This is a genomic window from Paenibacillus sp. P3E (assembly GCF_001909045.1).
In the GTDB taxonomy this organism is placed as follows: Bacteria; Bacillota; Bacilli; order Paenibacillales; family Paenibacillaceae; genus Paenibacillus_AQ; species Paenibacillus_AQ helianthi.
Map to the genome: position 1 here is coordinate 1 of NZ_LVWH01000169.1, position 57,671 is coordinate 57,671.

A 57,671-nucleotide genomic window follows, 5' to 3' on the forward strand; every position below is an offset into this window, starting at 1 on the left:
ATATAAGTCGGAGTCAATGTTTCAAAAACTTGTGCGCATACTAAAGCAGCAGCCTGTAGAGTTTCGGACTGAAGCTCTGTATCAAAAACAATTCTAATTAACAAAGCCTTTGCTAACTTTTCTAGTATCAGATTATCGCTTTCATCAACTACATTATTCATCTGGGTTGTTTTAAAATAATTCACTCTAGCATTTTCTATCGTGACTTTTAATAATAATTCTCTTATATCTTCCCCGTTTATATCATCTAATAACGTTGAGGCAACCTGATATTGTTCTTTAGCATATTCATCAAGCAATTACTCCCTTCCCCTTTCCAACAATGTATTCCACAATCATTTGTGATACCTTATTATAAAACTCGGTTAACCTTTCAGTTCCGAATGATTCACATTGCCTTCTTTCAGCTTCAAAAACATTAACTGTACACGCTGAAAAGTCTTTAAATTGAGAACCACCATGTGGATTAGCAGATTGATGCTCAATAGTCAGTCTATATATAAATTTCCCCTCCCAGATAGATTTCCGAGACAATTTACGACTTAACAATACTCCATCATTGTCGCTTAACTGTGCCGCATCTGAGACAATACAAATTAATTGACGAATATCAGCCCAGGTTTTACCAGAGTCATGTTTTTTAAAAGCTTCAAAAGCCTCAGCAGTACCTTGAGAAGGTGTTTCTCTATTTTTAGCTTCACCAATAATTATGTAATAATCTAAATCCTCAGTAGATGCAAGTGCTGCTGCGTCAAGTCCTTGAATCTTAGAGTCCAAGTGAATTTTATTCATTGCTTTTAGGGTTAGGTGTAAATTCGGTGTCACTTCTACACAATATAGCATGCAGTTTGCTAGAACTTCTAAGATGAATGGATTTCTCTGCTTCTGAAAATGTTCTTTTCTTTTTTCACCTTCAGCATACTCGTCTCCTGAAAAATAATTTTTAATATTCTGGTCATCTTCAAAATCCATCACAGTATCTGGAAGTAATTCCTTCAACGCCTGTATTGATGCAGACCACAAACCAGATTGGATATGGTAGCAAATTGAAGCTACCAAACCGATCTGTTCTAATGAGTTGACATTTAAGCCGACAGGCTCAAACTCTATATGCTGTTTCTCTGAAAGTTCATTGTGATAATACTTATACTTAACTGTTAGTAAGTTGAATAACTTCCTAATTTGTTCACCAATAGGAGTTTCAATATCTAGCATTCTTTCAACCTCCACCTTTGTTTATCTTACTATTACATGAGTTAATCTCAGCGAAGTACGCCCCCAACATCTCTTACTCGATCAAAAGGTAATAATGATATGGAACATCTCTATTATTCCAACACTTAAAAATACAGCCTATATTAAATAAAATATAACATACAATTAGGCTTTTAATAACAAAATATCCCTATAACATAGTTCAAAGGACTTAATTTTTTCATACAAAAAAACAAATGTAGGAGGACAGTTTGACAAAAATCACAAAAAAACAACTTACCCGCAGATAAGTTGTTTTTTAACAATATATTAATTTCTCCGTCACCGCTTCGCCTTATAAAACTCATGATACAGCTTCATGAGCGCCCTTTTCTCAATCCGCGACACATAGCTCCGCGAGATCCCCAGCTCCTTCGCAATCTCCCGTTGCGTCCGCTCTTCCCCGCCGGTGTCCAGGCCGAAGCGGCCAACCACCACTTCCTTCTCCCTGTCATCCAGAATGTCCAGGTTACGATATATCTTGCTCTTCTCAATCTTCAGATCGACTTCCTTCACAATATCATCTGCGTCGGAGCCGAGGATATCGATGAGGGTGATTTCATTGCCTTCCTTGTCCGTCCCTATGGGGTCATGCAGGGATACATCCTTTTTGGTCTTTTTAAGCGATCTCAAATGCATCAGGATTTCGTTTTCTATACAGCGGGCAGCAAAAGTAGCCAGCTTAGTACCTTTGTTCGGCCGGTAGCTCTCGATGGCCTTGATCAGCCCGATGGTGCCGATGGAGATGAGATCCTCCATGTCTTCCCCTGTGTTGTCGAATTTTTTTACTATGTGGGCGACTAGGCGCAAGTTGTGTTCAATTAACAAGTTACGGGCCTTGGCATCTCCCTCGGCCATCATCCCTAAGTATTTGCTTTCATCCTGCTCCGAGAGAGGCTGGGGAAAAGCATTATTCCTTACGTAGGATACCAGCAGTGTCAGTTCTTTGATCAGCAGCGCTATCGTGCTTATTATTCCTGGCAACTTGGCGACACCTCCCGTACATGTACAATGAAACCGATCAGTAGTGAAAGCAACGGGTTCATGGTCTTTTTATTGTATGTGGGTAGATGCCCAGAAGTGCATGTACGTTGAAATAGGTACGGGCTGTAAAGGGCTCCAGATCTCAAGCCATATGATTTGTTGTACTCTTTTGTAGACCAAGCTGAGTCCGGACTGTAAAATTCCCCCTCTTCGGCTTGGTGCAGCGGTATTAGCACTTCCATAGATCCCTGCTCAAGTTATTGCTTCGGGTCATAAATCGATGTTTATATGATAATCCCATAATAGTTTACATAGTTAATTCTTTAAATTAATCCTATCAGCAAAGATCATCTTTATAATTAACTTCACATAAGCAAGCCTTACATACAAACAATGCTGTACTGGAGTATACAATGAATCTTTTAGCTAAGAGGAGAGAAGAACATGTTCAAGAAGAATATTCACCGAAGGTTGTCATTCATATCGAAAAGAGCAACGATGTTCCTGCTGCTCATCACTGTTATCATAAGTACCCTTCAACCCGCAGGCATCATTGCCGCTGACGCCCCCCTCCCCCATTCGATCGTTATCGAAGATTTCGAGAATAACCTAAGTGATAATGTGCTGGTTCAAAAAAGAAATTTCTCAGGTGCCATGAGCCTGGAAGCGGATCCCCGGCATGTCCGTTCAGGGAATAATTCTGTACGTTTGGATTATGACTACATAGGTGTTAAGGAAAACCCTTCCTATGTGTATGTTGGACCTAAAGCTCCTTATCCCATTACCGGACTTCCCCAAAAAATTGGGATGTGGGTGTACGGGAACAACGATGGACATCTTATTTTCAGCAAGTTCAGAGATGGCAACGGAAAGTCCTTTGAGGTTGAATATCTGGACGAGAATGTTGGCGTGAACTGGAAGGGCTGGAAATACATCGAGGGAAATATCCCGCAGGACAAAGTTGGACCGATCCAGCTGGAAATATACATGCGGATTGAGCAATCCATTTTCGACAAGAAAAATAAAGGTACCGTATGGGTAGACGATCTACGCTTGGTCTATGAGCAGGACCCTGCTGAAGATATGGGCGTCCCGGTACTCGGCATGGTGTCCCCGGCGAATGAAGCTGTTATCGATACGCGTTCACCATATATTCAGCTTACGGCTACCGATTCTCAATCGGGCATTGACCCCGGCTCTGTTACCTTAAATCTGGATGGACATCCTGTGAAGAGCGAGTATGAAGCGGCTACAGGCATGATCTCCTATCAGCCTTCCTCTCCACTGGCAGGGGGTTATCACACCGTTCAGTCAGCTGTATATGACAGATCCGGCAATCCCGCCGAGCTTGTGAGCTCCTTTTTCATTCCAGACGGCATTCAATATCATCTGGACGCCCCCTCGGAAGTCATCAGCAACAAAACGTTCCAATTGAAGCTCCAGATCAACAATGCGGCTGACTTATCGGATGCCTATGCCCAGCTTAAATACGATCCGCAGACCCTGGAAATCACCTCTGCTGAACCTAAAGTACAAGCATCACTCGTTACGCAGAATGAGACTGACCCTGTAAAAGGCCAATACCAGCTGTCGCTTGCCGGACTTAGCAAACCATCGTTACCGGCTGACGGTACCGTTGCGCTATTGAATATAGCTGTAAAGCCCAGTGCCAAAATGGAGCGCGGCGAGATATTCAAATCGATCGAGATGAGCGACGGCAGTTTTCGAATGACCGCAGGGGAGGCTGTCTATGCACTGGCTGCACCCCACAAATATACGATCGGGTTCTCTTATATCCTCACTGTAAAAGGGAGCTCACTCCATACGAAAAGTACGCTTCGTGTCACGGATGATGCAGGCGTGCCGGTCGAAGGGGTCTCGATTATCCCGTCCGATCCGCTTCTTCCCCAGTATTTTGCGGAAGTGACTTCTGTACCGTCTGATGTCTATGCGGATGCTGACCCGGGATCGGCCAAGCTCGCTTCCGCCACTCCGGGTGAACAATTCTTCTCGACTGGAGTGACCCGTGGAGATTATACCGCCATCCGGCTACCGGACGGCAAAGCAACGGGCTGGATTTCAAGTGCAGCGGTTCAAGTGAAGCTCCTGAAGGATGGATGGGGCCTAACCAATGCGAAGGGTGAAGTCCAGACGTCTCTGACTACCTTGGCCTTAACGAACCTTAGTCTCCAGGCAGTGAATGGGGATAAAGTCAGCAAGGTGTTCTCACTTTCTGTTGTGCCACAACTGGGGTCAGAGGAGCCTGAATATGTGCGGACCTATGTTACAGAGGATTTGAAAACCACCCAAAGCATCGTCTGGAGAACCGCCCCGCGAGTGGAGAACGGTGTCATTCAATATGCAAAAGCCAGTGACTTCACAGGTTTTGATCAGCCGAATGTCAAGGAGCAGGCTACTGCACCGCAGCTGCTGTTAGCTCCTGACCGTGTGGGAGAAACGTTGTTCCACAAAGGAATGCTGCAGAGCCTGTCACCGGGTACAAAATACATTTACCGCGTGGGAACTCCGGGGTTGTGGAGTACTCAGCATACCTTTACGACAGAGTCAGCAAACCCGGAAGCCTTTTCCTTCTTGTTTGTAACTGATTCTCACACCAATACCGAAGAAGCCTATCATATTCATCAGAATCTGATGAGCAGTGCCTTTACCCATTATCCGGATACACGGTTTGTCATGCACGGAGGGGATATTGTCGATGATGGCGGGATTATGAACGAATGGGAACAGGATATGAAGGCTTCACAGCTATACAGCAGCAGTATTCCTTCTGCCTACACCATGGGGAATCATGATGTGAAGAATGGCGGAAAGGACGTATTTATTAACGCTTTGGGTCAGCCGGGTAACGGAATGGACGGGCAACAGCATTTGAATTATTCGTACGATTATGAGGATACACATTTTGTAGTGCTGAATTCGGAAGCTGATGAAATAGACATGCAGAAGCAAGCAGAATGGCTGCGGAAGAACATAAATGCCAGCTCCGCGAAATGGAAGGTCGCCATGTTCCACCGGCCTGCCTATCATACGGAGGATGGTCGCGGACCGGAACTAGTCACCAAATATCTGGCCCCTGTCCTTGAAGAGCTTGGGGTAGACCTGGTGCTGGTGGGCCACGATCATGCACTCGCTTGGACCTATCCTATGAAGAACGCCCAGCCCAAGAAGGATGGCAGCCCAGGCACCGTGTATCTGTCTGGCGGTTCCTCCGGCTGGAAGTTCTACGATGCGGTCAAGTTTGATTACCTGGAGTATCTATATGATGATAATTTCCCGGTCTACTCCGCCATCTCGATCGACAAAGACCGGATATTGATTGAAGCAAGAACGACCGATGGCCAAAAGCTGCAAAGCTTGACTATTGAAAAGGCAAAAACCGTTGACCCTAATCCTGAACCGGAACCGGAGCCAAGCACAAAACCAAGCCCGAACCCAACTCCGGCTCCAAGCACAGACCCAAGTCCGGTACCAAGCCCGAACCCTAGCTCAACTCCTGGTACAGGGACAGGCTCGAACCCTGGCACGGTGCCAAGTGCAGTGCCTACAGCAACACCTGCAGTTGTCCCTTCAGATAAACCTGCACCGGTTAAGACGCCACCATCTGCTGTTTTTGCTGAGGGAGTAAGCGCTCAAGCCCTAAAAGAGACACTGAAGAGCATCATTGCTGCGAAAGACGGGGACATTCCCGTACCAGCCCTTAAGGATATAGCTGACCTGTGGAGCACCCGCACAATCACGACTTTCCTTAAGTTGAACATCATCAAAGGGTATGACGATGGCTCTTTCAAACCGAACCAAACCATCACCAGAGGGGAATTTGCCACAATCCTTACCAAAGCCTTTGGTTTGGTGAAGTCGGATACCTCCCTTCCATTAAGTGACGTTAATACCCATTGGGCCCAAGAGGCCATTGCCGTGTTAGCCTCCAATGGTGTCATTGCCGGTTACCCGGATGGAACCTTTAGGCCCGACCGGGAAATCAGCCGTTCCGAGATCGTTACCATCCTGTCCAGGATTGTGAACTTTAATAGCATCACACCGGTAAAAGGGGGCATCGCCTTCAGTGATACGGCAGGTGCATGGAACAAGGAGCAGATTGCCAAAGCTGCCGAAATCGGTCTGATTAGTGGTAGAGGCAACGGCAAATTTGCTCCTGCTCAATCATCGACCAGAGCAGAGGCCTTGACCATTATCATGAATGCCCTGTGCCTGGACCCGGAAATCAAAACATTGATGGATCAGATCTCGAAATAAATCTGCGTAGAACCTGTATACATGATTAAAAGACCGTTATCTCCTGAAATCGGGAGATAACGGTCTTTATTTATTCAGACTTCGGTTACGGCCCATCTACAAATCCGCTATTCATCCGACTCTATTTCCCGGGGACGGAGAGTACTCCACTGTGACGGGTGACAGGCTCGCTTCATCCTTTACTTTTTCCTGTTGAATATTAATGGGTGGCTGTGACTTACCTGTACTGCATGTAGTGAAAAGTTTGTCTAACTCCGCCCAATGTTCCGGTGATGTATCTCCCTCGTAGGACCAATGTGCCTGATGAGCGCTAACCGGGGTCGACGGCTCCTGTTTGCTTGCTGCTTCGCTATTCTGCGTGTTATCACCGCACTCATGCAGATCCTTCTTTCTAATCTTTTGTGGAAATCTATTATATTTCAACCTTGGCCTGGCGGCGCGCCTCATAGGCTTCCGAATACAATGCATATACAGGTCTCATGTACAGCTTGCCGATCACAAAATAAAGAATAGCCAGCACGGCAAGAAATCCATAGACTACGCCCCGTTCCTGCCCGTGCACAAAATACAAGATGTCGAAATTATCCGTCATGTTGAGATTGAACGTTACCTTTAGTGAATCCATCAGCATCATGCCGAACAGCCAGTAAAAACCCGTACAGAGCAGGATATGCACTACCGTTCCCCACACACGAAAAGAAAAAGAGAGCTTCAGGAATCCCGTGCTGAACAGATAGCTGACGATACTTAATGCAAAGACCAGCAGCATCAGGACCGGACTCTTTTGAGGGTGGAGCGAGTAGACAAGGACACTGGTAAGAATCAAAAAGATCAGGACATCAGCTGTTACTTTTTTCACAAATTCTCTCACACCGTTTACGCGAAGACGGCCATTAGCGGGCATCCACACAAACTCCAAAGTATAAATAACAAGCATCAAGCCGCCGAACCAGGCCAATACACTGGAAACCGGCAATACGTCCAAATATCCCACGGTTAAAATCACCCCAAATTTTTCCTTCATTATAACATGTGTGGATTATTATATGCAGTATTATCCAATTCATATAGCATCGAACCAGACTAGACAAGCATAATTCCACAAAAAAAGAAGAGTACCCGCTCATTCCTACAGAGCCAGTGCCTCTTCCGTAATCTGTCTGATATCAATTGAAGATATCGTTTCTTCGTTTACCATGTCCGGCAGAATCTCCGCCAGAAAGTATTCGACACATTTCAAATCGATGTTCTTGATCTTGATCAGGGCATTGCGGTACATCACCACAAATTCCTTCTCCGTGTTCCCTCTTTGCAGTTCGGCAAAAGCCTCATACACCTGGTCCATCTTGTCGGCCACCTCCAGAATCAGCCCTTCGAGCGACTCATCCTTGCCTTCACGCAATTGGTGGTAGAAGATGCTTTTGAACTCCTCCGGAATATGCTCCTTAATGAAATTATCGATCATCCCCTCCTCCACCTGCTGGATTAAGGACCGCAGCTGCAGAGATGAGTGTTTCACCGGGGTTTTGATATCGCCAATAAAAATCTCACCGTAATCATGGCTGCTCGTAATTTCATATAGCTTCTTCCAGTCAATGACTGCACCGTTTTTCTCCTCGATGTCGGCCAGTGTTTTGGCGTACTGCACGACCTTCCAGGAATGGGCCGCTACGCTGTGCTCCTCGAATTTGAATTTGCCGGGGCAGCGGATAATACGTTCCAGTTCGTTCAGCGAGCGGAAATATTTATGAATTCCCATGCCAGTCCTCCCTTGTCTTGATGTTGATATGATCCGGTATTGTCTAGCTAGTATAAGCATTCAATGTTAATTCCAAATAAACAAGCTGACAGGTTATGTTAAAAAACGGGATAACTCTGGCCCTATCCTCTCACAGGACACCCCTTCCCCGCCTTACTGCCGATACCATCCCCGACTAAGGTCGAGACTAAAGAACAGTCTTCAGGCTGTTTTGCAGCATCATCAATAGCTATACAATAAACACATAGACAACGGCTAAGACGAACTGCTAACCCGGTTCAACCCATAGGAGAGGAAGAGATTATATTATGAAAAAATTGTATCGTTCCGAAAGTGACAAGAAGATCAGCGGCATCTGCGGAGGTTTGGCCCGTTCCCTGAACATTGACAGTACCATCATCCGGCTGTTCGTTGTCGCCACTGCCCTATTCAGCTTCGGCACTGTAGCGTTCCTGTACATTCTGGCCAGCATCGTGGTGCCTAAAGAGAACTATAACAGCTACCCTGAAGGTTATGAGTATTACTAATTCAGAGAACATCACACAGCGCCACTATATATGAAAATAAAAGGAGAAATGAACATGAGTATTTTTCAAAGAATTACAACCCTGACCAAAGCAGCCATCCACGAAGGACTGAATAAATTGGAGGACCCGGTACTGCTGACCGGACAGTATTTGCGGGATCTGGAGGAAAAAATAGCAGGTGCCGAAACCAGACAGCGTGAGTTCAAAGCCGCAGCAAATGTTCTGGAGCGACGCATTTACGAGAACCAGGTATTGGCCGATCGAAGCGAGGCGGAAGCCGTGCAAGCCATGAGCGAAGGGAATGAGCCTGCCGCCAGAGCAGCGGTCATGGCAAAACTGCGCTACACTGAAAGTATTCAGGAATGCACCGCAGGACTGGAAGAAACCCGCGAAGCCCTCGTAGTTCTGGAGAGCACTCTGCTGAATGCCAAGGAAGAGCATAAACGGCTAAAGGCCAAAAGAGCTGAGCTGGCTGCCCGTGCCCGTAAAGCGGCCGAGTTGAAGCGTTCCGCCGAAAGCACCAGTTATACTGCCCACACGGGTAACCCTGGACAGATCCTGAATCCCGGCGCTGCCACCCGCGGCTTCGACCGCATGGAGGACAAAATCAGCGAATGGGAAGCATCTGCCGAAAGCTCCGGGCATTATTCCGCAGGCATCGCTGAATCCCCGCTGAACAGCGCCGTTGAAGCCGAGCTGGAACGCCTCCGTAGCCGCAAGGCCGGTGAGAGTAAATAATTCGGGCTTGTTCTAACGGCCCTATGACTGAGACAGCTCTATTCATTCTTATAATCACAAAAAGTAGGCAAAGCAGCGATTCTCCCGTGATAGGAGGATCGCTGCTTTGCATGTTGGGACACCCCATGTAAGACTTGCATTCCTCCTGCTCTGCAGTCACACCTGCCGCGCAGGTTCCGAAGCTTTCGCATAGCGGTTCGCCGGAACAGGAAGACCCAGATTTCCCCGCAGGGTGTCACTTTCATATTCGGTACGAAACAATCCTCGTTCCTGAAGAATCGGAACCACATGATCCACGAATTCTTCCAGCCCGCTTGGAACTGCAGCAGCGATCATAAATCCATCCGCCGCTCCGCCTTCGAACCAGGCTTGAATCTGATCGGCAACCTGCGCCGGCGTACCGATGAAGCTGCTGCGCGGAGTTGCAGCCTGCAGAGCGACCTCCCGCAGGGTCAGGCCTTTTTCCCTTGCATTTTTCTTGATTTTATCCGTGCCGCTCTGGAAGCTGTTCCTTCCCAAATCTCCAAGCTCCGGAAAAGGCTCATCCAGCGGATATTGCGAGAAATCATGATGCTCGAAGAATCTCCCCAGATAGTTCAGCGCGTTCTCAATCGTTACCAGTCCGGCAACCTCCTGATATTTGCGCTCCGCGTCCTCCGGCGTCTCGCCAAGAATGGGGCCAATCCCTGGGAAAATCAGCACCTCATCCGGCTCTCGGCCAAAAGAAGCTACCCGCTCCTTCACATCCCGGTAGAATTCCTGCGCTTCCTCTAGCGTGTCATGCCCCGTAAAGACAGCGTCTGCTTCTTTCGAGGCGTAATTTTTACCAACCTCCGAAGACCCTGCCTGAAAAATAACCGGCTGCCCTTGTTTGGAGCGGGCGATGTTCAGCGGCCCCTTAACGGAGAAGAATTCTCCTTCATGGTCCAGTGTATGCATTTTTTTCGGATCAAAAAAGACTCCGGTCTCCTTATTGCGGACAAATGCATCATCCTCCCACGAATCCCACAAGCCCCGCGCCACCTCCAAATATTCGGCGGCAATCCGGTAACGCTTGCCATGATCCGGATGCTCCTTTTTGCCATAGTTCAAGGCGGAGCCTTCCAGTGGAGAAGTCACCACATTCCACCCTGCGCGTCCGCCGCTGATCACATCCAGCGATCCGAACTGCCGGGCTACGGTAAATGGCTCACTATAGGAGGTGGACAATGTGCCAACCAGGCCGATTTTGCTGCTGACTCCCGCAAGAGCGCTAAGAATCGTCAACGGTTCAAAACGGTTCAGGAAATGCGGAATGGATTTCTCATTAATATATAATCCGTCCGCTATGAAGATTAGATCCAGTTTGCCTTCCTCAGCCTTCCGTACCCACTGCTTATAAAGCTCAAAGTTTACACTGGCATCCGGCTTGGCATCCTGATGGCGCCACATAGAGGTGCTTCCCCCAACCCCGTGCAGCAGCGCACCCAGCTTTAATTGTTTTGGTTTCGTCATGTTCATTCCTCCTAAAAGTTTTGTGGAGCATTACTTCATGAGATACTTCGCAATAAAACTGGCATCGGAAGCATACGCTTAGTTTTGTGAGCCTATCTACCAGGTTAATGGAACACGGCAGCTCCCTGCTTGATCCGTTCAATCTGAGCAAGATGAGTCTGCACATGGGCTGTAAAGCTGCGGACAATATCCGTAACGCTGACAACCTCGCCTTTAAAATTAATCCCGCTTTTCTCCCACTCCCCGGCGCTTAGCCGGTTGAACAGCAGGCCATTGTAGTGAAGCAGACTGCGGAACAGCTCCAGACTGTCAGCGGCGTGGCCTGAATTGGAGTGCTGCCCGCTAACCCAAGCATCCTGATGAAATGCCGGGAGCTGCACCTCAGTGTCGGCCAGAATGTCACGGATGCGGAAGGAAACGACAATGCTGTGATCAGCCAAATGTGCCAGCACCTCGGTGACACTCCAACTGGCCGGTGCGGCTTTCCACTTTAGCTGTTCCTCCGTCAGATCTTCCAGTGCTTGTGCCAACTGGTCATACGTATTCAGATAATCCCGGATTTGCTCACTGCTCATTAAGTCCCCTCCAAAGGAAGTCCAGACTGCGGCTGGACCGGTGATGAATCAAAGCGGGACAAGGAAAATAGCTTGATATTCACTGTTGAAGCTCCGCCCGTCGCCAGGTCCGCCAATATTTCTCCTACAATGCTGGAAAATTTAAAGCCATGCCCTGAGAATCCCCCGGCCAGCAGCACATTGTCATGAGCCGGATGACGGTCGATGATGAAATCCTCATCGTGTGTATGCTCATATTTGCAGACTGCCCCTTTAAGCAGACGTCCGGCTGCGCCGGGCATATAAGTCTCCAGCACCTGCCGGAGATCCTTTTCATCACTTTCCTCACTGCCAAAAGGTGCAAGCGTCTCTCCCGGCTTCCACTCTCGGCCTGTATCATGGCGGCCAATCTTCAGCCCGGCCCCCCCTATACCGGGAAAGCCGTAATAACTGCCTTCCCTGGTACCCAGCGTAAAGCCCGGAAAGTTCCCGGCATCAAAGGCCGGAGTGCTCTGAAACCAGCCGACCACCTTGCGGATCGCATGGATCGGCAAGGCAGCAAATGCCGACAAGGACCCAAACCAGGCTCCGGCGCTGAGAATAGCCGCTGCTCCATAATAATCACCACTGCGGGTGTGCACGGTGACGCTATCTTCACGTGCCGTCACATTCAGCACAGATGTATTTGTCAGCAGTTGCGCTCCATGAACCAGTGCCAGCTTCCGGTAAGCAGCGATACATTTCTCGCTGTAGAGATAACCAGCATCCGGCTCGAACATCGCTTCGAAATGTTCAGGAAGATTCAGAGCGGGCCAGCGGCGGCATATTTCATCAGCATCCATCTGCTCTACCCGCACCTTTCGCTTCTCCGCTTCCGCAAGCCGGCCAGCGAAGGAATATACATTACTGTCTGCCAGATTCAATACCCCTGAGGGTACAAGCAGCTCTGTGCCACTCTCTTCCTCGGCTTCTTTCCACAGCACATGTGCCCGCAAAGCCATGTCAATATAAGTCGGATCACCACTGTATGCATGTCTGATCAGCCGGGTCTCCCCGTGATGGCTTCCCTCTGTATGTGGCGGATCAAAAGCATCGATCAGCAGCGTTTTCACGCCCCGTCTGGCCAGATGATATCCTGCACTCATGCCCATCGAGCCGGCACCAACGACAATCACGTCATAACTGCGGGAATTGGCTATGATGCTCACCCTCCTCCACAGAGAATCGCTCCAGTACCCTAACAGCCAGATCTGCAAAGAATGCGGCTCCCACTGGCAGTGCCGATTCATCCAGATCAAAGGAGGGATGATGCCACTCCCGGCTTCCGGCAGTACCCACGAAGACGAACAATCCGGGAACCACACGCTGATAAAAAGCAAAATCCTCCCCCGCCGGCGAAGGCTGAGGCCTCACACGGTGAAAGCCGAGCGCATCGGCTGTTTCTTCTCCGAGCCTGGCCAGCACGGGATCGTTGTTCACCGGCGGAGGACCGCCTAGCCAGCGCACCGTCGCTTCCGATCCTAAAGCGGCGGCCACTCCGGCCACCACCTGCTCAAACCGTTCAAGAACCCTGCTCCGCACAGCTTCATCAAAAGTGCGAATCGTCCCCTCCAGCACCGCTGTCTCAGGAATAATGTTCCAGGAACTGCCGCTGTGTACTTTCGTAACACTGACCACCGCACTTTGCAGCGCGCTGACATTGCGGCTGACAATGCTCTGGAGCGCAGTAATGATATGCGAAGCGGCTACGATAGGGTCGGTCCCTGCCTCCGGCACCGCCGCATGTGATCCGGCTCCCCGTATCTCCACCACAAAACCATCTGCTGCAGCCATTAACGGACCACCGGTAATTCCAATCGTTCCTACTGGTAAGTCCGGCTTATTATGCATGCCGATGACTGCACGGACGTTTTCCAACGCTCCGCTGTCTATGATCTGCTGTGCGCCTTTCGCCTTTTCCTCAGCCGGCTGAAACAGAAACCGTACCGTCCCTTTTAGCTGACTTTCCTGCCGCTTCAAGTGTTGGACCGCTCCAATCAGTGCTGCCGTATGAAAGTCATGACCACAGGCATGCATTTTGCCGGGATACAGCGAAGCATAGGACAGACCGGTTTCTTCCTGAATCGGTAACGCATCAATGTCGGCACGCAGAGCAATCACCGGTCCCCCCTGCTGTCCGCCCACTTCTGCGATAACTCCTGTTTTCAGCCCGTAGTCCGTGATGGTCGCTCCGGCCTGTTCCAGCAGCGCTGCGATATATGCTGTCGTATGATACTCTTCATTCGAAAGCTCCGGGTGCCGGTGCAAATGCCGGCGGATTCCAATCAATGTCTCCTTAAACGCCTCCGGACTGAACTCCACCGTTTGATTCGTCATACCGGACTCCCTCCTCAAAGTGTTGTAAGGACCTCAGCAAATGCTTCCCTTAACAATTCAAAGGAACGGACCCGTTTGTCAAAAGGCTGCACATTGGTTGTGACAATAAACTCTTCGACACCGGAAGCCTTAGCTAACGCCAGCAGCTGCTCGCGGACGGATTCCTTTGTGCCTTTGGTAATCTCCGGCTCCCGCTCTTCCAGCGTATAAGCTTCCTCGCTCTGCCGAGTGAATTCCTCGGCCTGCTCGCGGGTTGCAACCGTCAGCGTCTTGCCGCTGGCCAGATGAATCCGGATCAGCTTGTGCGCTCCAGCCAGCTCCCGGGCCTCCTCTTCCGATTCTGCGACCAGTACGGCAAGTGCAAGTATCGCTTGCGGTTCCTTACCTTGCGAGATGTCAAATCGGCTCTGGTAGACACGAATGGCTTCCACAGCCACTGCCTGATCCCCGCCTATGAACAAAGAGAACACATATGGCAGCCCCAGCTCAGCGGCGATTTCGGCACTCGCTACACTGGCACCTAACACATAAAGCTCAGGCGGAGTACCTGGAATCGGACCCGCCTTCAACCCAAACAGCGGATGATCCGCCTCCAGCCGGTTATGCACATATTTCTCAAGCTCAATAATTTTGTCCGTCAAGGAAGCCGCTTCTTCTCCCCCCTGCCGCAGTGCTTGCGTGCTTCGGGGTAAACCTCCGGGTGCGCGCCCGACCCCCAGATCCACCCGGCCCGGAGCAAGCGTTGCCAGCACGTTGAAATTCTCCGCTACCTTATATGGACTATAGTGCTGTAGCATGATGCCGCCAGAGCCGATTCGGATGCGCTCTGTCTTGGCCAGCAGATACGAGATCAGCACCTCCGGGGAGGAACCCGCCACCTGTTCGGAGTCATGATGCTCCGAAACCCAGAATCGGCGGAAGCCTAGACGCTCGGATAACTGCGCCAGCTTGACCGTATGCTGAAAGGCTTCTTCCGGCGTTTCACCGGGATAAATTGGACTTTGATCCAGTACGCTTATTGTAATAGCCATAGGGTTGCCTCCTAAATGGAATAGTTCAGCTCCGGCGTGATCCGCTTCAGGAACTGCTTGGTTCGTTCTTCCCGTGGATGGTTGAACACCTCCGCAGGTGTCCCCTCTTCGACAATAACTCCTCCATCCATAAACACCACGTGATTCGCCACATCACGGGCAAAGCCCATTTCATGCGTTACCACAATCATCGTGATGCCTTCCTTGGCAATTTTACGGATGACGGCCAGTACCTCGCCTACCAGCTCCGGGTCCAGTGCAGACGTAGGCTCGTCGAACAGAATCACTTCCGGCTCCAGCGCCAGCGCACGGGCGATGCCGACCCGCTGCTGCTGGCCCCCGGAGAGCTGGCTCGGATACGCATCCAGTTTGGCAGCGAGACCGACCTTTTCCAGCAGCGCTATGCTTCGGTTACGCGCTTCCTCCTTCGGAAGCTTTTTTACAACCAACAGCCCTTCCATCACATTCTCAAGCGCCGTTTTATGCCGGAACAGATTGTACTGCTGGAACACCATCGCTGTTTTTTGCCGCAGCTGATGAATCTCCTTTTTGCGGGCATGCTTGCAGTTCAACCGGAAATCACCAATCGAGATCTCTCCGTCGCCGGGCTTTTCCAGATAATTCACACAACGCAGCAGGGTGGTTTTGCCTGAGCCACTGGGTCCTAGAATAACGACCACCTCACCTTTGGTAACGGTTAGATCAATATTGTTCAGCACCTGATGGCGGCCGAAGGACTTGGATAGATGCTCAATCTTAATCATACGACTCCCCCCCGATTGTATAGGTTGATCCGTTTCTCGATCAGGGCAGTGGCCCGTTCAATCAGGAGCGTAAGCCCCCAGAAGATAAGCGCAGCCGCCAGATAGGCCTCAAAAAACTTCCAGTTCGTCGAAGCCACAATCTGGGCCTTGGCGTTGATGTCCACGACCGATACGGTAAAAGCAAGGGTTGATCCGTGCAGCATCCCAATGACGGAATTGGACAGATTCGGCAGACTAGCCGCCAGCGCCTGGGGGAAGACAATTCGCCGCAGCGCCTGGGGTGTGGTCATGCCCACAGAGTAGGCAGCTTCGATCTGGCCGCGGTCGACAGCAAGCAGACCGGAGCGTACCACCTCAGACATATAAGCTCCTGCTGTTATCGAAAAAGAAATATAGGCAAAACCGATCATTGGGATCGATACCGACCGGAAGACCCAGCCAAAATGGACAGCCAGCCCGTCAATCATCACTGGCAGCCCGAAATAGATCAGCAGCAAATGGGTAAGCATCGGAGTCCCGCGGATAAAAGTGACATACCCTACCGCCAGGGGATACAAAAGTGGGACTTTGTAAATCCGGATTAGAGCCACGGCCACCCCGATCACAAACCCGGCCACAACAGAGACCAATGTAATGTACAGCGTGGTAGGGATTGCACTCAGTATTTGTACGAACGCCGTCCATATAAACGAAGGGTCCAGCTTCACAATCCGCCACCTCCTTTACCCGGTCCCAGCTCTGCAATGATCCGCCGGTAAGAACCGTTTTTTTGCAGTCTGAACATTTTTTTCGCGGGACTGCTCCGTTCCTCATGACGCAAGAGGCGCCGCTCCGCCACCAGCAGCAGCTTCTCAATCGTAAAACTGATCACCAGATAGATAAGGGCGAGCGCAATATAGGTCTCAATAAAATGCTGGCTGATGCTGCCGAGTGTCTGTGCCTTTCCCGTCATCTCCATCACCCCTAGGGTAAAGGCAAGTGATGTATCTTTTAGCAGCGCGATGACCAGATTGGAGAATACAGGAATGGCAATTCCTAACGCCTGAGGCAGCACAATTCGTGAGAAAGCCTGATAGGATGTCATTCCTGTCGCATATGCCGCTTCTACCTGCCCTCTGTCCACAGCCGTTACAGAAGCGCGGATCATCTCGGACATGAAGGCTCCCGTATGCAGCCCGTAGGTCAGAATCACAAAGAACAGTACAGGCGTCCGTGTCACATCCACAGAAACAAGCTTCAAAATTTCCGGCAGGCCGTAATAGAACAAGAACAGCTGGATTAATATCGGGGTCCCCCGGAAAAATGAGATATAGATCTCCGCGCAGGTCTTCAGGACCGGCACCTTGTACAGGCGGGGGAGGGCAATAAGGAATCCGACAAGGACACCCGCCAGCAAAGAGCAGGCGACAATCAAAAGCGTGGTACCCAGCGTAGTCAACAGCTTGGGCAAAAATGAGAATACATAGCTGATATCAAACGGTGCACCCATACAGCACCCCCTTCCCCCGATCTATGGTTCTGTTCACTTCACCGATGCATCGGTAACATCCGCTCCCAGCCATTCTGTGCTCAGCTTGCCAAGCGTACCGTCTGCCTTTAATTCCTTGATAGCTCCGTCAATGGCATCTGAGAGCTTTTGCGATTCAGCTTCATTTTTGCGGAAGACATACAGAATGTCTGCGGAGGACAGTTCATCGCCTACAGCCTTCAGCTTGCCTTGCGGATCAATGACCGGCAGTACAAAATCTGCAGCGAGCGTTGCATTCACCCGTCCCGAGCTAATTTGGCTTACCGTATCATTGGCGGCTCCGTTCTGATAGACGATCGTAATCGCATTGTCATGCTCCTTGTTGTAGTTCTCCAGAATGGTGGACTGCGCACTGGTCGCACTGGTCAACACCTTTTTACCTTTCAGATCATCCAGCGACTGAATCGGATCGTTATTGTCCTTGGCAACAATAATGCGGTTTCTCCAATGGGCGTAGGCTTCTTTGTTAAAGGAGTACTTTTGCTCCCTCTCCGGGTTTTTCTCCATGACGTGAGCGACCAGATCAATTTTTTTGGTGTCCAGACTCAGCAGCAGATTGCTGAAATCCATCGTCTGCAGTTCAAATTCGTACTCCGGCAGACGGTTGTCAACTTCCTTGATCAGTTCCACATCAAAACCTGACAGCTTGCCGTTCTCATCGATGTAGCATACCTTGGGAAAACCAGTTCCTGTACCGACGACGATCTTGGTCACTTGGGCTGGCTTTTCTGTTGCGGCAGAAGGTTCTGCCTTAGTTTGTGGTGCTGCTTCAGCTACATTGTTGCCCTTATTGCTGCTCGCACTATTATTACCGCAGCCTGCAATCGCAAGCGTCAAAATCAAAGCATAGGCTAGCGAGATTGTCTTCTTCGTCTTCTTCATCTTTTATATCTCCTTTAAATGGAAGTTGTTGGATCTGCAAGCTTCTTTCTCATTAGAACCATAATCCCGTCGCCATTGCCGGGGTCCAGCTCCACAAATTTTTCGTACCCCCGCCGTTCATACATTGAAACCAGCCAGGGATGTTTTTGCGCTGTTGCCAAAGTTACAGCAGATGCTCCCAGCTTGCCGAGGATGATATTCTCCTCCACCCAATCCAGCAGCTTGCCGCCATACCCTTTTCCGCGGGAGTCCGGATTGACCGCAAACCACTTGACAAAAGGAAGCTCAGTAAGCGTCTTGATCTCCTCGCCCTTGGGAAGCGTGACCGTCGCCTGCACACTGTTGTCAATTTCAAGTACATAACACTCGTTACTGGCTATATTATCTTCGATCAGGGCCACATCGGCTGTAGCTGCCGGCCAATGCAGCCCGAGTTCACGAATCATGGCATAGGCGCGATATGTAATATCCTGCAATCGCTGTGCATCTTTAAGCTCTGCAAGCCGGTAGACCTCCCCCATCTCCAATCCCTCCAGCAAATCATATTATATAATCCCTATATAATTAGTGGTGATTATATGCAATTAACTTTATCACTGCATGCAACCATGCGCTAATAGAGTTTTTTAATCCATTTATACAATAAATCGATTAGGCGTTTTGCCCGGCACGATCTCCAGCAGGCTTTCAATAAATCCGGCATGCTCCCCATTCAGAGAGATCAGGCTGGTCCGCAATGAGATACCCTCCGTCTCGGAAATATCCACCCGTATCAAGGTACCGGCTTTCACTTCATCCTGAACACTCAGGGCCGGGAGAAAGCAAATACCCGCTTTTCTGATCACCAGCTTCTTGGCTGTCTCCAGATTATCTACCTGATACACAATATTCGGCGGCTGCTCCATGCTCTCCAATACGCGGTGGAGCCGCAACCAATCCAAAGAACCGCATTCAAAGAAAACAAGCGTCTCCTCGCGAATACTCTGAATGGTAGTGCGGCCCGGCCCGGGCTGTGCCAGAGGATGTCCCTCGTACACATATAAGGAGATGGGGTCTTCACAGAATGGATAGGCCTGGATCGCAGGATTCACTACTTTACGGATAAAGGCAAGATCAATATCCTTCGCTTTCAGCTTGTCAATCAAAGCTTCGGTGGGCGCTGTTGTCAGTTTGAGCGTCAGGTTTGGATAAGCGCTCTTCAAATGCAGCAGAAGATGCGGCATCAGATAATTGGAGACCGATACCGTACTCCCGATTCTCAGCTCATCCGGAACAAGTCCTTTCGATTGGATTTGATGTTTGCCTGATTGGTAGACCTGCAGAATTTGCTGAGCGTAGGGGAGGAACTGCCTGCCTTTTTCTGTGAGATGAATCTGCTTGCCGAGCCGGTCAAACACTCTGCAATCCAGCTCCCGTTCGAGCGACTGAATACGGGCAGTCACTGTAGGCTGGGAAATATACAGGACATCTGCCGCCTTATTGAAGCTCCCATAGTGGTTGATATATACAAAGGCCTCAATATTTTCGATGTTCAATTGCCTTCCCCTCCATCTCACTCATATAATATTTACTTTTCCAATCGATTAACAAGGAATTAAAGCAGTACTTACCTATAGATTTATTTTATATCTTATTCACAGCTCCTTTTCTTGTCAACTAATCACTCTTATAGATAGAACTTTTCTATCCTTATATCAGAAATGTTAAATCCCTCTTATATTCATCGGATTTGTCGATTATAATGAAGGTCATTCATTTGGATTAGGAACAGGAGGCATACGATGTCCAGCTTCAAAGAGATCCATATCCGCAACGCAGCGGATTCAGACCGTGATGCCATTGCCGAACTACTGCTGGAGGCCTATGGTCAATATGCTGCCGAACTGCCTGAGCCCTTTTGGGCTGAATACCGTCATTCCATTCTTGATTCTGTAGATGGAACTGCTCCATATGCGCGGATCATCGCTGAGATGGACAACCGGATTATCGGAAGTGTGCTGCTCTTCCTCTCCTCTGAGAAAGCGTATGGGAGACCGGAGCTGGGCATCCATTCCCCGATTATCCGTCTACTGGCCGTCTCACCGGGTGTACGGGGCCGCGGGATTGCAGCACTACTCATCCGCGAAGCAGCCAGAATATCCAAGGAGCTTGGAGCCGCTACCCTGAATCTCCACACCTCGGATATGATGGCTTCAGCGATCAGGCTCTACGAAAGACTAGGTTTCCAGCGGGCCTATGACACCGATATTATGAACGGAAATACCCTGGTCAAGGGCTATTGCCTTGATCTGGAAGCCTTCTCCAGTTCTTATAGATAAGGGATACCCTATTAACTTACCTTTGTAAATTGAATAGATTGTAATTGCTCATCCGCTCCTTTAAAATTAACCTTATATGATGAATAAGGGGCTTTACCTATGAATTTTACAGCGATTGACTTTGAAACTGCCAACTCCAGCCGCTCCAGCGCCTGCGCTTTGGGGCTTGTTCAAGTGAGAGAAGGCGCAGTGAGCGCCGAGCATGTATGGCTGATTGATCCGCAGCAGCGGTTCGATGGCATGAATATTGCAATTCACGGGATCACCCCCTCAATGGTTGAGGGTAAGCCTACGTTTGACGAGCTGTGGCCAACGCTTGAACCGCTGCTGCAGGGAGAGGTTGTGGTAGCGCATAACGCTGCCTTTGATATGAGTGTCCTGCGTTATTGTCTGGACCGCTCGGCCTTCAGCTATCCGGATTTTCAATACATGTGCACCTACCTGCTTGGCAAAAAGATGCTGCAGGAGCTGCCCTCCCATAAACTGAATGTGATGTCCCAGTATTTCGGGATCAGCCTGAAGCATCACGATGCACTGGATGATGCCAGGGCCGCAGCTGCCATTCTGCTCAAGCTGATGGAACGCGGGCAGCATACTGATCCCTTACATCTGGCCGGGAGTCAAGGCTATAAGGCTGGAACGATGTATGCCGGCGGCTATACCCCTTTCAAGTCTCCGCCTAAGAAAGCTGCCAAGAAACCTTCAGCCAAAAAATCTGCTACCACCAAACCTTCCGGTGCTCCGGGTCTTTCATCCTCTTCTGTTTCCCTGGGCCGGAAAGATATCGGCGGTTCATCTAACTTTAGCAGTTTCTTTTAAATTCTGCCCGGACCGCCAGCGCTTCCCCCAGCACACAGAACCCCGATCCATGTAGCGGATCGGGGGTTCTTCTTGCTTCTTCTTGCTACACAACCCTATCTATATCCATTGAACTTGAAAACTACTAAAAAGGGTAAATGACGGAGGAGAAGTTTGGAACTGGAGGAGCGAACGCGTCCGCCTTTATATTTGGATTTCTACCGCGTCCAGCGGTTTCAATCAGGAAATCCAAATATAACAGCGGCCGGAAGTCCAAACATTCTCTGCAGTTACGTTCCATCCCGCGTTAGTATAATTTCAGTTCAGCTTATCTAGATCTTCAACCGATACACAGCCTTATTCTCCAGCCCCCGGATGAATGGCGTCCATTCCTCAGTCTCCGGTGTCGTATCCAGCGCGTCTTCCACCATCTGCAGCTTCGCATCCATCGCATCAATATGATGAAGAGCCACGGCCTCTGCCGTCTGCGGCTGAACCGGGCTTCCCCACTCACCCAGGTTATGGTGGGATAATACGAGATGCTGTAAGCCGAGCACTTTTTCCGATTCCAAATCAATACCTGAGCGGATCGCTGCCTCAGTGATCCAATTAGAAGCCATAGAGATATGACCGATCAGCTTACCCTGCACACTGTAGTCAGACACAATCCCGAACTGCGAGATCATTTCCTCGGGCTTGGCGATATCATGCAGAATAATCCCCGCCTTCATCAGGTCGGGATTCAGGAACGGCCGCTGCTTGCAGAGGAACTCCCCGATTTCCAGCATCCGCACCATATGATAAGCAAGACCGGCAAAATAAGCGTGATGATGGGTTTTGGCAGCCGGATAATGCATTAATTTCTCTTCCACTTTACCCACACAAAACGATACAATGGTCGCAATCTCCGTGTCGGTGATGCTATTCATCACTCCCTTGATGGTATGAATCAGATCCACCGGACGAATGGGTGCGGACCTTATAAAATCAGTCAGTGAAACATTATCCGAATCACTTGCCAGTCTGATCTTGGTAACCTTCACTTGAAGCTTTTCGCGGTAGGTATGCGCAACCCCGCGTACCTTCACAAGTGCCATCGGGAAAAAGGTCTCTTTATCCGTTGTGCTTACATCCCAAAATTTGGCCGAGATTTGACCGCTGGAATCTCCCAGAACAATATCAAAATAATCCTTTGGAGGAGTACCGTTTGTTTGTTTGATTACCAGCTCCCGTAGCAGATAAAAGCCGACAAATTCATCCTGCGGAGATAGCTGTTTAATAAGTGTCATTTTGGAGCCTCCCATTACTAACAGGATCTTAGCCTGTTGTGTATATTAAACTTTAGACATTCACCTCCAAAATCCCTCTAATTACTATACGATTCCTAATTGGATTTATGCTCTCGTCCCACTACATGCCGTTCTTCATCGATAAAAAAAGGGGTTATCCCAGGCCAATTGCAAATGACCAAGGATAACCCCTTCAATGCTTATTAGGAAATTACTTGCCTGCGGTTTCCAGAGCGGCTTTGATCGCTTCTACCACTTTGGCGGAAACTGCCTTCTCATCATCGTTGGAACCGAATGCAGCCGCACGATATCCGTACTTGTGCAGACCAGAACCGGACGAGGTAGTCTCAATTTCCGCTTTTACAGCCTTTTCAGCGTCAGTCAATTGATTGAGTCCCTTTACTTTGCCTGCATAGTCCAGGAAGTAGAGAACCATGTTCACAGGAACACCGTTTTTGACATAGACCATAACATTTACCGACTTGTCAGTACTTACACCAATGAAGGTTCCGTCAAAGTAAGCTGCTTTGTTCGCTTCAGTAACTTCGGCTTTGCCGTAAGCTCTGTCCACAGCAGCCTTTAGTGCCTTGCTGCTGCTGGTTGCGCCAGATATTGCATCTACTTGCTGAACGCCTTCTCTGGTGCCTGCGGCAAGGAAGCTGGCTGTCAGCTGAGGAAGGGCTTTTTGTACTTCAACATAAGCGTTTTTACCCAGGTCAACCATGTTCATGCCTACACGGGTAAGCGTTACATTTACGATTTTACCATTACGCAGGGTAACATCAGCTTTGTTGGTTCCTTTATCATAAGCATCACCATAGGCGGTGAATGTACCGTCTTTATAAGTGCCTTGAACTTTGGAAGCATTGGTCAAAGCGTCAACCAGAGCTGCCTTTGCTGCTGCAGACAAGGTTTCTTGACCGTTTACATAATCCATTTCTACGCCTTTGTCCAGCATAGCTGCTGTAAGCTGGTTCACCAGCGTTTTTTGTTCTGGAGTCAGCTTGTCGTCAGCAATTAGCTTGCCGTCGGTTCCAAACAAGCTCATTTTAATACCAGTTACCTGGTCTGCTGCTACATCAACAAGCAGCAGGACTTTGGAAGCATTGTCTACACCGGCAAATTTTCCGTCAAAATACTGGCCGGCTGTTGGAACTTTCAGAGCCTTTTCAAAAGCTCTTTCTACAGCCTGATTCCAGCCGTGGCTGCTTTCGGTAGCGCCGGAAATGCCGTCTACTTTCTCATCATAATTAGCGATATAAGAACCATTTGCAAGTAATTTTGCAGTCATTGGTGCATTGGCGTTTACCACTTCGGCATAGGCAGTTGCACCTCTGTCGATCAGGTTGGTGCCCAGTCTGTACAGCTTTACATCTACCAGCTTGCCGTTGCGGATAATCACATCTGCTCTTTCTACGCCTACGCTTCTTGCAGTACCGTAAGAAGAATAGAATCCGTCAATGTAAGCGGAAGTGTTGTTGATGGTAGCGTTTTGTTCAGCATCCCAGAAAGCCTTGATAGCAGCCTTGGATTCTGCTTCGTAGCCGGCAACTGGCTGAGCGGAAGAACCGTTAGCGAGCAGTACAGGTGTAATTGCCGTAATCGCAGCAGTCTGTTCTGCAGTGTACGCCTTCTCATCCACGAAACTTCCATTGGCATTCAGCGGATACAGCTTAACAGCAGTAAGCTTGTTCGCATCGTAGCTGGCGAATACTGCGTATTTGCCTTCTGGATCCACACCCATGTGGTCTCCGGCAAAATAAGTAGCATCAGCAGGTTTTACCTTAAGCGATCTTTCAAACGCTCTGTCTACCGCCAGCTTCCAGCCGTTGCTGGAGCGTGTTGCGCCGGAAACAGCATCAACTGCTGCTGCACTGTCTCTGGTTTGGCCAAGCAGTCTTTCTTTCATTAAACCGTAAGCCACCCATACGCCGCTGTAATTGTCGCGTGCATTGACATCGATGATTTTCGGATTGGTTCTCATAAGCTCGATAGCCGTAATCTTGCCATCTTTGATTGTTATTTTAGCGCCTTCAGTACCTTTGGAGTAAGCGTTACCATAAGCAACGTACACTCCATCCTGATACACAGCTTGTTTTACTGTTACAGGTTTAGCAGTTGCTACCGGTTTGGCTGTAGTAACTGGTTTAGCTGTAGCAACTGGTTTTGCCGTGGCAGCTGGTTTGGCTGTAGCAACTGGTTTGGCTGTCACTTTTGGCGTTGCTGCCGGTTTGGCTGTAACAACTGGCTTAGCTGTCGCTTTTGGTGTTGCAGCCGGTTTAGCTGTCGCTTTTGGCGTTGGTTTCGCTGTTGCTTTCGGTGTTGGCTTAGCCGTTGGCTTTGGCGCAGCGGCTGGTTTGGCTGTAGCTGCCGGTGCTTCTTCCGATGCTGCTGAAACCGCATCCACCTTCAGGTTCAGAGCTGGTGCATTAATCGTGTACGCAAGTGGTGCGAGCAGCAAAGCTGCGGTGACTGTCAAAGAAATTAGCTTTTTCAATGAGTATTCTCCTTTACCATATCCCCAGTAGTATGTAGCATTTCAAATACAAGCTTTACCATGCTTATCGTCTCTTCTGTTCTTATGAGGTTCCTCCTTTGTCTTCATAAGACATAAGAGCCCATCCCCCCTCTCCAGTTCGTGCGCGACCCATCCCGTGTACGAAAGAATGCATCCATTTTATATGGTCTATACAAAAGGTGAATTAATTCACATAAAAGGATTCAAGCCTGCCAGCGGTAATTTCTGGCTTGATGGTATCAAATTTATCCTTTGATTCTCTGTATACAAAATCACATACCCTATAAGAAACATCACTATTTCGAAATTAATTCAAAATAGGTACTTTTATTTCCTCTCATTTTCTCCCATTTACTCCGGGTTATGATAATCATGTGATTCTTTATATTGTATTCTCAATAATGGATGTGATATTTTAAAACGATGTCTATTGAATAGAAAAGAGTCCTAACCTTGCTGTCCCCCCTCCTGCCGGAGTCATTCTCGCTCAAATTGGAACAGTCCCCAATGCCAAGGCCGTCCGGCCCTATCTGCAAACAATGTATAAGCTGGCCATCGAAGGCCGGGAGCTGCTCGAAGAAGGCGGCGGGCAATCAGACACCTCATTGCAAGACTGGATCTGATAGTCCCCTTCATATGCTTAGAAAATAATACAAGCCGCCTATCCGCATCAAAACATGCGAGTAGAGCGGCTTGTCAGCCTGATTCCGTAAGGACTCTATGAATGAAAGTTCGACTCATGCAGTCAACTGTTTGTATTTGGAAGTCAATTCCTCAAACCATTGCTTATCCTGTAACGACAGTGCAAAATCGATTAATTCGGCGATTTCTCCCGGCTGCAATTCAGGTGAATCGTTGAAACTCACCTCTGCCCATGCCACAGCCTCTCCGTCAGCACCTTCTGCAAAATCATAAGAAAAACGAAGCTTGATATCACTCTCCAAAAATTCGTTCCTCAGGAAGTACAGCACCTCACACATCAGAACCGGCCGGGTATGGTTGTCAAAGATACACTCCATAACCTTGGCCCAGTAGTGCTGGTTGCTGAGATGCAGCTTGTCATTGGTTAACAGATACTGCTCACCTTGAAAATCATTAACGAACCTCAGTTCAAGCGGCTCCATTTTAAAAATCGCCGCGATTTGCTTTCTGGTGATATTCACGATGTCCTGCGTATCCAATCTCATCATTTCATACACCCCGTTCCTCATATTTGGGCTTTCCGTACCTTGTCATCATCACAATAAGGCAATAATTTTAATTAATTTAAAAGTATTATCGTCTATTTTCTGCTGTTTGTTAATGTTTTTTATGAAAATTTTAAAAAAACATGTTTCTTAATGTGATGAAATGGTTAATTTATATGTTTTGATTACAATATCGTTACTTTTACAGCCCAAGGAGTCTAAAAGTACTACATCAAGCGATTATTTCCATAGTAAAAATGGGGTATCCCAGTCAAATGAATGACTGTAGACACCCCATCGCTCGAACTGGCTATTTTGAACTATACAAATAAGGAAACGAGTTGAATTCCCTCTTCCGGCGAAATGCGGACCAAGCCTTTATCGGAGATGCGCAGGGTCGGGATCACCGCCAGCGCAAGCAAGGACAAGGTCATAAAGGCATAATTCAACGTACACCCCGAATCATAAAGCGCTTTGCTGATCGCCGCAGATTGTGCCGCTGCAATTTCGAACGGCTCTACGGACATCAGTCCGGCAATAGCCAGCGGAAAAAGCGTGGTTCCGGTGGCTGTGATTACAGCCACACCGCCCTGAGCTTCAGCTACCGCCCCCGCCGCTGTCGCCATCAGTTCATCATCATTGCCAATCACCAGCACATTGTGGCTGTCATGGGCCACGGTCATGGCTATGGCCGCAGGCTCATGGAAGCCGATTCCTGCTACAACACCAACCGATTTGTTGCCGGTTCCTTTGTGGCGCTCAAAGACAGCTATTTTGCAAAGATCGTTCTCCACTTGCAGTCTTCCTGCTTCTACGGGCAACTGCAGAATGAGCTCCTCTGTCTCCACATGGTTCTCAATAACACGGATGACCCGTGTTGACAGATTACCAGACTCAATGGGCGCATGGATCACAAAATCCTCAGCCACTGGGAGCTGCGGCAAATGAACTGAAGTCAGCACTTCATCAGGATACGTATACGTCTCGAGGGGAGCAGTAATGAACCCATTCTCGGCCACTACAACGCCTGCCGCTATAGTCATCACTACATGAACATCCGCCAGATTGCCATCCAGCAAAATCATATCGGCACAGGACCCCGGTGTAATCGAGCCGATATCACGGGCAACTCCAAAGCGCTCAGCAGTGTTGATCGTCGCCATTTGAAAGGCGGTCACCGGCTTTACCCCTTGAGAGATGGCATGGCGCACCACAAAATCCATATGACCTTCGTCGCGCAAGGATTCCGAGCTGCGGTCATCGGTCACGAGCAGCATCCGGCGCGGGTCCAGCCCATGCTCCGTGTGTGCGGTAATCGTCTTCGCCACATCATGCCAGGCGGAGCCGCGGCGCATTTTGGCATACATGCCCAGACGGACGCGTTCGATTACATCCTCGGCCGTGACACACTCATGATCGCCGGTTACGCCAGCGGCCGCGTACACCGGCAGCCTCCAATCATTCGAAGGCCAGGTGAAATGCCCATCTACCACCCGGCCTGCGAGCAATGTCGCCTGGATTTCCCCGAGCATTTTTGCATCGCCGTAAACCACACCGGGGAAGTTCATCACTTCGCCCAGCGCAATAACGTCGTCGCCCCAAGTATAGGCTTCCGCTACCTCGTCCGGTCCTATGGAAGCACCGGTCGTTTCAAATTCCGCACCCGCCGATGGCACACAGGAGGCTACCTGCATATATGCAGCGAGCGGTGTTCCGCGCATCTCCTCCAGCATCAGCTGAATACCCTTCAGTCCGAACACGTTGGCAATCTCATGCGCGTCGAAGAATCCGCCTGTAGTACCAAGCGGCAACACCGCGCGGGCAAATTCCGTCACCGTCAGCTGTGTGCTCTCAATATGACAGTGTCCGTCCAGCAGACCCGGAGCCAGATATCTACCGGCGGCTTCAATGACCTGAGTGCTTTCGCCGATCATGTGTGAGACGTCCTTGCCTACATATGCGATACGTCCGCCCTGAACGGCGACAGACATCCCCTCCAGAATTTCACCAGAGCATACATTGACGAGGGTGCTTCCAGTAACAACCAGGGTAGCCGGCAGATCGCCTCGCGCGGTGGCCACAAGATCCGGGACACAATCGGCAAGCGGTTTTCTTTTATATAACATATACTTCTCTCCTCCCGTGGGCATGTACAAACAGCATTATACCGGATAGGATAGCTTTAATCCGCATTTGCTTCATATACATCTAATGCCGCCTGAACGCCAAGCCCGCAAGGAACCGCATAGCCGTGCCGCAACAGGGCAGCCTCCAGCGCGCCCAGCACACGCAGTACATTATTCTCACGGCAGCTGAAGCCCATGGTGCCAATGCGCCAAATCAGCCCTTTTAATGGACCGAAAGAGCTGGCAATCTCAATGCCAAAGCGGCTAAGCAGCATCTCCCGCACCGACTCGCCGTCCACCCCTTCCGGAATGAGTACACAGGTCACAACCGTCAGCTTGCTCTCCGGGTCCCCGTACAGCTCTAGGCCCATCGCCGTAAGTCCAGCGACCAGAGCCCGTTCGTGCAAGGCATGCCGGGTATGCCGCTCCCGAAGCCCTTCTTCCAGTACGAGCCGCACTCCCTCCCGCAGTGCGTAGAGCATGGAGGTCATTTCAGTATGGTGATTCAGCCTCTGTTCGCTCCAGTAATCCTGCAGCATGCCCAGATCAAAATAATTGCTGCGAACCACTGGCAGCTCACTGCGCTGAGCTCCGCCTGTGCGCAGTCCGCGTTCTACCTGTTTACGCTTCATAAGTTTGGCTTCGGCGCGCTCATTATAGGTTACCGGCGCCATGCCTGAAGGAATGGACAGGCATTTCTGTGTGCCACCGATAACGGCATCCAGCATCCAGGCATCCGTCTCCACCGGCACTCCGCCAATAGTCGCCACAGCATCCACAATCAGCAGCGCATCGTGCTCACGGCAGGCCCACCCAATCCCGGCCAGCGGCTGCATCCGTCCAGTCGAGGTCTCGCCATGAACCATGGCAACCACGTCAGGTTGGAAGCTCTTGATCGCGGTGATGACTTCTTCCGGCGTAAATACACTGCCCCAGGTTTTCTCGATCGTGAATACCTCGGCACCGCAGCGTTCGGCGATCTCATGCAGCAGATGGCCGAACCGCCCATAGATCGGAATCAGCACACGGTCACCCGGAGCGATCAGGCTGACCATTACCGCTTCAATACCGGAGCGTGAGGTACCGTCCACGGGATAAGCCCATTTATTCTCCGTTGCGAACAGCTCGCGCAACATCCCCATCGTCTCATTCATAATGTCTGTAAATTCAGGATCGAATTGTCCGAGTACCGGAAAAGACATCGCCCGCAGCACGCGCGGATCGACCTCCACCGGTCCGGGGGTCATAATGCACCGCAGGGATGGCGACAAATCTTCGTACCGCTTCATGATCATCTCTCCCTCTATAGGTTCAGCTTTCCTCATAGGCAAGCTTATATAATAATGCTGTCAGAACATCCAGCCCAGCCGCCAGCTCTTCCGGTGAGGAGTATTCTTCCGGAGAATGGCTGATCCCTGCCCGGCTGGGCACAAAAATCATCGCCGCCGGACACCTTGGTGCGAACAGCTGGCCATCATGCCCCGCTCCGCTCACCATACTGCGGAAGCTTCTCCCCTGCTCCTGGCAGATGTGTTCAAGGGCTTCACAGAGCGCCGGGTTCATCGGCGCGGGAGACGTAGCCAGCGTCTGCTCAAGCTCAAGCTTAAGCCCGCGCCGGGCCGCAATCTCTCCGAACTTTGTCATGACCCGGGAACAGAAGCTCTCCAGCCGCTCTGTCTCACTGTGGCGGATATCCAGCGTGAACTGCACTTCGCCCGGGATCACATTCGAGGTTCCCGGAAAAACTTCCAGCCTGCCGGTAGTGGCTACCAGCGGCTCTCCCGCTTCCACAGCAAACTGCTCAAGCGCAGACAGCATCTCCGCTGTACCGGCAAGCGCATCCTGGCGCAGCCCCATCGGCGTTGTTCCGGCATGATTCGCGGTTCCAATGACTCTGGCAGTGAATCGTCTTTGGCCAACAATTGCCTGCACCACCCCGATTTGCTGGGCGGACTGCTCCAGAATGATTCCCTGCTCGATATGCAGTTCGACATACATCCCGATGTCGTCTCTCCGGGCGGAATTCATAAGGCGGTCACCGTGATCATCATGATCAGTCCGGCTCCCCTGGTTTAGTAGGCCGCAGGACTCCATCGCCGCCATGAGTGTAATCCCCTCCAGATCAGAGACAGACTCTGCCACGCTTCCGTTATATAGGCCCGTCACATTCCCGGAACCCCAGAACGTCAGCGGAAAGCGGCTCCCCTCCTCCTCACAGAACGCAGCAACCTCCAGCGTCCGCAGCGGCGGCCCAAAAGTTACTGCCAAATAGTGCATCGCGGTGACAGCAGCCGCTACTCCATAAGCTCCGTCATATTTGCCGCCGTTCATCACGGTGTCGATATGGGAGCCGGTAAGGATGACTTTATCGGAATCCTGTGATCCGCTCAGCCGTCCAAAGACATTACCTACTGGATCCGTATGAACCTCCAGGCCGAGCACAGCCATTTTTTCCTGCAAAAAATGCTGTGCCCTGCTCCACTCCGGCGTATATAACAGGCGGGTAACACCCGGCCCCGGAGTGCTGAACGCTGCCAATTCCTCGAGCAGCTCCAGCATATCCGTAGCCGGTGCGTGCAGGAACGGCCTCTTCATAGAGCCGGCTGCGCATAATTAATTTGCAACCATTCCCCTTTGTCCGGCGAGACCACACCTTGTTCAGCGGTATATACCACATTCCCCCGGCAGATCGTGGCTGTAACCTTGCAGGATAAAGTCATTCCGGTATAGGGGCTGTGCTTGTGCCGATAGAACAGATCCTCTGCAGCCAGTGTGTAATCGGCCGTTGGGTTCAGAAGCACCAGATCGGCATCCAGCCCCAGCGCGATAGAGCCTTTGCGGTGGTCAAGTCCGAATCGCCGCGCCGGCTTCTCCGACAATAAAGCCGAGACTAGGGTGACCGGCAGTCCGCGTACATGAACTCCTTCATGGAACATCAGCTCCAGGCTGCTCTGGGCCCCCGAGATCCCGCCCCAGGCTTCAAAAAACGTTAAATCAGGATTCAGCTTAAGCTCAGGCGGACAAGGCGAATGATCGGAGGCGATCAGATCGATTTTGCCCTCAGCCAGCACCTCCCACAGCTTTTGCTGCTCTTCAAGGCTTCGGAGCGGCGGAGCGCATTTGGCTACAGGCCCCAGCTGTTCCATGCTGTCTTCACTCAGCATCAGATAATGCGGACAGGTTTCCGCCGTCACATCCAGTCCGCGCTGCTTCGCAGCATGGATCATCTCAATCGCGGCAGCCGTGCTGATATGCACGAAATGCAGCCGGCAGCCGGTGCGTTCACTGTACAGCAGCGCCCGTGATACTGCCTCAAGCTCCGCAATCGCAGGGCGGGAAGCCGCGAAGTCCCGCGCTCCGGTCTTACCGCTGCGTACGGCATCCGCCGATAACACGGCCGTAATATCTTCACTCTCCGCATGCAGGGCGAGAATACCGCCGAGTGCAGCGATTTTTTGCATTCCCAAATACAGCGTCTCGTCATCCACCTCACGGAAACGCCCTTCTCCTTCACCGCCAGGATTAGAGATAAAGGCCTTGAAGCCAGTCACGCCGGCCTTCGCCAGATCCTCTAAATCCTCCAGATTCCCTGGAACAAGACCGCCCCACAATACATAATCCACTGCAGAATTCCCGGAGGCAGCTTCTGTCTTGAGCTGAAGTGCAGCCTGATTTACCGTAGGCGGATTCCCATTCAGCGGCATATCCGCATAGCAGGTACACCCCCCTGCTGCTAACGCTGCCGAACCGGAACGAAATCCCTCCCAGTGGCCAAACGCCGGTTCATTAAAGTGTACATGCATATCGATCATTCCCGGCAGTACATAGTGCCCCTCCGCATCTATGAGCGTGGTATCTGCCGCCGCCCGAAGCCTTTGGCCCAGTGCAGCGATCTTTCCGTCCTTAACCCCAACATCCAGCTTCCGTACTTCTCCGGGCAGCACGACATCTCCATTTTTGATAATGAGCTCGTATGATTCCTCCATGAATCGGTCACCTCCGGTCATTAACTCTTGCTCTATTTAGCTGCCCCGGTATGTACTGTAGCCTCCGGGAGCAACAAGCAGCGGAACATGGTAATGGTCTTCCGTCTTGGCGATATTGAACCGGATCGGGACCTGTTCCAGAAAAAAAACTCCTTCCAGTCCGTTACCTCGAAAGTAATCTCCAGCCATGAACAACAGCTCATAGCAGCCCGGGACTAGTTCCACTCCTTCCAGCAGCGGAGCATCCAGTCTGCCGTCATGGTTTGTAGTTGCCTCACGCAACAGCTTGAATGAGCCTTCCGTAAGGCTCCAAAGTTGCAGTTTCATCCCCGCGGCCGGCAATCCACGTGACAGATCCAGCACATGAGTTGTCAGACGCCCGCTCATGCTCCAGACCCTCTTTTCCAGCTATGTCTATCTATCAAGCGGATGCTCACAGACTGCTGAACCGTTCCCGCATTCATTTCAAAATCATCAGCAATCCCAAGTCTGCATCCCGAATTCCCCAATTCACAGGCTATACCTACTATCCCCGCTCCAGTCATGGTAGAGCACCTCCGCTGGTTCTATTGGTCCTATATCTTCTGTTTCAATTCACTCTCGCTTTATAGCTCTGGAGCCTTCTCCTGAATCAGATCATTCAGCCGGAAAGCGGTGATTTTGCCAATCTCAGTAAGCGCCTGCTCCCACTCTTCCTCCAGTGTCCGGTTCACACGTTCTTCAATAGACTGGATGATATCGTCCTTATTCTTGCCGCGCACAGCCAGGATAAATGGAAAGCGGAATTGTTTCGTATATGCGGCATTCAGCGCGGTAAGCCTGGTGAATTCCTCCAGAGTCAGGCGGTCCAATCCAGCCCCCTGCTGCTCCGCTGCCGATAACGGACTAACCTGAAGCCGGGTCGCCAAATCCGGATGTGCGCGCAAAAGTTCCTCTACCTGTTCTTGCTCCGCATTACGCGCCGTATGCACCATAATCTTGTGCAATTCTGCGATGGAGTGAAACGGAATATGCGTATACGCCCCCTCCGCTACCCAAGGCGAATGTTCGAAGATTCCTCCAAGATTCACTACAAATTCCGCTTTGCTCATACGGTTTATCTCTTCCAGTGTCAAAAATATAGGCGGTGTCATCGTCACAGGCTTTCCTTCTTTCTCCAGTTAACTCTTTCCCGATTGCTTTTAATTTTAACTTAGATGCTCGAACTGCATAAAATGGGCGTGAGATTCAGAACCGCTGCTCCCGAATGAACGGAGTTCCCAGTGATTCCGGTGTGCCGGAGGGCTTGTTGCGGTTGCGGTAGCCGAGGTACATAAGTACCAGAATCGTTACAACGTATGGAATCATTTTGAGGAAATAGGGTGGAATCGTACTGCCGAGCAACTGCATGCGAAATCCTAGTGAATCAAGTGCTCCGAATAAATAGGCACAGAACAATGCGCGAAGCGGATTCCATCGGGCGAAAATCACCAGACCGACAGCGATCCAGCCCCGGCCTGCCGTAAGCCCTTCATTCCATGTCGGTGCGTAAGACAACACCATGTCGGCACCCGCAAGACCAATCAGCACAGTTCCGGCAGTGACATAGCTGTAACGGATCAGCTGTACGCGGATGCCCATAACGTCAGCTGTCGCCGGGCTGTCTCCAACGGCCCGCAAATGCAGACCCCAGGAGGTGTGGTGAATCAGCAGATGCAGCGCGAGCACCAGCAGTAAGCTGAACCAGGTCAGATCATCCATCCGGCCGAAGATATCACCGACTACCGGAATCGACTTCACCCAGCCCAGATCCAGCTTGGGCGAAGTACCCGGCAGCGGAATGCCACTGATGGACTTGCCCAGATAAGCACTTAGACCACTGCCGAACAAGGTCATCGCCAGACCGGACATGGTCTGGTTGGCGCGCAGTGTGACACACAGGAAGGAATGAACGATGCCAAGAACAGCAGTGATAGCCATGGCCGCAAGGAGAGCCAGCAGTAGATTTTCTGTGCGGATATAGACGATACAGGTGGTGACCGCCCCCATCAGCATCAATCCTTCCGCACCCAGTTGGATAATGCCCGCCCGTTCATTCAGGATGCCCCCGAGTGTAGCCAGCAGCAGTGGTGTTCCGGCGGATATGGCGGCGATTAATAACTGTGTAGTGAAATCCATGGGTAAACTCCCTTCTCTAAGAGGATGCTGCTATGCGCTCCGGCGGATGCGGAAACGGTGAATCATATCCCCGGCAATCAGAAAAAACAGGATTGCCCCCTGCAGCATTTCCGAAATGGACGAAGGCAGACCAATGGTCTGCACACTGTAGCCGCCGACAATAAGGCCGCCGAACAGGATCGAGGTAACGATAAGACCGAGCGGATTCAGCTTGGCAAGCCAGGCGACAATAATAGCGGTGTAGCCGTAACCCGGCGAGATTCCCTGCATCAGCTTGTGCGTGACGCCGGACACCTCGGCCATGCCTGCAATGCCAGCCAGACCGCCGCTGATCAGCATGACAATAATAATATGCTTCTTGATGTGAATCCCCGCATAGCGGGCAGCCGTCGGATTGGCACCAATGAGGCGCAGCTCATAGCCCCAGCGGGTAAATTTGATCATCAGATAATAGATGGCCACCGCCACCAGACCAAAGATCAGCCCGATATGCAGTCTCGTGGTTCCCAGCACCGGCAGCGACTGGGCGGCGGTGAACATCGGTGAGCCTGGGAAATTGAAGCCCTTAGGGTCTTTCCATGGACCAAACACTACATAATCCAGCGCAAGCAGTGCTATATAATTCAGCATCAGAGAGGTGATCAGCTCGTTGACGCCGAAATGGGTCCGCGGAATCGCGGTCATGAGTCCCCAGAGAGCTCCGGCGGCTGTTCCGAATACAAGCATCAGTGTAATAGACCAGAAGGAAGACAGATCGGGAAAATAGATGGTTACCGCCGTAGCAGCCATTGCCCCAACAGTAAGCTGTCCCTCCGCGCCGATATTCCATACGGAGATGCGGTATGCAACAGCAATCCCCAGTCCGCACAGCAGCAACGGTATCGCTTTAACCATTGTTTCGGTGAAGCCATAGGAGGTGCCAAAAGCCCCGCGGAACATTTTTTCGTATACAGTAATCGGGCTCATGCCGTTAGCGGCGATGAACACCGCACAGAGCAGAAGCGCCAGAATGATAGACAGAACCGGTGACCACCACGGGGAACGCGTACGGCTTGCATCATACTCCAGACGCATGGGGAACCATTTGCCGGGTTTGGCCGGAACGGAGTTCATCAGTACGGCGTCACTTGTATTTTTGGGACTCATATAGCGCTTGCCTCCTTGTTCCGGATTCCGGCCATGAGCAGGCCAATGTGCTCCCGGTCCGCATGCTCATGATCACTCTCACCTATGATCGAACCGTTGTACATCACCAGAATCCGGTCAGACAGCTGTAGCAGTTCATCCAGATCCTCGGATATCAGCAGCACTCCGCTGCCCGTACTGCGCAGCTCCATCAATAAGTCATGCACACCGGCAGTAGCGCCTACATCCAGCCCTTGCGTAGGATGGACCGCAACCATCAGCTTCGGCTGGTGGCTCACCTCACGGGCGAATAACAGCTTCTGCTGGTTGCCGCCTGACAACTGCTGTACCGGGGTATCCAGCTCAGGCGTCTTGACATTGAAGCGTTCGACCAGTGCCTGTGACCAGGAACGGTTTTTAGCCGCCTTCAGAAATCCGAATTTGGAGTGTTCGTCACTGCGGTAAGACTTGAACAGCAGATTATCTACAGAGCCCAGCCGTCCGGCCAGGCCGCTCTTCATCCGGTTCTCCGGCACATGGGAGATACCCGAATCAATAGCGCCGCGCACCGAAGCCGATTTGACAGGCTGGCCGTCAAATTCGATGTCGCCGTTCTTCCAGGTTCGAAGCCCCGTCAGTACTTCTGCCAATTCCTTCTGACCATTGCCGGCAACCCCGGCAACTCCTACAATCTCACCTTCGCATACCTTGAGGGACAGACCGTCCAGCACCTTGCGGCCGTGATCGGCAATGACATCCAGATTATTAACCACCAGCAGAGGCTCCCCAACGGAAGCTTCGCGCTCCTGGCGGGTGATTTCAACCTCGCGTCCAACCATCAGGCGGGCCAGCTCCAGCTCATCCGTCTCTGCCGTGGCCAGCGTTGCAATCATTCTTCCTTTGCGCATGACGGAGATACGGTCAGAAGAAGCCATAACCTCCTTCATTTTATGCGTAGTCATGATGACTGTTTTACCGGCCTGCTTCATGACCTGCAGGGTCGCAAACAGCTGCTCCACCTCACCCGGAGTCAGCACCGAGGTGGGTTCATCCAGAATGATGATATCTGCGCCACGGTAGAGCGTCTTGACGATCTCCACCCGCTGCTGCTCGCCGACGGACAACTGCCAGATTGGACGATCTACCGGGAACTTGAGACCGAACCGCTCCGCCAGGCCTTCAATTTCCCTGTGTTTATTCTTAATCCACTTGCTGCCTCGCCAGAAAGACGACTTTTCGCCAAGCACGATATTTTCCGCTGCCGTGAGACTTTGCACCAGTCTGAAGTTTTGAAATACCATGCCGACGCCAAGACGTGCAGCATCTTTGGGGGAACGGATTTTGACCGGCAGGCCATGAACGAGAATCTCGCCTTCATCCGCTCTGTATACCCCTGAGAGCATACTCATGACCGTGCTTTTACCTGCTCCGTTCTCACCAAGCAACGCGTGAATCTCACCCGCATTTGCCGAAAAATCGACTTGATCGCTTGCCGTTACAGAACCGAATTTCTTCACGATCCCGCGCATCTCAACCGAAGGGTCCTGCATGATGGGACGCTCCTTTCCTTATAGTTGTAGTACGGGTGGGGAAGACTCCGCTGTACGGAGCCCGCCCCACCCATAAGGCCTTGCACTATTCACTTGGTTGCAGCGCTTATTTCGGGATGGTGCCTTCAATGCCTTTGGCTAGCCAGTTCATGGACAGAACTTCTTCAAGGGTCAGCTTTTGGCCTTCCTGTACCTGAACCTTGCCCTGGTTGTCAGTGATAGGGCCGGTGAATACATCCAGCTCTCCGCTGATGATTTTGGCCTTGGCATCTTCTACAAGCTTCTTCACATCATCCGGAACCTTGCTGCCGAACGGTGCAATGTCAATCATTCCGTCAGCCATATCCCCAGAGTACTGTTCGCTCTTCCAGGTTCCGTCCATTACGGACTGAACAGCCTTCACATAATAAGGTCCCCAGTTCCATACAGGGTTGGTCAGATAATTATCCGGAGCGTATTTGCCCATGTCGGAGTCATTCCCCCCGGCAAAAGCACCGCGTTCTGCTGCAGCCTGCAGGGTTGCAGGGGAATCCTGGTAGGCGAGCAGCACATCTGCGCCTTTATCCAAAAGACTGATCGCCGCCTGCCGTTCCGTTGCAGGATCGTACCAGGTATTCGTCCAAACCACGTCCACCTTAATATCCGGGTTGACGCTCTGAGCGCCCAGTGTAAAGGCGTTGAGGTTATAAATAACCTCACTAATCGGGAAGGCTCCTACATAGCCAAGGTGATTTTTCTTGGTCATTTTGCCGGCTGCAATGCCCGCCAGGTAGCTGCCTTGATAGTTTTTGCCGAAATAGGTTCCCATGTTGGCGGCTGTTTTGTAACCGGAAGCATGCATGAATTTCACGTTTGGAAATTTATTGGCTACGTTAAGGGTATAGTCCATATACCCGAAGCTCGTTGTAAATACGATATCATGACTCTGGGCAAGCTCAGTGATGATGCGTTCGGCATCGGCGCTTTCCGGAACATTTTCTACAGTGTCCGCTTTTATGCCGAGCTCCTTCTCCATATACTGACGGCCCTGGTCATGCTGGTAGGTATATCCGCCATCACCCGGAGGTCCAATGTAGACAAAGGCAACCGTCGGCTTCTTCGCTGCCGGCTCTGTCGTTGCCGAAGCCTCTGTTGTTGTGCCCGCATTCGATGCTGCCGGCGCTTTCGTGCCGCTGGCGTTGTTGCCAGAATTATTGTTGCTTCCACACCCTGCCAAAACCACCGCCAACAGGAACATTAATGCGAAGCTGAAAATAACCGCTTGACCCCTTCTTTTCATAATTCTCCTCCTCCAGTAAATCTCTCATAATAGCTCAAGCCATTAATGTATCTCTACTATACTGAGACACAGCATCCACGTAAATTTATATAACATACGTTTGTGCCATTTTATAAGAACTGAAGTTTTTTTTGTGCCGAACGCACTATGATACCTCGAATCATCTTTAGAATATGTGATAATTCATAACATAAAACTTGGAATCAGTGTTTTTCATGTCATTCCCTGTTGTATCAAGCCGGTTTATGTATCACCTGTTTAAAACCGCCAGGGTGAATACCTCAATCTTGCTCTAACATGCTGCGGAAAAGAAACACGAGCTTGAGACGCATGAGATCATTGATCTTTTTGAAATCCACGTCCAGCAGTTCACTAAGCTTCTCAATCCGGTAGGTGGCGGTATTACGGTGAATAAACAGTTTCTTCGCGGTCTCATTCACATGCCCGTCATTATCCAGATAGACCTCCAGGGTACGCAGCATCTCCTTAACGTACTCCGGTTCCCGGCTCTGAAGGCCGCGCAGACTGCTGGTGCAGTATTTCTCCATGGTTTCTGCCGGTATCCGGCGCAGCAGCAGGCTCAGTTCAAGCTGACGGTAATGCACAACATTTCCGTGCCCTCCCCAGTGTTGGGACATTCCCATACATTCCTTGATCTCGGCAAAGGCTTCCCTCAGACCTTCCGGCTTCATCTTGGAACTGCTGAGTGCAGCACGGGGTGAATAGCCTTTATCAAATTTCAAATTAGCGAAACAAGTGTTCACCCAATCCCGAAATTGTTCCGGGCTGTGCGGACCCGCCGGATACAGCGATAACAGACCGTCGTCTATCATTACGTGGATGCCATTCAGCCCATGCAGCTCCGGCTGCTCCAGATATTCTTCCTTCAAGCGAAGCAGTTCTCCGAGGCGGGCTTCTCCTGAAGCGGCAGTATCGGTAAGCATCAATTGAAACGGAGCCTGCAGCAGCTCCACCTCCAGCTTGGCTGCAGCCTTGGCCAATTCACCACAGGACATTCCGCCGCTTAGGAAGCGCCGTAAAAGTCCGCTGAACTCCCTGTGTTCGGCATGCTCGAAATAATCTTCATAACCGGAATGAATATGGTAGGATATCAGTTCGCCCCCCTGAACAAACAAGCTTTCTTCCACAGGCAGCAATAAAGGGTCAATGGAGCAGTATAAAAGATAACCGGAGCACTTGTCGCCCTGCAATAAGGGGATCCGGAACCCGGTTTTGTCACCGATGCGGAAGCGCTGGTTCCGGTTCTGCCAAGGCCAGCCTTCCAGCAGCTTCGGCGCTGTGTTGTCCGAATTATTGAACACCACATCTCCACGGGCGCTGATGACAGCCAGCGGAGTCTCAATCACTTCCGATACCGATTCGAACAGCGGGCGGCTGCGGCCGGACCGCAAAGCAAAACGCATTAGCTTACGCTGCTTATCCATGATGCTCTGAAGCACACTGGTACTGCGCGTAAGCTCGGCACGAAACAGTCCGTTCATCTGATCGGAGAAAGTAAACTGGAATGGCAGCTCAATCAGCGGAAAATTCAGCGTCTCCGCTTCCGCAATCAGCTTCTCCGGGACTGCGTCCCAGAATCGGCCCAGCTTGATGCCAAGGCCCGCGGAGCCGCGCCGGTTCAGGGTCTGAAGCAACGCCGATGCATCCTCCAGACTGTCCTTAATTAGGTAAGCTGTCGTAAGCAGCATTTCCCCTTCTTTGATCCAATCGGAAATATCCGGGGCATCCATCACATTGATCGATTTGATAATTCGGTGTTTGCCCTTCGAGCCAGCAATCAGCCTCGCTTCGGACAAAGGATAAATGGACAACGCTTCTTCGACCGTTAGATGCATGGCCACCCCTCCTTATATTAAATTCATGTATTGGAAATCCCTTCGTTTTCAATGTTATGTTATGTAACATTATAGATAAAGAGACCAATGATGGGAAGAGGAAAATGCGGATATTCAATAATTACGTAAGGTAATATCACATTACCACACAGTCTTAACGATCGGACTCATAACAAAAAGCCGAAATAATACAGAAACGGATCTCCCCCTTAAGTAAGGACGGCATCCGTTTCTGCGTGCGTTATTCATAGTAAACCAAGGGAATGCCTATACTTGGTCACCGAACAACATCACCCTGGCGGTAAATACACTTTCTAGCCAGCGGTTACTCTTCCGTTGGTTCTCCTTTTCTCGCCAAACAGTTTTTGCCTTGTCTCATCCGCTAAACTCCTGACAATAAAAAAACTCCCGATTCGTAGGGTATACGAACCAGGAGTTCTGTCGTCTTCAAAGAACTGTTCATTTCCACATACGCCGGACCCATGAGAGCAGCCGCAGATCCTGACCATGACCGCCTATCACGGATAAGCCCAACGGCAGGCCGCCGGGTCCCGGCACCGGCAGCGTCACTTGCGGCAATCCGGCTAAGCCGGCTATACAGCTAAGCATCATCGCGCCGCTGCGGTTCTGCTCCAGCTGCGCCAGATCCCCGCCGCGCAGCGGGGCGGGGCCGGGCACGGTCGGGAGGACGATGCAACCGTCCTCTTCAAGCAATTGCCGCAGCCGGGCTGCTATCTCCGCGCGCACCGCCTGTGCGCGGCTGTGATCCTGCCCGGCCAGGCCTGCCGCCCACGCGAAGCGGGCGGCAATATCCGGGCCGAAGAGCGGCTGCGCATGCTCGATCCATGCCCCGTGGGTCGCCCATATCTCGGCGCCCTGCAGTTCCCTGAAGACATCCATCCATGTCTTCAGTCCCTCCGGCGCGATCTCCGTCACGCCGGACTGTCTTGCACCGGCCTGCAGCTGGCGCAGGCCTTGCTTGAGGCTGGCCGCGCTGTCCGCACCGGCCAGCGCCCAAGCCTCCGGCGCGATGTGCAGCATGTCCATCGCGCCTTCCCCGCTGCCCGGAGCCGCTGCTCCGAGCAGGACCTCACCCGCCCGCTGAAGCAGCTCCGGGCTGTCGGCGATCCAGCCCACGGTGTCGAAGCCCGGCGCGAGCGGAATCACGCCTTCCATCTCCACCGCACCATGCGTCGGGCGGAAGCCGTACACGCCGCAGTACGCTGAAGGCACGCGAATGGAACCGCCCGTATCTGTTCCCAGGGCAAAATCCACATAGCCCGAGGCCACCGCTACCGCCGAACCACTGGAAGAGCCGCCAGGGATTCGGCCTTCGGCACGCGGATTAACCGGTGTCCCATAGTGGTAATTCTCCCCGCCGAGGCTGTACATCAGCTCATCGGTATGCGTGGCCCCCCGCAGGCAAGCCCCGGACTGCAGCAGCCTGCGGACCGCTGACGCATGGGCAGCTGACGGCGGATGGCTGCGCAGCCAATCCGGATTGCCGGCAGAAGAACGATGCCCGGCCACTGCAAATACATCTTTTACAGCAAAGCTAAGTCCAGCCAGCTTGCCGCTTGCCGAACCCGTTACCTCAAGCCCCGGGTCTATAAATGCACCATTCTGATTATCCAGGCCCATCTGTCCCCCTCCTCTCCTCCCGGACAACCCGGGCAATCTCTACCGGTGCATGTAAGCCCCTCTCTTCTAGCCTTTAACACCTTTAGCCCCTAGCCTCTACAGATTGAACTTGGAAACTTGATGAAGGGGGGCGTTATCCTTTAGTGGAAAAAGGATCACTAATTTAACTCTTTCGGCTAATGGAAGAGCCTATGTGGGAAAAAGTCTCACTAATTCTACTGACAGCGGACGTTTGGGATGACATGCTTGAATTAGGTGTACAAAATCCCATTAACTCCTTCTGTCGCCAGGGTTACAGCCAATTTAGTTTACCTTTTTCCACCTCGCTTAAGTTCCAAGGAGCTTCACTACGTTCATCAAGCTTCAAGTCTACGTTACTGTACAAAGTGCAACAGATTCTACTTCGAACAGAAATCCATCCTACTCCCGGCCTACCAGCCAATAGCGGCCCCATCGCAGCGAGGATCTGTTCCTCCGCTGCGATAGCCGTTGCCATCGATAGCAATCGCATGCGCATGCCCCACAATTCCATCAAAGTCCCCCACGGTGCGCACCAGATGTCCGGCTTCGGATAGCTGTCTTAGTACCCCGGGTGCCACTCTGCCCTCCACTTTCAACTCCTGGGTGGGCTCGCCCCAGGTTCTGCCCCACACAAAACGCGGTGCGTTCACAGCTGCCTGGGGGTCCATCCCGTAATGCAGCATACGGGTCAGAAGCAGACTCTGCGTCTGCGGCTGGCCTTCCCCGCCCTGGGTGCCATAGAGATAGGCCGGCTTGCCGTCACGGCAGGCCATCGCCGGCATCAACGTGTGAAACGTTCGCTTATGCGGCTCCAGCGTATTGATGTGCCCGGGGTCCAGCGAGAAAAATGAGCCCCTGTTCTGCAGCAGAATCCCCGTATCGCCAGCAACGATGCCTGAGCCAAATTCAAAGTACAGGCTTTGGATAAAGGAAACCGCGTTTCCTTCATCATCTACTACCGCCGCAAAGGCGGTATCCCGGCCCACCGGATCACTGCCAAGCGCTGCTGCCTTCGCAGGTGAAATCGAAGCCGCCAATTGCTCTGCATACCGCTTATCCAGCAACTGCTCCAGCGTAATCCTGCTGAATGCCGGATCCGTGAGTACCCGGTCCCGGTCGCGGAAACTCAGCTTCAAGGCCTCAACCAGCAAGTGGTAATATTCATAGGTGCCATGCGTGATGTCTCCAAAATTGTAGTGTTCCAGGATATTTAGCGCCATTAGCGCCGTGAACCCTTGAGAGTTCGGCGGAACCTGATAGACCGTGTGGCCGTGATAATCCGTAGATATCGGCTCGTCCCAGTTCCCCTCATGAGCGGCAAAATCCTCGCGGGTGAGATACCCGCCGGAAGCCCGCATATAATGACCTATATCTTCGGCGATCTTCCCCTTATAAAAGGCGTCCCTGCCCCCCTCTGCCAGGACCCGCAGCGACGCAGCCAGCTGCTTCTGCACAAACCTGCTCCCGGCTGCCGGAACCGTACCGCCGGGAAGATAGATCGCGGACGCCGCCGGTGACAGCGCCGCTCCTGCCAGCATGCTGTTGCCGTATTGGTCCGGCGACAGTGGAAAGCCGCCCGCGGCGTAGCCAATCGCCGGCTCCAGTACCTCCCCCAGGGTCAGGCGTCCATACTCGCGCTGGACGGCTGACCAACTGTCCGCCATTCCGGGTACCGTAATGGCACTGCGTACCCCGCGTCTCGGAATCGCATCCTCGCCGGCGTAACAGTCTCTACGGACGCCGTAACCGGAACGTCCGCTGCCGTTGTAAGCCCGGACGCGCCCTTCACCAGCGCTGTAAGTGAGCCAAAAAGCATCGCCGCCCAGTCCCGTCATATGCGGATAGACCACACCGAGCGTTGCGCTGACCGCTACCGCCGCATCAAAGGCGTTGCCTCCGTTTTGCAGAATTCGCGCTCCGGCGGCAGAAGCCAGGTAATGGGGGCTGACCACCATCGTTTTTGTGCCGATTACAGGACCTGTCGTCATGCTACCCATCTCCCATTTGTCGTTCAAGTTAGTGTCATTTAACAGCACCGTAAAAACCTTTGTCAATCCGGGCAAAAGAAAACGCACGAGCCGCTCCTATTTTTTGTGAGCTGTGCACAAAGTTTCGTGGAACCGCCTTCCTCCAGGTAGCTGGGAACCGATGAATTGTATAGAATAAGCTCAAAAAACAGACTATCGCCTCCGGGGTGAGTATGGGGCAAATGCAATCAACGCAGCTACCAAGCCTGCCAACTGATTCGTCTGCACTTGCGCTACCCGCTTTGTAAGAATGAAGCCAACTTTGGGAACGCTCAGCAAATATATTAGGAGGTGTCACGTGAACAACAAAGACAACCCATATATACAGCTCACCGTTGCTATGTGCAGGACGGGCATACTCGGTTACGGCGGCGGGCCCTCCGTGATTCCCTTAATCCGCCATGATGCCGTGACCCGTTACGGGTGGCTGACAGATGATGAATTCGGAGAAACACTGGCTATCGCGAATGCCCTTCCAGGCCCTATCGCCACCAAGATGGCTGCCTATCTCGGCTATAAGCTGAAAGGAGTCAGAGGTGCAATCATCTCTGTGCTGGCGCATATCCTCCCGAGCGGGATCGCCATGATCGCCCTCCTCTCCGCAGTCAACTATTTGAGCGGTTCCAAGGTAGTGGGGGGAATGATCGCCGCCGTTTCGCCTGTCATCGCAGTGATGCTGGGACTCATGGCTTACGAATTTGCCCAAAAAGCCTTTAAAGGCCTGGGCAAGCGGATCGGCGCCGCTTTTCTGCTGCTCGCCCTGGTGCTGCTTGAAGTGTTGCATATCCATCCGGCGATTGTGATCGTGCTGTTCCTCGGTTATGGAACCGTTCACTACCGGATACTCGCAAAAAAACAAAAAGGAGGGACCGCCTAAATGGAATGGCTAAAACTGATTTACGGCTTTTTTATGGCTAATCTGCTAGGGTATGGCGGCGGCCCCTCCTCCATCCCGCTGATGTATGAGGAAATCGTGCCGCATTATGGCTGGCTTACCGATCAGGAGTTCTCAAATATGCTGGCACTTGGTAATGCGCTGCCCGGTCCGATCGCTACCAAAATCGCTGTTTTCGTCGGTTATGATGTCTACGGGTGGCCGGGGATGGCCGCAGCGCTGATCGCTACTGTAGTTCCTTCCGCGGCGGCACTGATCTTCCTGCTGGGCGTTATGCAAAAATACAAGCAGTCGCCCGTAGTGAAAGGCATGACCCTGCTTGTACAACCAGTAATCGCTATTATGATGATTATACTTACCTTGAAAATGGCCAAAGGCCCCGCCGAATCCATCGGCATCTGGCAGACGCTGATCATTGCTGCAATCGCCTATTGGGCGATACAGAAGCTTAAACTGCATCCTGCGCTGGTGATCCTGGCTGCATTCACCTATGGCGGACTGGTGCTCCGTTATACGGTTTAGCAGCCTTGCCACCCTGAGCTTACTTTAAAATATACTGGGACAGCACCGCCTGAACCTCGTAAATATTCACGGACTTATTGAATGTCTTCTTCAGCGGTAACGCGCTTCCCGAGACATACAGGCATAGCTCCGCATCCAGATCAAAGTGACCGGCCGTCTCCACAGAGTAATGCGATATGCTTTTGTAAGGGATCGAATGATATTCTGTCTTTTTGCCGGTTACCCCTTGCTTATCCACGAGAATCAGCCGTTTATCCGTAAATATGAACATATCTCTGACCAGTTTATAGGCCCGCTCAATGTTTTCCTGAGGCGCAAGAATCTGCGCGTATTCCCGCTGAACATCTGTCAGCGCCACCTGGGTGGCATTGCCCAGCAATCCGTTAAAAATCGCCATCGCCAAGTCCCCGTTTCCTAGTTTGATTTGGCAAATCTTCCTCTGCCATATACTCATACTACTTAAGAATTCCATCAGATATGCACAGGCGCTCTACTTTTGCTCTTGCATATTCAGCCGATATTGGTTACACTATTCCTAAATTTGTATGAAGGAGGTGTAGGAGGAATGGATCACAATCAGACCAATGGTGTTATTAGCCGGCTAGATTATATTATGGCTGGCATCGTTCATGTAAAAGCCGACAACGGGAGAAGTCTGTCCATTTACAAGAATTCAATAACACTACAACATTGTGAAATGCCTTTCCTGCCTACGCTTCAACGGATGCTTTAAGACCGGAGAACGATCAAGGCCGCGGGGATATTTCCCTGCGGTCTTTTTGTTTTTGAAGATGGACCCGAGCAGCGATAGGGCATTCCTATAAAAGGAGAATACCTATGATCATCTCATGTCAAAATGTTCAAAAATACCACGGTGCCCAGCTCGTGCTGAGCGATGTTACCTTTGATATACGCCAAGGCGAAAAAATCGGCCTGATTGGCCGCAACGGCTGCGGCAAAACTACCCTCTTCCATCTGCTCAGCGGCGAAGAACGTCCCGAGCAGGGGCAAATCTCCATCCGTAAAGGCAGCATCGTTGGATTGCTGGCCCAAATTCAGGAAGTGAATGACGAAGAAACCGTATATGCAGTCCTTCAGCGGAGCTTTGCTGAACCCCTGAAGTGGCAGGCACGCCTAAGGGAGCTCGAGCTGGAAATGTCCGTACCGGATGCTGCCGCAAGCGGGCAGAGCTGGAATCGGCTGCTTAAGGAATACGGTACGCTTCAGGAGAAATTTGAAGCCGCTGGAGGCTATGAAATTGAATCCTCTATCCAGCGCGTAGCTACAGGCCTTGGCATCGGTGCCGGACAATATGACCGCCGCTTCTCTTCCCTCTCCGGCGGCGAGAAGACCAAAGTCGGGTTGGCGGAGCTGCTGCTGCGCCGTCCGGATATTCTGCTGCTGGATGAGCCGACGAACCATCTGGATATGGAAGCCATCGAATGGCTGGAGCAGTTCCTGCAGGATTACGACGGAACGGTAGTAGCTATCTCCCATGACCGCTACTTCCTCGATGCTGTAGTGAAGAAAGTGATTGAGATCGAAGACGGTGAAGCCTTCACATTCCATACCAATTACAGTGGATACCAGATCGAGAAGGAAGCCCGGCTGCTGCGGCAATTTGCCGACTACCAGGAGCAGCAAAAGAAAATCAAGCAGATGCAGGAAAGCATCAAACGGCTAATTGAATGGGGCAACCGCTCCAATCCGCCGAATCCTTCCTTCCACCGCCGGGCTGCCTCAATGCAGAAGGCACTAGACCGGATGGTAAAGGTCAAACGTCCGATTCTGGAGCGCAAAGCTATGGATTTGCAGCTCCAGCAAGAGGACCGTACCGGTAATCAGGTTGTCATTCTTGACCGGATTGGCAAAAGCTACGGAGACCGTACCCTCTTCTCGAAAGCCAGTGAAGTTCTGCGGTATGGTGAGACCACTGCACTGATCGGCGGCAACGGCGCAGGCAAAAGTACGCTGCTTCGGATCATTCTGGGCCAGGAACTGCCAGACGAGGGAAGCTGCACACTCGCCTCCAGAGCGGTTGTCGGCTATCTGGCACAGGAAGCTGTTCCCGAAGACGGAACACTGTCAGTGCTGCGGTACTTCCGCGAGGAGGCAGGTCTCGAGGAGGGTGAAGCCCGTGGACAGCTGGCGCGGTTTCTCTTTTACGGAAGTGATGTGTTCAAGAGTATCGCAAGTCTCTCCGGGGGCGAATGGACACGGCTGCGGTTCGCAGTGCTGATGCACCGCCGTCCGAATCTGCTGATTCTGGATGAACCCACCAATCATCTGGATATCGATTCCCGCGAGGCGCTGGAAGAGGCACTCGAGGAATACCCCGGCACCGTGCTGGCGGTATCCCATGACCGTTATTTCATCAACCGCTGCTTCGGGAAGCTCTGGTCCATCGCGGAAGGAAGATTCAGCGCTTTCTCCGGGAACTACGAGTATTTCAAGGAAAAGCAGGCTGAGAAGGCTGCACGCTTGCTATCTTCGAACAGCAGCAGTAAAGGAGAACTGCAACCATATCCTGCCCTAAGGTCCAGCAGCAACCCATCTGACGCTAAGGCTATCACTTCAGAGGCAAGGCGAATGGAGAAGGGCGAAGCCAAACGCAACAGTTCTTCCTCTGCTGCCGCCTCCGGGAAGTCACGCCCTCCAGGATACTGGGAGCAGAGGATTGCCGAAACGGAGGAGCAGATTGGCTCTATCGATACTGAAATGCTTGCCCCGCTGATCTCCAGCGATGCACATAAGCTCGCAGAGCTCCAGCTCATCCGGGACGCCATGCAGGAGAAACTGGATGAACTGTATGCCTGCTGGATGAACGAAACCGAGCAATAATTATAGAGAGAACGTGGTGAAGAACGTGAAGGAAAACCCTATAATCACTGAATACTGGAATGCTTATCTGGAGGAGTATCCTGAAGCGGCAGCGTTGTACGACAGTGCCTGGTCATTTGGGGACAATGCCCGGCTGGCTGATGAGCTGCTTGCACTAGTGCTGAGGGGAGTCAAGACCGGAACGGCCATGAATTATGAGTTGAATGAGGTACGCGGACTGCCTTTGCCTTTTATTGGCGGGCATTCTATCCTGCTGGACAGCCAAGGTGCCCCGCGCGGAATAATCACAACCACAAAATGTGAAATTATCCCCTTTCACGAAGTGACTGCGGAATTTGCCTATTCCGAGGGGGAAGATGACCGAACCCTGGAATCATGGCGGTTTCATCATGAAGCGTATTTTACTAGAGAGATGAAGGCTTATGGTATGACCTTTAATCCAGATATGCGGATAGTCTGCGAGAATTTCGAACTGGCCTTCCGCAAATAAATACAATCGGCGAATCTAGTGAACGGATAATTTATTGTGTGAAACAAATAAATTATATATCAAAAAGGCTGCTTCTTCTTCACGAAGAGGCAGCCTTCATTGTATAGTTTCAATTTGTTAGAAGTAGTAGCCCTGCTGTAAGCTCTAGTGCAAAAAACCCATAACCCAGCCTATAACTGAAATCCATAAAGGAATGCTGATGAGGATGCCCCATACCAAGCCATTGGCAATGTTGCCTTCTGCAGGACGTGTCATGCTCTCCTGCGCAAGCGGAAGTCTCAATTCTTCTTGTTCCATGCGATCCCCTCCTAAAATATCTATCGTCACAGTAGAGGAAAAAATGTAGACCGCCTGGCCCAAAAAGTAAAATTATCGGTGATTTTTTAGATATAAAGGCTCAGCGGATTGGTTTTGCAAAGGCTTACATAATTATCATTAACCAGTTTTTGACTCCATTAAAACTTATATTTTAATTATTCATATATCATATGCATAGTTCTAGTCCAAAATGACCGGTTTTTCGGGATTCCGCAAAAATTGAAACATCGTTCGCAGCTGTTCCTTTGTATTCCGTTCTTCCGACAGCTCCGGCAGCTCGTCCTCGCCAAAAAAGGCCACACCGCTTGTCTCCACGCCTTCAGCCGCTTCACCGCCCGTAATCCGGCAGAGGATAAACATTTTGTAGACGTGGTACGGCTCAGGGGGATGATGATGGAACTTCTTGTCCAGCACTGCCAGCAGACGCACTGCTTCAGCCTTGAAGCCTGACTCCTCCGCAATTTCCTTGACCACGACTTCACTTGGTGAAAGTCCGATATCAGCCCAGCCGCCGGGAAGTGCCCAGTTGCTGTCCAGCTTTTCACGGACCATCAGAATCTTATCCTCACGGAAAATCACGCCGCGCACATCAACTTTAGGTGTAGCATAGCCCTCTTCACTGGCAAAAGCGAGTCTGATCTTCTCCTTGCCTTCATAGGTGTAGTTCGCGAGAATATCCACGCTCAGTTCCCGCAAGGCCTGATAACGTTCAATATCATAGACATCCTTGGCATATGTAAGTCCAGTCTGGGCAATCGCCTGTATCTCCTTGGCCCAGGTTAACCATTTCTGTTCCATAACCGCACCGCCTCCAGTAGATATCGGCATAAAATCACCATTTATTCACAAAGCATCAAATGCCGGGAGAACGCACCTTTCTTCGCTATGCAACGGTCGATAATAGTGAAGCCTGCATCAGCTATCATCTCGTCCACCGCTTCAATGGCGACAATGACAACCCGGTCAGCAATTCGGCGGGTATGGACCAGGATCGCAAGCTGCTCTTCTGGTGTAATCCGCGAATATAAGTTGTAGGGCATATCTACAATCGCTACATCATAATGATCTTCAATGTCCGCGATATCTCCCAGCGTAACAGTGCTGCTGAACCCGAAATGGGCGATATTTGTGCGTGCACCGGCAACAATTTGAGGATTAATGTCACGCCCAACGATATCAATGCCCATTGACAGCGCCTCTACCATTACTGTGCCAATACCGCAGCAAGGGTCTATAGCCCGTACACCGGCAGGATGAGGAATTGCCATATTGACAGCCGCCCGCGCTACACGCGTGCTTAGGGCAATCGAGTAGCTGCGCGGTTTTTTCATCTGACGGAACCACGTTGCCTTATTCTTATGATAGGCTCCGAAGTACCAGCGTCCGCCCAGCGTCACAATACCATACACCAGCTGCGGGTGATTGACATCCGCTTCCCCCTCGATTCGCAGGCCGATTTCCCGCTCGATCACTCTGCGTTCATCATACTCTATTTTTTCCGCCGGGGACAAATCATTTGTCTTCACAAAAATCACCTTGAATGACTGCCCTTGCACTTCTACCTGCTCGGTCTGACTATAGATCTCCGCCAGGCTGTCTCCGGCATACATGACATCAATTCGTTCCTTGATAAACGGGCTGCGGCTGACATCAACTCGAATCCCGCTCTCAAAAATTGCTGCCGGAATCTCCCGGCCAAATAGACACCGCAGCTCCATGCCACATAAGGACTCTTCATCCCCTGTACAGGCGTAGGTATAGATGTAAGTTCTTGTATTTGAATTCACTGACACTCTCTTATTCCGCTCCTATCGTTTCCGCGTCATGCGCAGGTTCTGCCTATTCTACAGCGGGATAACCCGCCAATTCCGTATCTTGATGATCACTGTCGTAGCCGCTGCGTGCTTTAGCTATTTCTCCACGATTCCCGTTCACCCATTCCACCAATGAGGCTAGTGGCTGCAGCAGGGATTCCCCAAGCTTCGTAAGTCCGTATTCAACGGTTAAAGGTACCGTAGGGGTTGCTTTGCGCCAGACCAGTCCATCCCGCTCCAAATGGCGGAGCGTCTGCGTCAGCATGCGCTGGGAGATACCGCCGGATCGCCGCTGAAGCTCTTTGAACCGTAAGGATTCAACCCCCAGATTGACAATGATCAGCACACTCCATTTATCCCCAACCCGGTCTAGAATCTGCCGTGTAATCGTGCAATTTTCCAGCATTGGCAGCTGCCGGATATCCTCCAGCCGATGACTCATTGTATGGTCCAAAATGGTTACCTCCATGTAACTTAAGCAAGTAATTGTGCCTTCTTGCCGCTTAAGCTCATTCAGTCTATCATGGTTACTGAAAGTAATCAACAACCTGAAGGGAACTGATAAAGAATGCCCAAAACAATAGTGATCGTAGGTGCAGGGCCAGGACTCGGTCTGTCCATTGCCAAGAAATTTGGTACAAACGGTTTTCAAGTCGCTTTGCTCCAAAGGGAATCTATGTAGCGCACCTGGCCATAGGCGCATTTATCAAGCCCGGCACCGCTTCCGATCCGGGTCTTATTGCCGATGCCTGGTATGACTTATACACAAATAAGACTCAAGCCGAAGATACTTTTCCTTAAGGTGTTACTCCCGCAACCATCCTCTGGTAGGGATTTCCGATTCCTTTGATCCATCGTGAGTTCTCCAGTATAATGGAGGCATTACACTGCCAAAAAAAGCCTGCGGTGCATTACCTTGAGCTTCAAGTTCAGGGCTTGCACTGCCTGTTTTGCGCAGCGAAACTCCAAGGAGGTACATATACACTATGTCTTACGAAGCTTATTTTCAGACTGAGCGTGAAGCTCAGCTTGCCGAATTGAAAGAATGGCTGACAATCCCCAGCATTTCGGCTCTCTCTACCCACAAGGATGATGTATTGTCCGCAGCACACTGGCTTCTGGACACACTAAAGCGCGCCGGGCTGGAGAATCTTGAGCTTCATCCCACTGCGGGCCACCCTGTGATCTATGCTGATTATCTTCATGCCCCCGGCAAACCAACTATTCTGGTCTACGGCCACTATGATGTGCAGCCGGTCGATCCGCTTAACCTATGGACCACACCGCCATTTGAACCGGAAATCCGTGACGGTAAGCTGTACGCGCGCGGAGCAACCGATGATAAAGGCCAGGTATTCATGCACATCAAAGCCATTGAAGCCATCCTGAAGCAGGAAGGCACCCTCCCGGTCAATATCAAGCTGTGTATTGAAGGTGAAGAAGAGATCGGCAGCGTCAATCTGCCGCCTTTCCTGGAAGCCAGTAAGGACAAGCTGGCAGCGGATGCCGTGCTGGTCTCTGATACCTCCCTGCTGGAACGCGGACGCCCTGCCATCTGCACCGGCCTTCGCGGCCTCTGCTCGCTGGAAGTCACCGTAAACACAGCATTGACCGATCTTCACTCCGGTTCATACGGCGGCGGTGTACCGAATGCGCTTCATGCGCTGGTCTCTTTATTAAGCTCGCTCCATGATGACAAGGGCCGTGTCGCCGTTGAGGGCTTCTATGAGGGTGTCCCTGAGCTATCTCCGCTGCTGCGTGAAGAATTCGCCAAGCAAGGCGTTGATGAAGACAAAATCAGAGCAAGTCTTGGCCTGGAGCAGTTGTATGGCGAAGAGGGCTTTAGCTTCGTGGAGCGGGTTGGTGCCCGGCCAACGCTTGAACTGAACGGTATCTACGGCGGATTCCAGGGTGAAGGCAGCAAGACCGTTATCCCTAAAGAAGCCCACGCCAAAATCACCTGCCGCCTTGTCGGTAACCAGGACCCCCAGCATATTCTGGATGCTGTCGAAGCTCACCTTATTGCCAATATCCAGGCGGGGGCGAAGGTCCAGGTGAAGCAAATGGAGAAAGCCCGCGCCTTCAACATTGACCCTTCCCATTCAATCCTGCAGACGGCGGCTGATGCCTACGGCAAAGTATACGGCACCCGCGCTCTCTTCACCAAAGACGGCGGGTCTATACCGATCATGGAAAGCTTCTCACGCATTCTAAAAGCACCGGTAGTGCTGATGGGTTTTGGTCTGGATGACGAGAACCTCCACGCTCCGGATGAGCACTTCAACCTCGAGAACTTCGATAAAGGCCTGCTGACCATTGTCGAATTCCTGAAGACCGTCTAAGCGCGCCCAGCCGGTATGCTAAAAGCCAGGGTTTCCAGCATTTCGCGGAGACCCTGGCTTTCTATTTTGATGTGCCCTATTTCCCGCTCTACCGGTATGAAGCAGACAAACGTTTACCGAAAAATACGCAAATAAAAAACCCTTGCATAACAAGGATTTCGGAGTTTAAAAGTTGGAGCGGGTGATGGGAATCGAACCCACGCTATCAGCTTGGAAGGCTGAAGTTCTACCATTGAACTACACCCGCATTGGGTAGTGAAGACAAAAGATATTGTATCATTCCCAAGAATAAAATGCAACCCTTCGGATTCGTTTACTTGTTAAGAGGGCATTCCCAGTGAGGACTTTAGAAAAAACATTTCGAATTCGGCAGCCTTAACCGGTTTGCTGAACAGATAACCTTGTGCCTCATGGCAATGCTGCTGGCGTAAGAATTGCAGCTGCTCCTTATTCTCCACACCTTCCGCTGTTACTTTCAGTTTTAAGTGATGAGCCATAGACGTTATAGTCGATACAATAGCTGCATTGTTACTGTCCTCCATAACTTCTGACACGAAGGATCGGTCGATCTTCAGCCGGTCAATCGGCATATCCTTCAGATAATGCAAGGAACTGTATCCGGTCCCGAAATCATCAATACTGATAAAAACTCCAAGTCTCTTCAAGCGGTTCAATTGATCGAATGCAGTTTCTTTGTCTAATGTCATACTCTCTGTAATCTCCAGATCAACATAACACGGGTCGAGCCCGATGTCCTTTAGAATGGCATCGATTTTACCCGCCAGATTCGGCTGCAAAAATTGGCGCATGGACAGGTTAATCGAGACACAAATCGGCCGGTATCCGGCGTTCTGCCAGCTTTTATTCTGCAGGCATGCTGTTTTTAGAACCCATTCCCCGATTGGAACAATCAGTCCACTCTCTTCGGCAATAGGAATAAAGTCCACTGGAGATACCAGTCCCCGCTTCGGATGATCCCATCGCAGCAGTGCTTCCATGCCCACAATTTCTTCCGAATCGAGCTGAACTTGCGGTTGATATACCAAGTAGAACTCGTCCCGCTCCAGTGCCCGGCGCAGATCATTCTCCAGCTTCAGACGTTCCTTCGCTTTCATCTGCATAGCAGGTATGTACCGGCGGATTTCAACCCCCTGGTCCTTGGCATTGTGCACAGCAGTATCTGCATTCTGAATCAGCTGTTCTGCCGTATCTCCGTCACCAGGGTAAATACTCATGCCCAGACTGAGTGAAATATGGTATTCTCCTGACTCCAGCTGTACAGGCGTTTCGAATAGCTTCAAAAGTTCACCCGCCCGAATCAGGCAATTCTCTACGCCAGTCCGGTCGTACATCAGAAAAGCAAATTCATCCGCTCCCATGCTGTACAGCTCTTCATTCAACTTCACATCATTTCCAATGCGCTTCGAGACCAGTTGAAGCAAAAGATCCCCGGCATAATGGCCGAGAGAGTCGTTGATATTCTTAAAATGGTTAATATTCATAATCACTAGTGCAGCGAATCCGCGGCTTTTATCCCGTTCACCTTGAATCACGATTTCTTCCATTCGCTGCATAAGGCGGCGTCTATTCGGCAGTCCTGTCAGGTCATCGTGGTATGCCAAATAGTTAATCCGGGCTTCAGCCTGCTCATTTTCTTGAAAAGGCTCTTCGATCGTAAGCCGGTATACTCCCTTCAACAGAAGGTAATAGGCGACTCCACTGCTAAGCATGCCAAACAAGTAATCCATTTTCCCTACGCTCAGCGGATTCATAAAGAATACCTGTCCGAGAGCAAAAAAGATCAATGAGCGGATAATAATCAGAATGGAAGCCGACTTGTCTGCTTTGCCAGGGTATACAATAAGCACCACCGCAAGCAGGTATACAAAAAGAACAACCAAATCCGTTAAATGCTGCAGTCCTGAGACCCATGAATAACCCGATATCCACGGAGTCAGCATGTAGCCAAAAATAAATACAGCCAAAGCCACCAGGATCATCACAAAGGAAACCCGGAATACCTTATGCTTATCTTCAACTGCTACCGGCTTATCTGCCCTGCTGAAAATGAATAAAATCCCCAGCGCACTGGCTAAACGGGAAAAGGTGAGCAACCATAGGGATTGTTCTGCATTTATATAGGAAGATATTGCAGGAATGCCTGCAAAGCTTAGCGTATGCAAAAAGTCTAAAATGCAGACACCCAAAAAAAGAGCAGAAGTGTGCAGTCTTGCTTTGGATAGCCGGTTAGCAAAGAACAGCCAGCCCTGGGCAAAAATCGCAAATGCGAAGGCCACATTGCAGCAGCCAATGATAAGATAGAGTGCAGACAGCATATCTTTATCTTCTATATTCCCAAGCGGCGTCCGAAAAATTTGAATCAGAAGGAACAGTACGGCCCCTATAATCGCCGCATGAATGGTCTTTTTCTCTTCTTGTCTCATAGGTCCCTCGCGTCTGAAATTGATATCTATAATAAGTGAATGGATATATTTATGTCCTATGTATAAATATCGGTTTGATAGCTCCTTAAAGTTACATTCAGCTTCTTATAAAACAAATAAAACAAATAAAAAAGCACTTCCCCCTGTTGAAGAGTTCAGTGCTCCTTATGAAGCCTTTATTTATCTCCAAAATTCACTTCAGGCGTGGTCAGCTTGTCATAGAATTCAACGGCTTTGTCTTTCTGTTCAGATGCACGCAATGCCATTGCAGAACGCGGATGCTCATCCAGTGTTCCCGTAATCATGTACGGAATGATATAACCCCATTCTTCCTTCTCACGAAGAGGAATCATCAGTCGTTCAACAATATCGATTACAGGACGGAGCGTGTATTTCGTATTCTTCAAATGGGTAACCAGCAGTTCGGTTGGGCAGTTGCCCGCAGCACGTCCCATCCCGTAGCAGGAAGCATCCAGCAGTTCTACACCCTTGTCGGCAGCTACTAGTGTATTAGAGAAAGCCAACTGCAGATTATTATGGGTATGTACGCCCAAACGCTTATTTGGCAGATGAGTCTGGAACTTCTCCACCAGATAATGAACGTCTTTATGGTCAAGGCTTCCGTATGAATCTACAATATACACAACATCTACAACACTCTCGCGAATCTGTTCAAAAGCCTCCAGCAATTCGTTCTCCATAACATTCGACAAAGCCATAATATTAATGGTAGTCTCATAACCTAGATCATGGAACGTTTGCACCAGCTGCAGGGCCTTGTCCACATCTTTGCTGTAGCAGGCTACACGGATCAGATCCAGCATACTTTCACTGCGGGGTAAAATATCATTCTCGTCCACCCGCCCAATATCCACAAGTGCAGAGAGCTTGGTATGGCCCTTCTGCGGGATAACTTTTCTAAGAAAATCATCATTCAAAAAACGCCAAGGCCCAGCCCCCTCAGCTCCCTTAAGCAGCTTGGGCGAATTCTTATACCCGATTTCCATATAATCAACACCGGCTTCATTCAGACCGGCATACAGATTTTGAACAAATTCAACACTGAAATCCCAATTATTTACCAGCCCTCCATCACGGATGGTGCAGTCGACAATTTTGCTCTGATTACTCTTGACCATTGTGTTTCTCCCTTCAACTATAACCTTCATTTTCCCGCCAGGACAGACTTCCTGTGCAGTTATTATCGTTCAATCATACTGAGCGAAGAAACAATTGTAAAGAAAATTTCAGATTATCCACATAACCCTTATTACCGGGGTTGCGCAATGACAAATATCACTGTAAAATGTCACCTAAAATGCTACAGTACAAGAAAACAATTGAGATTGATTATCAATCTCTCTCAGGGGGATTACAAATGGCTTCTACATCCTGCTCCTTACTGCGCTTAGAACCGGGCTCCATGGGCTCCATCCAAAGAATTGAAGGAATGAATCCCATCTTGCGGCGCCGCTTGGCTGATCTCGGGGTGTCTGAAGGCGTTATGATCCGTCTGAAAGGAAAAGGGCCTTTTCTTGGTCCCATTACCTTGGAATGCAACGGTCAACTATTCGCCATCCGCCGGAAGGAAGCCTCCATGATCGAGGTGAATGTCTCATGAGTTCAATAGCACTCGTAGGGAATCCTAATACTGGTAAAACTTCGCTTTTCAATACATTGACCTCTTCCTATGAATATGTGGGTAACTGGGCGGGGGTAACGGTAGAGAAAAAGGTCGGAAGCCTGAAGAATGGTGCCGGCAAGCTGATAGATCTTCCAGGCATATATTCACTGCACCCGCTCTCCCGTGATGAGGGTGTGGCCACGCAATATCTGACCGAGGAATCCCCGGAAGCCCTCATTAATATCGTTGACGCCTCCCAGCTTGAACGGAACCTGCTACTCACACTTCAATTGCTTGAATACGGCAAACCTACTGTCCTGGGACTCAACATGATGGA

Annotated in this window: 52 protein-coding genes and 1 tRNA gene (1 of these 53 running past the window's edge); 13 read left to right on the forward strand and 40 right to left on the reverse strand. The window is 50.9% G+C overall.

Going from position 1 to position 57,671, the window contains the following annotated elements; genetic code table 11:
* From A3842_RS16665 to sigK, 3 genes are all read right to left on the reverse strand, one after another.
* Positions 1-299: hypothetical protein (locus A3842_RS16665; RefSeq protein ID WP_143186301.1), on the reverse strand; the 299-nt coding region annotated here is incomplete at its 3' end.
* Entirely contained in the window at positions 292-1,215 is a 924-nt protein-coding gene (locus A3842_RS16670) for a hypothetical protein (protein ID WP_074102125.1), read from the reverse strand. The genes A3842_RS16670 and A3842_RS16665, both read right to left, overlap by 8 nt.
* 321 nt (positions 1,216-1,536) lie before the next feature.
* Positions 1,537-2,238 carry an RNA polymerase sporulation sigma factor SigK gene (gene sigK, locus A3842_RS16675; RefSeq protein WP_054939435.1) on the reverse strand — a complete coding sequence of 234 codons (702 nt, stop codon included), beginning with the start codon at positions 2,236-2,238 and terminating at the stop codon, positions 1,537-1,539.
* Between the two features lie 444 nt (positions 2,239-2,682).
* Between sigK and A3842_RS16680 the strand changes: the two genes are divergently transcribed.
* Entirely contained in the window at positions 2,683-6,513 is a 3,831-nt protein-coding gene (locus A3842_RS16680) for an S-layer homology domain-containing protein (protein ID WP_074102126.1), read from the forward strand.
* Between the two features lie 412 nt (positions 6,514-6,925).
* On the opposite strand, the gene A3842_RS16690 is transcribed toward A3842_RS16680, so the two are convergent.
* A complete protein-coding gene (locus A3842_RS16690; protein ID WP_218618686.1) occupies positions 6,926-7,507 on the reverse strand; it encodes a hypothetical protein in 582 nt (193 codons plus the stop codon).
* 135 nt (positions 7,508-7,642) lie between these two features.
* Positions 7,643-8,272: a YfbR-like 5'-deoxynucleotidase gene (locus tag A3842_RS16695; RefSeq protein WP_074085790.1), complete on the reverse strand. Its 630-nt coding sequence runs from the start codon at positions 8,270-8,272 to the stop codon at positions 7,643-7,645.
* A 308-nt stretch (positions 8,273-8,580) separates the two neighbouring features.
* Between A3842_RS16695 and A3842_RS16700 the strand changes: the two genes are divergently transcribed.
* Positions 8,581-8,799: a PspC domain-containing protein gene (locus A3842_RS16700; RefSeq protein WP_074102129.1), complete on the forward strand. Its 219-nt coding sequence runs from the start codon at positions 8,581-8,583 to the stop codon at positions 8,797-8,799.
* A 54-nt stretch (positions 8,800-8,853) separates the two neighbouring features.
* Positions 8,854-9,537 (forward strand): PspA/IM30 family protein, encoded by a 684-nt coding sequence (locus tag A3842_RS16705; RefSeq protein ID WP_074102130.1) that lies wholly within the window; start codon positions 8,854-8,856, stop codon positions 9,535-9,537.
* Positions 9,538-9,693: 156 nt separating this feature from the next.
* Here the strand turns inward: A3842_RS16705 and A3842_RS16710 are convergent, their stop codons facing one another.
* The 11 genes from A3842_RS16710 to A3842_RS16760 all read right to left on the reverse strand — a co-directional run bounded on the left by A3842_RS16710 (position 9,694) and on the right by A3842_RS16760 (position 19,701).
* Entirely contained in the window at positions 9,694-11,031 is a 1,338-nt protein-coding gene (locus tag A3842_RS16710) for an LLM class flavin-dependent oxidoreductase (RefSeq protein ID WP_074102131.1), read from the reverse strand.
* Between the two features lie 104 nt (positions 11,032-11,135).
* Positions 11,136-11,606 carry a DinB family protein gene (locus A3842_RS16715; protein ID WP_074102132.1) on the reverse strand — a complete coding sequence of 157 codons (471 nt, stop codon included), beginning with the start codon at positions 11,604-11,606 and terminating at the stop codon, positions 11,136-11,138.
* The gene (solA, locus tag A3842_RS16720) at positions 11,606-12,784 is read right to left on the reverse strand and encodes an N-methyl-L-tryptophan oxidase (protein ID WP_074102159.1); all 1,179 of its coding nucleotides are present in this window, start codon (positions 12,782-12,784) and stop codon (positions 11,606-11,608) included. Before solA ends, A3842_RS16715 begins: the two co-directional genes overlap by 1 nt.
* Positions 12,762-13,961: an amidohydrolase gene (locus tag A3842_RS16725; RefSeq protein WP_074102133.1), complete on the reverse strand. Its 1,200-nt coding sequence runs from the start codon at positions 13,959-13,961 to the stop codon at positions 12,762-12,764. Before A3842_RS16725 ends, solA begins: the two co-directional genes overlap by 23 nt.
* Before the next feature lie 14 nt (positions 13,962-13,975).
* Complete coding sequence (locus tag A3842_RS16730) at positions 13,976-14,992, reverse strand: LLM class flavin-dependent oxidoreductase (protein ID WP_074085796.1); 1,017 nt, start codon at positions 14,990-14,992, stop codon at positions 13,976-13,978.
* An 11-nt stretch (positions 14,993-15,003) separates the two neighbouring features.
* Positions 15,004-15,756, reverse strand: a complete 753-nt coding sequence (locus A3842_RS16735) for an amino acid ABC transporter ATP-binding protein (RefSeq protein WP_074085797.1) — start codon at positions 15,754-15,756, stop codon at positions 15,004-15,006.
* Positions 15,753-16,463, reverse strand: coding sequence for an amino acid ABC transporter permease (locus A3842_RS16740; protein WP_074102134.1), 711 nt, complete (start codon positions 16,461-16,463; stop codon positions 15,753-15,755). Before A3842_RS16740 ends, A3842_RS16735 begins: the two co-directional genes overlap by 4 nt.
* Entirely contained in the window at positions 16,460-17,245 is a 786-nt protein-coding gene (locus tag A3842_RS16745; protein ID WP_074102135.1) for an amino acid ABC transporter permease, read from the reverse strand. Before A3842_RS16745 ends, A3842_RS16740 begins: the two co-directional genes overlap by 4 nt.
* A gap of 33 nt (positions 17,246-17,278) precedes the next feature.
* The gene (locus tag A3842_RS16750; RefSeq protein ID WP_074102136.1) at positions 17,279-18,166 is read right to left on the reverse strand and encodes a transporter substrate-binding domain-containing protein; all 888 of its coding nucleotides are present in this window, start codon (positions 18,164-18,166) and stop codon (positions 17,279-17,281) included.
* A 14-nt stretch (positions 18,167-18,180) separates the two neighbouring features.
* Positions 18,181-18,687, reverse strand: a complete 507-nt coding sequence (locus tag A3842_RS16755) for a GNAT family N-acetyltransferase (protein ID WP_074102137.1) — start codon at positions 18,685-18,687, stop codon at positions 18,181-18,183.
* Positions 18,688-18,801: 114 nt separating this feature from the next.
* A complete protein-coding gene (locus A3842_RS16760) occupies positions 18,802-19,701 on the reverse strand; it encodes a LysR family transcriptional regulator (RefSeq protein WP_074102138.1) in 900 nt (299 codons plus the stop codon).
* Between the two features lie 246 nt (positions 19,702-19,947).
* On the opposite strand from A3842_RS16760, the gene A3842_RS16765 reads away from it, so the two are divergent.
* Together A3842_RS16765 and A3842_RS16770 are read left to right on the forward strand one after the other, a co-directional pair.
* Positions 19,948-20,484: a GNAT family N-acetyltransferase gene (locus A3842_RS16765; RefSeq protein WP_074102139.1), complete on the forward strand. Its 537-nt coding sequence runs from the start codon at positions 19,948-19,950 to the stop codon at positions 20,482-20,484.
* A gap of 99 nt (positions 20,485-20,583) precedes the next feature.
* Positions 20,584-21,303: a 3'-5' exonuclease gene (locus tag A3842_RS16770; RefSeq protein ID WP_074102140.1), complete on the forward strand. Its 720-nt coding sequence runs from the start codon at positions 20,584-20,586 to the stop codon at positions 21,301-21,303.
* A 311-nt stretch (positions 21,304-21,614) separates the two neighbouring features.
* Here the strand turns inward: A3842_RS16770 and A3842_RS16775 are convergent, their stop codons facing one another.
* The 16 genes from A3842_RS16775 to ggt all read right to left on the reverse strand — a co-directional run bounded on the left by A3842_RS16775 (position 21,615) and on the right by ggt (position 44,005).
* A complete protein-coding gene (locus A3842_RS16775) occupies positions 21,615-22,571 on the reverse strand; it encodes a 3'-5' exoribonuclease YhaM family protein (RefSeq protein ID WP_074085805.1) in 957 nt (318 codons plus the stop codon).
* 211 nt (positions 22,572-22,782) lie between these two features.
* The gene (locus tag A3842_RS16780) at positions 22,783-25,068 is read right to left on the reverse strand and encodes an FMN-binding protein (RefSeq protein WP_074085806.1); all 2,286 of its coding nucleotides are present in this window, start codon (positions 25,066-25,068) and stop codon (positions 22,783-22,785) included.
* Positions 25,069-25,826: 758 nt separating this feature from the next.
* Positions 25,827-26,252: an IDEAL domain-containing protein gene (locus tag A3842_RS16790; RefSeq protein WP_256701733.1), complete on the reverse strand. Its 426-nt coding sequence runs from the start codon at positions 26,250-26,252 to the stop codon at positions 25,827-25,829.
* A gap of 344 nt (positions 26,253-26,596) precedes the next feature.
* Complete coding sequence (locus A3842_RS16795; RefSeq protein ID WP_074102141.1) at positions 26,597-28,402, reverse strand: adenine deaminase; 1,806 nt, start codon at positions 28,400-28,402, stop codon at positions 26,597-26,599.
* A gap of 56 nt (positions 28,403-28,458) precedes the next feature.
* On the reverse strand, positions 28,459-29,691 hold the full coding sequence (locus A3842_RS16800) for a pyridoxal-phosphate-dependent aminotransferase family protein (protein ID WP_074102142.1): 1,233 nt from the start codon (positions 29,689-29,691) through the stop codon (positions 28,459-28,461).
* A 22-nt stretch (positions 29,692-29,713) separates the two neighbouring features.
* Positions 29,714-30,997, reverse strand: coding sequence for a M20 family metallo-hydrolase (locus tag A3842_RS16805; protein WP_074102143.1), 1,284 nt, complete (start codon positions 30,995-30,997; stop codon positions 29,714-29,716).
* Positions 30,994-32,388, reverse strand: coding sequence for an allantoinase (locus A3842_RS16810; protein ID WP_074102144.1), 1,395 nt, complete (start codon positions 32,386-32,388; stop codon positions 30,994-30,996). The genes A3842_RS16805 and A3842_RS16810 overlap by 4 nt, the downstream gene beginning before the upstream one ends.
* A 36-nt stretch (positions 32,389-32,424) precedes the next feature.
* The gene (gene uraH, locus A3842_RS16815; RefSeq protein WP_074102145.1) at positions 32,425-32,775 is read right to left on the reverse strand and encodes a hydroxyisourate hydrolase; all 351 of its coding nucleotides are present in this window, start codon (positions 32,773-32,775) and stop codon (positions 32,425-32,427) included.
* Between the two features lie 218 nt (positions 32,776-32,993).
* Positions 32,994-33,479, reverse strand: coding sequence for a 2-oxo-4-hydroxy-4-carboxy-5-ureidoimidazoline decarboxylase (gene uraD, locus A3842_RS16820; protein ID WP_256701734.1), 486 nt, complete (start codon positions 33,477-33,479; stop codon positions 32,994-32,996).
* 136 nt (positions 33,480-33,615) lie between these two features.
* On the reverse strand, positions 33,616-34,545 hold the full coding sequence (locus A3842_RS16825; RefSeq protein ID WP_074102147.1) for an ABC transporter permease: 930 nt from the start codon (positions 34,543-34,545) through the stop codon (positions 33,616-33,618).
* A 30-nt stretch (positions 34,546-34,575) separates the two neighbouring features.
* Positions 34,576-35,691: an ABC transporter permease gene (locus A3842_RS16830; protein ID WP_074102148.1), complete on the reverse strand. Its 1,116-nt coding sequence runs from the start codon at positions 35,689-35,691 to the stop codon at positions 34,576-34,578.
* Complete coding sequence (locus A3842_RS16835; protein ID WP_074102149.1) at positions 35,688-37,220, reverse strand: ABC transporter ATP-binding protein; 1,533 nt, start codon at positions 37,218-37,220, stop codon at positions 35,688-35,690. Before A3842_RS16835 ends, A3842_RS16830 begins: the two co-directional genes overlap by 4 nt.
* A 106-nt stretch (positions 37,221-37,326) precedes the next feature.
* Complete coding sequence (locus tag A3842_RS16840; protein ID WP_074102150.1) at positions 37,327-38,499, reverse strand: BMP family ABC transporter substrate-binding protein; 1,173 nt, start codon at positions 38,497-38,499, stop codon at positions 37,327-37,329.
* Between the two features lie 281 nt (positions 38,500-38,780).
* On the reverse strand, positions 38,781-40,355 hold the full coding sequence (locus tag A3842_RS16845; protein ID WP_074102151.1) for a PucR family transcriptional regulator: 1,575 nt from the start codon (positions 40,353-40,355) through the stop codon (positions 38,781-38,783).
* A 459-nt stretch (positions 40,356-40,814) separates the two neighbouring features.
* Positions 40,815-41,996 (reverse strand): amidase, encoded by a 1,182-nt coding sequence (locus A3842_RS16850; protein WP_083609623.1) that lies wholly within the window; start codon positions 41,994-41,996, stop codon positions 40,815-40,817.
* A gap of 431 nt (positions 41,997-42,427) precedes the next feature.
* Positions 42,428-44,005, reverse strand: coding sequence for a gamma-glutamyltransferase (gene ggt, locus A3842_RS16855; protein WP_074102152.1), 1,578 nt, complete (start codon positions 44,003-44,005; stop codon positions 42,428-42,430).
* A gap of 337 nt (positions 44,006-44,342) precedes the next feature.
* Between ggt and chrB the strand changes: the two genes are divergently transcribed.
* Both chrB and chrA read left to right on the forward strand, forming a co-directional pair.
* Positions 44,343-44,921 carry a chromate efflux transporter ChrB gene (chrB, locus tag A3842_RS16860; protein ID WP_371916006.1) on the forward strand — a complete coding sequence of 193 codons (579 nt, stop codon included), beginning with the start codon at positions 44,343-44,345 and terminating at the stop codon, positions 44,919-44,921.
* Positions 44,922-45,461, forward strand: a complete 540-nt coding sequence (gene chrA, locus A3842_RS16865; RefSeq protein ID WP_074085820.1) for a chromate efflux transporter ChrA — start codon at positions 44,922-44,924, stop codon at positions 45,459-45,461.
* Between the two features lie 19 nt (positions 45,462-45,480).
* Here chrA and A3842_RS16870 read toward each other — a convergent pair whose 3' ends face one another.
* The gene (locus tag A3842_RS16870) at positions 45,481-45,858 is read right to left on the reverse strand and encodes a PH domain-containing protein (RefSeq protein ID WP_074085821.1); all 378 of its coding nucleotides are present in this window, start codon (positions 45,856-45,858) and stop codon (positions 45,481-45,483) included.
* A 168-nt stretch (positions 45,859-46,026) separates the two neighbouring features.
* On the opposite strand from A3842_RS16870, the gene A3842_RS32575 reads away from it, so the two are divergent.
* From A3842_RS32575 to A3842_RS16880, 3 genes are all read left to right on the forward strand, one after another.
* Positions 46,027-46,194, forward strand: coding sequence for a hypothetical protein (locus A3842_RS32575; protein ID WP_178382365.1), 168 nt, complete (start codon positions 46,027-46,029; stop codon positions 46,192-46,194).
* A gap of 104 nt (positions 46,195-46,298) precedes the next feature.
* Positions 46,299-48,302 (forward strand): ribosomal protection-like ABC-F family protein, encoded by a 2,004-nt coding sequence (gene abc-f, locus A3842_RS16875; RefSeq protein ID WP_074102153.1) that lies wholly within the window; start codon positions 46,299-46,301, stop codon positions 48,300-48,302.
* Positions 48,303-48,327: 25 nt separating this feature from the next.
* Positions 48,328-48,792, forward strand: coding sequence for an ASCH domain-containing protein (locus A3842_RS16880; RefSeq protein WP_074102162.1), 465 nt, complete (start codon positions 48,328-48,330; stop codon positions 48,790-48,792).
* 144 nt (positions 48,793-48,936) lie between these two features.
* Here the strand turns inward: A3842_RS16880 and A3842_RS32580 are convergent, their stop codons facing one another.
* The 4 genes from A3842_RS32580 to A3842_RS16895 all read right to left on the reverse strand — a co-directional run bounded on the left by A3842_RS32580 (position 48,937) and on the right by A3842_RS16895 (position 51,393).
* A complete protein-coding gene (locus A3842_RS32580) occupies positions 48,937-49,089 on the reverse strand; it encodes a hypothetical protein (RefSeq protein WP_167374755.1) in 153 nt (50 codons plus the stop codon).
* Between the two features lie 201 nt (positions 49,090-49,290).
* On the reverse strand, positions 49,291-49,908 hold the full coding sequence (locus A3842_RS16885; RefSeq protein WP_074085823.1) for an NUDIX hydrolase: 618 nt from the start codon (positions 49,906-49,908) through the stop codon (positions 49,291-49,293).
* Positions 49,909-49,949: 41 nt separating this feature from the next.
* A complete protein-coding gene (locus tag A3842_RS16890; protein WP_074102154.1) occupies positions 49,950-50,903 on the reverse strand; it encodes a TRM11 family SAM-dependent methyltransferase in 954 nt (317 codons plus the stop codon).
* Between the two features lie 46 nt (positions 50,904-50,949).
* Complete coding sequence (locus tag A3842_RS16895; RefSeq protein WP_256701735.1) at positions 50,950-51,393, reverse strand: winged helix-turn-helix transcriptional regulator; 444 nt, start codon at positions 51,391-51,393, stop codon at positions 50,950-50,952.
* Between the two features lie 517 nt (positions 51,394-51,910).
* On the opposite strand from A3842_RS16895, the gene A3842_RS16900 reads away from it, so the two are divergent.
* Positions 51,911-53,266 carry a dipeptidase gene (locus tag A3842_RS16900; RefSeq protein ID WP_074085826.1) on the forward strand — a complete coding sequence of 452 codons (1,356 nt, stop codon included), beginning with the start codon at positions 51,911-51,913 and terminating at the stop codon, positions 53,264-53,266.
* 173 nt (positions 53,267-53,439) lie between these two features.
* Here the strand turns inward: A3842_RS16900 and A3842_RS16905 are convergent.
* The 3 genes from A3842_RS16905 to A3842_RS16915 form a co-directional block, all read right to left on the reverse strand.
* A tRNA-Gly gene (locus tag A3842_RS16905) sits at positions 53,440-53,513 on the reverse strand.
* Between the two features lie 73 nt (positions 53,514-53,586).
* On the reverse strand, positions 53,587-55,710 hold the full coding sequence (locus A3842_RS16910) for a putative bifunctional diguanylate cyclase/phosphodiesterase (RefSeq protein WP_074102155.1): 2,124 nt from the start codon (positions 55,708-55,710) through the stop codon (positions 53,587-53,589).
* A gap of 176 nt (positions 55,711-55,886) precedes the next feature.
* On the reverse strand, positions 55,887-56,849 hold the full coding sequence (locus tag A3842_RS16915) for an aldolase catalytic domain-containing protein (RefSeq protein ID WP_074085828.1): 963 nt from the start codon (positions 56,847-56,849) through the stop codon (positions 55,887-55,889).
* 239 nt (positions 56,850-57,088) lie between these two features.
* On the opposite strand from A3842_RS16915, the gene A3842_RS16920 reads away from it, so the two are divergent.
* Positions 57,089-57,331 (forward strand): FeoA family protein, encoded by a 243-nt coding sequence (locus A3842_RS16920; protein ID WP_074085829.1) that lies wholly within the window; start codon positions 57,089-57,091, stop codon positions 57,329-57,331.
* Positions 57,328-57,671, forward strand: partial view of a ferrous iron transport protein B gene (feoB, locus tag A3842_RS16925; protein ID WP_074102156.1) — the 5' portion only. 1,669 nt of this gene lie beyond the right edge of the window; 344 of the gene's 2,013 nt are visible here — the first part of the coding sequence; it begins with the start codon at positions 57,328-57,330; its stop codon lies off the right edge, out of view. Before A3842_RS16920 ends, feoB begins: the two co-directional genes overlap by 4 nt.

What these genes read in the sequence shown, in the direction of transcription:
- A3842_RS16670 (WP_074102125.1), bottom strand. Translation starts at nt 1,215, where the DNA reads ATGCTAGATATTGAAACTCCTATTGGTGAACAAATTAGGAAGTTATTC.
- A3842_RS16680 (WP_074102126.1), top strand. Translation starts at nt 2,683, where the DNA reads ATGTTCAAGAAGAATATTCACCGAAGGTTGTCATTCATATCGAAAAGA.
- A3842_RS16695 (WP_074085790.1), bottom strand. Translation starts at nt 8,272, where the DNA reads ATGGGAATTCATAAATATTTCCGCTCGCTGAACGAACTGGAACGTATT.
- A3842_RS16700 (WP_074102129.1), top strand. Translation starts at nt 8,581, where the DNA reads ATGAAAAAATTGTATCGTTCCGAAAGTGACAAGAAGATCAGCGGCATC.
- A3842_RS16705 (WP_074102130.1), top strand. Translation starts at nt 8,854, where the DNA reads ATGAGTATTTTTCAAAGAATTACAACCCTGACCAAAGCAGCCATCCAC.
- A3842_RS16710 (WP_074102131.1), bottom strand. Translation starts at nt 11,031, where the DNA reads ATGACGAAACCAAAACAATTAAAGCTGGGTGCGCTGCTGCACGGGGTT.
- A3842_RS16715 (WP_074102132.1), bottom strand. Translation starts at nt 11,606, where the DNA reads ATGAGCAGTGAGCAAATCCGGGATTATCTGAATACGTATGACCAGTTG.
- A3842_RS16725 (WP_074102133.1), bottom strand. Translation starts at nt 13,961, where the DNA reads ATGACGAATCAAACGGTGGAGTTCAGTCCGGAGGCGTTTAAGGAGACA.
- A3842_RS16730 (WP_074085796.1), bottom strand. Translation starts at nt 14,992, where the DNA reads ATGGCTATTACAATAAGCGTACTGGATCAAAGTCCAATTTATCCCGGT.
- A3842_RS16735 (WP_074085797.1), bottom strand. Translation starts at nt 15,756, where the DNA reads ATGATTAAGATTGAGCATCTATCCAAGTCCTTCGGCCGCCATCAGGTG.
- A3842_RS16745 (WP_074102135.1), bottom strand. Translation starts at nt 17,245, where the DNA reads ATGGGTGCACCGTTTGATATCAGCTATGTATTCTCATTTTTGCCCAAG.
- A3842_RS16750 (WP_074102136.1), bottom strand. Translation starts at nt 18,166, where the DNA reads ATGAAGAAGACGAAGAAGACAATCTCGCTAGCCTATGCTTTGATTTTG.
- A3842_RS16755 (WP_074102137.1), bottom strand. Translation starts at nt 18,687, where the DNA reads ATGGGGGAGGTCTACCGGCTTGCAGAGCTTAAAGATGCACAGCGATTG.
- A3842_RS16765 (WP_074102139.1), top strand. Translation starts at nt 19,948, where the DNA reads ATGTCCAGCTTCAAAGAGATCCATATCCGCAACGCAGCGGATTCAGAC.
- A3842_RS16770 (WP_074102140.1), top strand. Translation starts at nt 20,584, where the DNA reads ATGAATTTTACAGCGATTGACTTTGAAACTGCCAACTCCAGCCGCTCC.
- A3842_RS16775 (WP_074085805.1), bottom strand. Translation starts at nt 22,571, where the DNA reads ATGACACTTATTAAACAGCTATCTCCGCAGGATGAATTTGTCGGCTTT.
- A3842_RS16795 (WP_074102141.1), bottom strand. Translation starts at nt 28,402, where the DNA reads ATGTTATATAAAAGAAAACCGCTTGCCGATTGTGTCCCGGATCTTGTG.
- A3842_RS16800 (WP_074102142.1), bottom strand. Translation starts at nt 29,691, where the DNA reads ATGAAGCGGTACGAAGATTTGTCGCCATCCCTGCGGTGCATTATGACC.
- A3842_RS16805 (WP_074102143.1), bottom strand. Translation starts at nt 30,997, where the DNA reads ATGAAGAGGCCGTTCCTGCACGCACCGGCTACGGATATGCTGGAGCTG.
- A3842_RS16810 (WP_074102144.1), bottom strand. Translation starts at nt 32,388, where the DNA reads ATGGAGGAATCATACGAGCTCATTATCAAAAATGGAGATGTCGTGCTG.
- uraH (WP_074102145.1), bottom strand. Translation starts at nt 32,775, where the DNA reads ATGAGCGGGCGTCTGACAACTCATGTGCTGGATCTGTCACGTGGATTG.
- uraD (WP_256701734.1), bottom strand. Translation starts at nt 33,479, where the DNA reads ATGAGCAAAGCGGAATTTGTAGTGAATCTTGGAGGAATCTTCGAACAT.
- A3842_RS16825 (WP_074102147.1), bottom strand. Translation starts at nt 34,545, where the DNA reads ATGGATTTCACTACACAGTTATTAATCGCCGCCATATCCGCCGGAACA.
- A3842_RS16830 (WP_074102148.1), bottom strand. Translation starts at nt 35,691, where the DNA reads ATGAGTCCCAAAAATACAAGTGACGCCGTACTGATGAACTCCGTTCCG.
- A3842_RS16835 (WP_074102149.1), bottom strand. Translation starts at nt 37,220, where the DNA reads ATGCAGGACCCTTCGGTTGAGATGCGCGGGATCGTGAAGAAATTCGGT.
- A3842_RS16840 (WP_074102150.1), bottom strand. Translation starts at nt 38,499, where the DNA reads ATGAAAAGAAGGGGTCAAGCGGTTATTTTCAGCTTCGCATTAATGTTC.
- A3842_RS16845 (WP_074102151.1), bottom strand. Translation starts at nt 40,355, where the DNA reads ATGCATCTAACGGTCGAAGAAGCGTTGTCCATTTATCCTTTGTCCGAA.
- A3842_RS16850 (WP_083609623.1), bottom strand. Translation starts at nt 41,996, where the DNA reads ATGGGCCTGGATAATCAGAATGGTGCATTTATAGACCCGGGGCTTGAG.
- ggt (WP_074102152.1), bottom strand. Translation starts at nt 44,005, where the DNA reads ATGACGACAGGTCCTGTAATCGGCACAAAAACGATGGTGGTCAGCCCC.
- chrA (WP_074085820.1), top strand. Translation starts at nt 44,922, where the DNA reads ATGGAATGGCTAAAACTGATTTACGGCTTTTTTATGGCTAATCTGCTA.
- A3842_RS16870 (WP_074085821.1), bottom strand. Translation starts at nt 45,858, where the DNA reads ATGGCGATTTTTAACGGATTGCTGGGCAATGCCACCCAGGTGGCGCTG.
- A3842_RS32575 (WP_178382365.1), top strand. Translation starts at nt 46,027, where the DNA reads ATGGATCACAATCAGACCAATGGTGTTATTAGCCGGCTAGATTATATT.
- abc-f (WP_074102153.1), top strand. Translation starts at nt 46,299, where the DNA reads ATGATCATCTCATGTCAAAATGTTCAAAAATACCACGGTGCCCAGCTC.
- A3842_RS32580 (WP_167374755.1), bottom strand. Translation starts at nt 49,089, where the DNA reads ATGGAACAAGAAGAATTGAGACTTCCGCTTGCGCAGGAGAGCATGACA.
- A3842_RS16885 (WP_074085823.1), bottom strand. Translation starts at nt 49,908, where the DNA reads ATGGAACAGAAATGGTTAACCTGGGCCAAGGAGATACAGGCGATTGCC.
- A3842_RS16895 (WP_256701735.1), bottom strand. Translation starts at nt 51,393, where the DNA reads ATGGAGGTAACCATTTTGGACCATACAATGAGTCATCGGCTGGAGGAT.
- A3842_RS16900 (WP_074085826.1), top strand. Translation starts at nt 51,911, where the DNA reads ATGTCTTACGAAGCTTATTTTCAGACTGAGCGTGAAGCTCAGCTTGCC.
- A3842_RS16910 (WP_074102155.1), bottom strand. Translation starts at nt 55,710, where the DNA reads ATGAGACAAGAAGAGAAAAAGACCATTCATGCGGCGATTATAGGGGCC.
- A3842_RS16915 (WP_074085828.1), bottom strand. Translation starts at nt 56,849, where the DNA reads ATGGTCAAGAGTAATCAGAGCAAAATTGTCGACTGCACCATCCGTGAT.
- A3842_RS16920 (WP_074085829.1), top strand. Translation starts at nt 57,089, where the DNA reads ATGGCTTCTACATCCTGCTCCTTACTGCGCTTAGAACCGGGCTCCATG.